Below are 56,193 nucleotides of genomic sequence, written 5' to 3'. Positions count from 1 at the left end.
GTGGCAGCCGCACCGGAACCCGGAGTCGCCGACGGACCCCGCGCCCCCGCCAGCGCCGCCCGGGCCTTCGCCGCGCCCGCGGTCGCGTCGCCGGGCGGGCCCGACGGTTCGGGGGCCGCGGCGCGCACCGCGCGTGCGTCCAGTTCGGCCGTCGATGCGGACGGCGACCACTGCTCGCCGCGCTTGCCCGCGTCCATCGCCTCGTTGGCGAGCCGGTCGGCGTGCTTGTTCTGCGCGCGCGGGATCCACTCGTAGGTCACCTGGGACCGCGGGAAGACACTGGCGGCCTCGGCCGCGAGGGGCTTCATGTCCGGGTGCTTGATCTGCCAGCGCCCGGACATCTGCTCGACGACGAGCTTGGAGTCCATCCGGACCCGGATCGAGGCGGTGGGGTCCAGTTCGCGGGCCGCCTTCAGCCCGGCCACCAGGCCCCGGTACTCCGCGACGTTGTTGGTGACGACCCCGAGGTACTCGGCGGCCTCCATCAACGTCTCCCCCGTGGCCGCGTCGATCACCACGGAGCCGTAGCCCGCGGGCCCCGGGTTGCCCCGGGAACCGCCGTCGGCCTCGACGATGAACTCCCGCACCCGAAGCCCCCTACAGACCGGACTCGGACGTGCGCACCAGGATGCGGCCGCAGTTCTCGCAGCGCAGCACCGTGTCGGGAGAGGCGGCCTTCACCTCGTTGACCTCGGTGATGTTCAGCTCCAGGCGGCAGCCCTCGCAGCGGCGCTGGTAGAGGCGGGCCGCACCGACGCCGCCCTCCTTCACGCGGAGCTTGTCGTAGAGCTTCAGCAGGTCGGCGGGGACGGAGGCGGCGATGACCTCGCGCTCCTTCGTCGCCGTCGCGGCCTCGCCGTCGAACTGCTCGAACGCGGCGTCCCGGCGGCCGGTCGCGTCGTCGATCTTCGCCTGCACGGAGGAGACCCGCTCGGTCAGCTCGGCGACCCGCTCCTGCGCGGACTCACGGCGCTCCATGACCTCCAGGACCACGTCCTCCAGGTCTCCCTGGCGCTTGGCGAGCGAGACGATCTCGCGCTGGAGGTTCTCCAGGTCCTTGGGGGAGGTGACGTTGCCCGAGTCGAGGCGCTGCTGGTCGCGGGAGGCGCGCTGGCGCACCTGGTCCACGTCCTGCTCGGCCTTGGTCTGCTCACGGGCGCAGTCGCTGTCCTCGGTCTGCGCGGCGACGAGCAGGTCGCGCAGCTGGACGAGGTCCTTGTTCAGCGATTCGATCTCGGCGTGCTCGGGAAGCGACTTCCGCCGGTGCGTGAGCTGCTGCAGGCGGACGTCGAGGGCCTGGACGTCGAGAAGTCGGATCTGGTCGGCGGGCGCGGCGTTCAGTTGGGGGCTCCTGAAGGTGTGGGAAGTGGTGAGGCCGCGTGGGCGGTCCAGGGGTCGGTGACCGTCTTGGAGACATGGACCCGCAGGTCCCAGCCATGGCGGTCGGAGATCTCGTCGAGCTGGGCGGCGGCCAGCTCGCACCAGGGCCATTCGGTGGCCCAGTGCGCCGCGTCGAGCAGCGCGAGAGGAGTGTGGGCGCGGGCCTCCGACGCCGGGTGGTGGCGCAGGTCCGCGGTGAGGAAGGCGTCGACGCCGGCGGCGCGCACGTCGTCGAAGAGGCTGTCGCCGGAGCCGCCGCTGACGGCGACGGTCCGCACGAGGGCTTCGGGGTCGCCCGCGACGCGGATGCCCTGCGCGGTGGCCGGCAGCCGCTGGGCGGCGCGTGCGGCGAACTCGCGGACGGTCACCGGATGGTCCAGCTCGCAGACGCGTCCGAGGCCGCGGCGGCCCTCGGTGTCGGTCGGGTCCGGCACGAGGGGGCGTACGACCCGCAGGTCCAGCGCACCCGCGAGGGCGTCCGAGACACCCGGGTCCGCGCGGTCGGCGTTGGTGTGCGCGACGTGCAGCGCGATGTCGTTCTTGATGAGGGTGTGCACGACGCGGCCCTTGAAGTGGGTGGCCGCGACCGTCGTCGTACCGCGCAGATAGAGCGGGTGGTGGGTGACCAGCAGGTCGGCGTCCAGCTTCACCGCTTCGTCGACGATCTCCTGGACGGGGTCGACGGCGAACAGCACCCTGGACACGGGCTGGTCCGGGTCGCCGCAGACCGTGCCGACCGCGTCCCACCCCTCGGCCCGCTCAGGGGGCCAGAGGGCGTCGAGTGCGGCGAGGACTTCAGACAGACGGGGCACGGGGAAAAGGCTACCTGGCTCCCGTGTGTGCCCGACCGGTCGCGGGTGACCCGACCGGCCCGGGGAGCCGGGCGCCTCCGGATCGGGCTGTGAGCACCGGGGCCACGGCCGCCCCCGCGCACGCTGTCAGCACACGCGCCCCCGTTTCCTCAGGCGAATCACGACATGGCCACCCTTATGTGTGAAGCGGCCGCTCGTCGGTCCCACGCCTGTGCGTACGAAAACTAGCTTCGTCGCCGGAGGTGATCGAACCATGACGGCCTGTGCCTCCCCCGAGCTCTCGGCTTCGTTCGAGCAGGGGGGACTCTCATCGTCCGCGCCGGAGGCGGCGGAGACAGTGAACGCGGCGGATACGGCGGACGCAGTGGATACGGCGGACGCGGCGGACGCGGCGGGGAACGTGGAGATCGTCGGCAGCGCGAGCGGGAACGAGAGCGGGAACGAGAGCGGGAGCGAGTGGGCCGTCCGGCCCGCCTGTGTGATCACCGCCGAGGGGACGTACGCGGCGCGTCTCGCCTTCGACGGCGGGTCCTGGTACCCGGAGCGGTGGACGCTGGACGGTCCCGAGCCGTACGCCGTGCCGCTGCCCGGCAACCAGCCCGAGGAGCCCGGCACCGAGGTGGCGCCGATGAACGACGGGCGGGTGCTGATCCACCGGCTGACCGGCGCCCGGCACACGTTTTCGCTGCTGTATCCGACCGGCCCCGGCACCGGTGAGCTGCCGCTCGGCGCGGTGGAGTGCCCGGACGAGGGCACCGGGCTGCGGCTGCTGCCGCCCGCGCCCGGCGGTGAGCTCGCCTACGCGCTGGCCGTCGGCCGGAGCTCGACGGCGGTCTGGCTGGTCGCGGGCGGCGCCTTCGGACCCGAGCACCTCGCCGAGATCCCGGGCCGCTGCTCGGGCGGGGTGTGGCTGGACCGCACGGGGCGGCTGCTCGCCCTGGACCGGTCGACCGGCGGACCCACGAAGACGGTGGTCGTCGACCTGGAGCGCGGCGGCGAGGTGTCGCCGCTGCTGCAGATCGCGGAGGCCAGCAACGACCGGCTGCTCCTCGCGGACGCCGACAGCGGGCTGCTGCTGATCCACTCGGACGCGCCGTCACCGGGCCGCGACCGGCTGGGCTGGGGAGTGCTGGGGAGCACCCTGCCGGTGCGCTTCCCGGAGTGCCTGCGCATGGGCGACTGCGCGGTGACACCGTTCGCGATCCAGCCGGGGCAGGTGCTGACCCCGGAGAGCTGCGGGGTGGCGCTGCGCATCGACGGGGCGGCCGGGAGCTGGGTGGGCCTGTGGCGGCCCGCCGAACGGCGGGTGCACCATCTCCGGGCGCCGGATGGGTGGTTGGCGGGGGCCGGGCTGTGGACCAGGGACGGGGTGCTTCAACTGCCGTACGCGACGGGGGCGATGCCGTACGGCGTGACGCGGGTGGAGGCGCCCACGGGGGCGGGGGAGGCGGGACCGGGGGATCCGGGTCCGGACGGTACGGCGGTGACGGCGAAGGAAGCGTCGTCGCGGTCGGCGGATCCGGGTCCCTCGGGGCGCGTCGTGGCACGGCCGGTGCCGTTGCAGCAGGCGCCGCTCACGGGCCGGGTGGTGGCTCGCGTGAGGCCGCTGCCCCCTCAAGAGGTGAAGCCGGTCGTTCCTGACGGCGCGAAACCGGTGAGGAACGACGGTACAAAGCCGGTGAGGAACGACGGCGCGAAGCCTGTCAGGAATGACAGCGCGATGCCCGTCAGAAATGACGGTGCAAGGGTGGTTGCCCCTGACGGCGCGGGGGTGGTTGTCCCTGATGGCGCGGTACGGGTGGCCCCTGATGAGAGGCCTATGGTCGCCGGTTAGACTCACCCGGTTGTACAGAAGGATCTTGTATTTACGGGGTGAATTTTCCGATGAGCGACACGATCACAATGGAACCGCCGGCTGCCGACGCCCACAAGGCCACGGCTCTGGACCTGACCCACGGCAAGCACCGGGGTCCGGTCTCCGCCCAGGACGACGAGGCGACCCCTCGCGGGCGTCACCGCAAGCCGTCCGAGCAGACCGCGAACTGACGTTCCGACAGCACCGGCCCCGCCCGTCGACCGACGGACGGGGCCGTTCTGTGTGACGGGCGGCGGCTCAGCGACCCGAAGAGTCCAGGTCCTGGCCTCGCTTGAGCCCCAGCACCTCCGCGGCCGCGAAGGTCTCGCCACTGGGGCGTCGCGCGTAGTGCGGGGTGAGCAGCGCGTCCAGTTCGTCGTACGTGAAGGCGTCCTGCTTGGTGTCGAACTTGGCGGCCACCCGCGGGCGTTCGACGATCGCGACCATGCCGCCGTGCACCACGAGAAGCTGCCCGTTGATGTGCGCGGCCGCCGGTGAGGCCAAGTAGCCGACGAGCGGGGCGACATGCTCGGGGGCGAGAGGGTCGAGACCCTCGTCCGGGGCGGAGAGGCCCGCGAAGACGTCCTCGGTCATCCGGGTGCGGGCACGTGGGCAGATGGCGTTGGCCGTCACGCCGTACTTCGCGAGGGCGAGCGCCGTGGACGTGGTCAGGCCGACGATTCCGCCTTTGGCCGCCGCGTAGTTGGGCTGTCCGGCCGATCCCGCGAGGTACGCCTCGGAAGAGGTGTTCACGATCCGCCCGTACACCGGCCCGTCCGCCGTCTTGGACCGCGCCCGCCAGTGCACGGACGCGAAGTGGGTGGTGTTGAAGTGGCCTTTGAGATGGACCCGGATGACGGAGTCCCACTCGTCCTCGGTCATCGAGAAGACCATCCGGTCCCGCAGGATGCCCGCGTTGTTGACCAGGATGTCCAGCTTGCCGAACTCGGCGACCGCCGACTCGACGAGGGCGCGGGCCTGTTCGTGGTCGGAGACGTCCCCGGTGTGGGCGACCGCGCTGCCGCCCGCCGCGCGGATCTCGGCGGCGACCTGCTCGGCGGGAGCGGCGGACGCCTCACCGGAACCGTCCCGGCCGGGCTGTCCGTAGTCGTTGACGACGACGGCCGCGCCGAGGCGGCCGAGTTCCAGCGCCTCGGTCCGGCCGAGCCCGCGGCCGGCCCCGGTGACGATCGCGGACAGCCCCTCAAGTGGCAGTGACATCAAAGTCCCTTCGGCGGCGGCAGGGTGTCAGATCTCGATGCACGTACGCAGCGCGACACCCGTCCGCATCTGGTCCAGCGCCTCGTTGATCTCGGCCAGCGGCACCCGGTGGGTGATCAGGCTCTCCAGGTCGATACGGCCGGCCCGCCACAGCGCGATGGTCCGCTCGTACGACCGCAGGACGTCGCCGCCGCCGTACATCGAGGGCAGGATCCGCTTCTCGTCGAAGAACAGCTCGAACATGTTGAGCTGGAGGAAGTCGTCCATGGCGCCCGCGCCGACGACGACGAGGGTGCCGCCGCGCCGGGTGTTCTCGTACGCCGTCCGTGCCGTGGCCGACCTGCCGACGACCTCGAAGACGTAGTCGAAGCCCTCGCCCGCGGTCACCGACTGCTTGGCGTCGGGGAGTTCGTCCGGCGAGACGGCCTTCGTGGCGCCGAACCGGAGCGCGGCCTCGCGGCGCGAGGCGACCGGGTCGACGGCGACGATCTCGGCGGCGCCCTTGAGCCGGGCGCCCTGGATGGCGGAGATGCCGACGCCGCCGCAGCCGATGACGGCGACCGACGAACCGGCCTCCACGTCTGCGGTGTTGAGCGCGGCGCCGAGGCCGGTGGTGACGCCGCAGCCGATGAGGGCGGCGATGTCGAAGGGCACGTCGTCGGGGATCGGCACGGCGCAGCCCGCGTCGACGACGACCTCCTCGGTGAAGGTGCCGGTGCCCGCGAAGCCGAAGACGTCACCGCCGGGACGCCTGAAGTTGGGCGTGCCCGCGTTCATGAACCCGGCCAGGCACAGTTCGGTCTGGCCGCGCTTGCAGGCGGGACAGACACCGCAGGCGGGCAGCCAGCAGACGACGACGCGGTCGCCGGGCTTCAAGTGGCTCACTCCGTCGCCGACTTCGAGGATCTCGCCCGCTCCCTCGTGGCCGGGCACGAACGGCGCGGGCTGCGGCAGGACACCGCTCATCGCGGACAGGTCCGAGTGGCACAGCCCGGTGGCTCGCACCCGGATCCTCACCCGGCCCGGGCCGAAGCCCACCGCCTCGACGTCGTCGAGTACTTCGAGCTTGTCCTGCCCGATCTCGTGCTGTACGGCTGCGCGCATGGTGCGGCTCCCCTCAGGAACGGTCTTGGCTCATGAGTGTTCGACGATGGTGTCGGCCAGCACCGGCGCGTCGTCCCGCTCCACCGCGCTCACCGCCACCTGGACCCCGCCCTCCCGCCGCCACATCCGGATGCGCAGGGTCTCGCCCGGGAAGACGACCCCGGCAAAGCGCGTCGTGTACGAGCGGACGCGCGCCACGTCGCCGCCGAGGACCGTGTCGACGACCGCCTTGAGGGTCATCCCGTAGGTGCACAGGCCGTGCAGGATCGGCCGGTCGAACCCGGCGAGCTTGGCGAACTCGGGGTCGGCGTGCAGGGGGTTCCAGTCACCGGAGAGCCGGTACAGCAAGGCCTGGTCCTCGCGGATCGGACGCTCGACCGTCCTGTCCGGCGGGCCCGTCGGGTCCTCCAGCCGGGTGGAGGGGCCGCGGTCGCCGCCCCAGCCGCCCTCTCCCCGTACGAAGATCTGGGCGTCGTTCGTCCACAACGGGCCGTCGGCGTCGGCGACTTCGGTGCGCATGACCAGGATCGCCGCCTTGCCCTTGTCGTAGACGGCGGCGATCCGTGCGGTGGCGCTCGCCGTGCCCTCGACGGGGATGGGGCGGTGCACCTCGATGCTCTGCCCGCCGTGCAGGACGCGGGCGAGGTCGACGTCGACCCCGGGCATGGACAGGCCGCCGATCACGCCCGGCGAGCCGGCGCCCGCGACGGTGGCGAAGCTGGGCAGCACATGCAGCCGGGACTCAAGGGTGTAGCGCAGCTCGTCGGGGTCGGTCGCGGGGGTGCCGGCGCCCAGGCCCAGATGGTAGAGCTGGACGTCCTTGCTGCCCCAGGTGATCTCGCCGGTCCTGGGGGCTGCGGCGACGGCCTTGGCGGCGTCAATGGGCATGGGGCTCCTGATCGGTAGCACGAAACCGGTTGCACAAAAGACCTCGGTGCGGCCGTCCGCACCGTCGGCCGCACCGAGGTCGACACGGGGCCGTGGAACCCGCCCGTTCTAGAACGCGTTCCAGTCCGGCGACCCCCTGTATAGCCGAGCGCCTCCTACTTGTGAAGACCTGACACTACGTCAGCTCAGGGTCGTCGGGCAGTCGTTCTCCCCCTAGCGCTTGGCGCCCGTGACATTTGTCCCGGCCGACTCCGTACAAGCGCATCTGCCGCGGCCCCTCCCGCCGTTCGTACCGTCGTAGCCATGACACAGGCAACGGGGACGACGGGGAAAACGCGGGCGACGCGGCCGACGAGCGCGATGGGGATATCGGGGGCTGCGGAGACTACGGGGGCTGTGGGGGCCAGTGGGATGCCGTCGGCCGTGTGCTTCCGGGGGGCGGCGAAGGCCTTCGGCGCGGTGCGTGCCGTGGATGGTGTGGATCTGGACATCGCGGCCGGCGAGACGGTCGCTCTGCTCGGGCGCAACGGGGCGGGCAAGTCGACCGCGATCTCCTTGCTGCTCGGCCTGAACGAGCCCGACGAGGGCTCGGTCTCGCTCTTCGGCGGGCGCCCGGAGCAGGCCGTGCGCGCCGGGCGGGTCGGCGCCATGCTGCAGGAGACGCGGCCGGTGCCCCGCGTCACCGTCCGCGAACTGGTCTCCTTCGTGGCCGGCCGCTATCCGGCGCCGCTGCCGGTCGACGAGGCCCTGGCGCTCGCCGGCATCACGGAGCTGGCGGGGCGGCGCGCCGACCGGCTCTCGGGCGGGCAGGCGCAGCGGGTGCGGTTCGCGGTGGCGCTCGCCGGGAACCCCGCGCTGATCGTGCTCGACGAGCCGACGGCCGCGCTGGACGTGGAGGCGCGGCACGCGTTCTGGGAGTCGATGCGGGGGTACGCGCGGCGCGGCCACACCGTGCTGTTCTCCACGCACTACCTGGAGGAGGCCGACGCGCACGCCGACCGGATCCTCGTCATCGACCGGGGCCGGATGGTGGCCGACGGGACCGGTGAGCAGCTCAAGCGGTCCGTCGGCGGCAACCTGGTCTCCTTCGACCTCGCGGGCCGCCCCACGGAGGGGCTGGCCCTGCTGCCCGGGGTGGTCTCCATGGAGGTGCGCGGGGACCGGGCAAGGCTGCGCAGCGACGACTCCGACGCGACGGTGATCGCGCTCGCGGAACTGGGCGCGATCCGTGCCCTGGAAGTGACCCCCGCGTCGCTGGACGACGCCTTCCTGGCCCTCACCTCGACTGCGCTGGAGACGGTGTGATGCTCGACTATCTGCGACTCGAAGTGCGCCGGACGCTGCGCGACACCGGCTTTGTGATCGGCGGCATCGCGATGCCGGTCATGATGTATCTGCTCTTCACCAACCTCGGTGAGAACGAGAGCAGTTGGAAGACGGCCTCCATGGTCGGCATGGCCGCGTACGGCGCGGTCGGCTCGGCCCTGAACACCGGGGGCGGCGTCGCCGAGGACAAGGGGATCGGCTGGCTGCGGCAGCTGCGGGTCACCCCGATGACCCCGCGCGAGGTGGTACTCGGCCGGGCGCTGACCGGCTCGGTGACCGTGCTGCCCGCGATCGCCGCGGTGCTGGTGGCGGGCAGCCTGGTCAACGGCGTACGCCTGGACGCCTGGCAGTGGGCGGCGATCACGGCGCTGCTGTGGCTCGGTTCGATCCCCTTCACCCTGCTCGGTCTCGGCAACGGCTACCGGCTGACCCCGCAGACGACGGGCGTCGCGAACATGGTGTGCAACCTGGGGCTCGCGGTCGTCGGCGGCCTCTGGTTCCCGCTCGCCCTGTTCCCCTCCTGGCTGCGCTCGCTGGCCGTCTACACGCCCGCGAACCGCTTCGCCCAGCTCGGCACCTCGGTCGCCGACGGGCACGCCCCGGCGCTCGGGGCGGTCGTGGTGCTCACCGCCTGGCTGCTGGCCTTCGGCTCGTACGCTGTGGTCTCGTACCGCAGGGCCACGCGGACCGTCTGAACGGGAACGGGGAACAGCGACATGTCCTGGTTGCGAAAGGCATCCTGCAGGATCAACGCCTGGCGGGATGCACGGGCGGCGTGGAAGGCCGAGTGGGAGCCGCAGCGGGCCGCGCTCCGGGCCGCGCGGCGATCCGGGGAACACTCAGGCGGCCGTTTCGGTCGCCGGTCCGGTGAGACGAAGCCCGAGGAGATCGGCCCGCCGCCCAACGGCTTCGCCCTGCTGCCCTGGCTCCTGATGGGCATGGGCGCCTTCTCCAACCTCTTCCAGGACAAGACGGCGAACCCCTGGATCGGCGGCCTGGGCCTGCTCACCTTCAACTCCCTCTACATCTATGTGGTCTTCCGCGCCTTCGTGAAGAAGACCCGCCAGGCGACCTCCACCCGGGTGGCGCTCGTCCTGCTGGGCGCGGTGACATGCGCCCTCGCCATCGGCTACGGCGGCAGCTGGCTGCTGTTCTTCCCGCTGCTGGGCCTCGCGACGGGGGCGACCGTCCGGGGGCCGTGGCTGGGCAGGACCGGTCTGGCCCTGACCGTGCTCGCCGGGTCCGTCTCCGCCGTCCGCGAGGGCTGGGACGCGATCAACATCGCGTACGGCACCTTCCTCTCGACGATGGTGACGGCGGCGATCCTGTCCTTGTCGGAGGCCGTACGGGAACTGCGCGCCGCCCGCGAGGAGTTGGCCCGGCGCGCCGTCGAGAAGGAGCGCCTGCGCTTCTCCCGCGACCTGCACGACCTGCTCGGCCACACCCTCTCGGTGATCGTGGTCAAGTCGGAGGCCGCCCGCCGGCTGGCCCCCCGCGACCTGGAGGCGGCCCTCCTCCAGGTCAGCGACATCGAGTCGGTCGGCCGCCAGGCGCTCACGGAGATCCGCGAGGCGGTCACCGGCTACCGCGAGGGCAGCCTCGCCACGGAACTCGACCGCGCCCGCTCGGCGCTCTCCGCGGCGGGAGTCGACCCCGTCGTACGCCAGTCGGGCCCGCCCCTCGGCCCCCAGACCGAGGCCCTGCTGGGCTGGGTGGTCCGCGAGGCGGTCACCAACGTCCTGCGGCACAGCGCCGCGACCCGCTGCGAGATCACCGTCGGCGGCACACCCGGCCACGTCCGGCTGACCGTCACCGACAACGGCACGGGCGCCCCCACCCTGCCCACCGCCGAGGGCATCGGCGGCACGGGCCTCAAGGGGCTCACGGAACGCCTCGCGGCAGCCGGCGGTTCCCTGGACTCGGGCCCGGGCCCCCGAACCGGATTCCGGGTGACGGCGGAACTCCCGGTGGAGGCGGCCGACGCTTCGACACACACGGCAGAAGCCCGAGTGACCCCGAAGGCCCCTGCCCTTGGCCCGTGAACGACCCCGCGGCCCCCTACCCTTGGCCCGTGAACGAGATGCCCCGGGATCACCGTCCCGCCAAGTCCATCAGAGTGCTGCTCGCCGAGGACCAGGGGATGATGCGGGGCGCTCTCGCGCTGCTCCTCGGGATGGAGCCGGACATCGAGGTCGTGGCGCAGGTGGGGACCGGGGACGCGATCGTGGACACGGCGGTCGTGCACCGGCCGGACGTGGCGCTTCTTGACATCGAACTGCCGGGGATGAGCGGGCTGGACGCGGCAGCCGAGCTGCGCGAGCAGGCGCCGGACTGCCGGGTGCTGATCCTCACCACCTTCGGGCGGCCCGGGTATCTGCGCCGGGCCATGGAGGCGGGGGCCGCGGGGTTCCTCGTCAAGGACGGACCCGTGGAGGAGCTCGCCGAGGCGATCCGACGGGTGCTGACCGGCGAGACGGTCATCGATCCGGCGCTCGCCGCGGCCGCGCTGAGCGCCGGCCCCAATCCGCTCACCGCCCGCGAGTGCGACGTACTGAAGGCCTCCGTGGACGGGGCCACCGTCGCCGACATCGCGGACAAGCTCCACCTCTCCGAGTCGACGGTCCGCAACTACCTCTCCTCCGCCATCGGCAAGACGGGCACCCGCAACCGCATGGAGGCCATGCGGGAGGCCCGGCAGCAGGGCTGGCTCTGACGCCGGCCGGCCCCCACCCCCGTAGGGAACCGGCCGCCGCTCCTGCCGTCCACCGAGCCCGCCGCTACTTGGTCACCTCCGCCTTCTCGTACGTCTTGCCCTCCGGCGCGAGGCAGACGAACCAGTTGGACGGGGAGCCGCCGGCCGGACGGATGTAGGGCTGGAAGTCGCGGGTGAAGCCGCGGTTCCTGGGCGCCAGGGTGGCGGTCTGGCTCGTGCCGTCCTTCCAGGTGCAGGTGACCTGCTGGGCGGTCCTGGCGACGCGGCCGATCACGAGACGCTGGTCGGAGTCGTCCGTAGCGGTCTTGTTGGACTGCAGGGGAAGAGCGACGGACTGGAGGTCCGTGCCCGAGTCGGTGTCGCCCTTCGTGAACTCCCCCCACGTCTTCGTCCACTGCTCGTCGCCCAGGATCAGGTGGACGAAGAACAGGTGCCTGCCGATGAGGTCGGAGGCGGTCTTCGCCCCGGACTCCCCCCTGTTCCCGAACTCGCCCAGTGCCTCCAGCTGGCCCTGCGCCTCCACGTCGTTCCTGGCCGTCCCCCATACGTCGATGGTGACCCGCCACTCCTTGCCGTGGTCGGTCCCGTACGCCAGCGTCGTGCGCTGCGGTGCGTACACGTGGCGCTGCTCGGCGGTCGGGGGCCGGTTGGCCGTCGTTGCCACCCGGTCGCCGTCGCCGCCGAATCCACCGGCCAGCGCGAGCGTTCCCGTCGAACCGGCGATCACCACGGCGACGGCTGTCGCGACCAGGTAGCGGCGGGCCCTGCGGCGACGCCCGCCGCGGACCACCTGCTGATAGGGGGCTATACCGATCTCGACCTCGTCCGCCGCGTCGGCCAGCAGAAGGGCGATGTCCCTGTGCGTCATCTCGTGGCTCGTCTCTCGGTCCTCGCTCATCACGTGCGCCCTCCGTTCGTCACCATGTCGGCCAGCCCCGGTATGGCACGGAGTTTCGCGATCCCCTTGGCCGCGTTGCTCTTCACCGAGCCCACCGAGCAGCCCATCGCCTCCGCCGTCTGTGTCTCGCTCAGGTCCTCCCAGTACCGCAGCACCACCGCTTCGCGCTGCCTCGGCGGCAGCTGGGCGAGCGCCTTCAGCAGGGCGCTGCGGTCGTCGGCCTGGGCGATGCGGTCACCGGTGTCGGGCAGCTCGTGCGTCAGGCCCGAGTCGTCCTTCGGTGCCAGGAACTCCTTGAGGCGCCTGCGGTGTCTGCGGGCGTGCCCGTTGATCATCACGCGCCGTACGTACGCCTCCGGGTCGTCGGCCGAGGCGACCCTGCGCCACGCCACGAAGACCTGTTCGAGCGTGGACTGGACCAGGTCCTCGGCGGCGTGCTGCTCCCCCGTGAGGAGAAACGCCGTACGCATCAGCCGCGGCCAGCGGCCGATGACAAAGCTCTGGAACTCGTCGTCCAAAGCCACCTTTCGATCCCCCATGGGCACCTCCTAGATGTCTAAAGGAGTCCATGGGCCGCGGATTTCGTTGCCTCTCCCCGCGAGCATTTTCACGCCTGGCGCGCGGGCACCCCTCGTGGCAGCCACAGCAGCATCAGCACCGCCCCGCCCAGCAGGACGCCGCCGCCCGTGCGGAACGCCAGCGCGTAGCCCTCGGTCAGTGCCTCGGCCGACGTACCGCCCGCCGTACGGGCCGCCGCGATCGTCGACATGACCGCGAGGCCGAGCGAGCCGCCCATCGTGCGGGAGGTGTTGACCAGGCCCGACACCAGCCCGGCGTCCCCGGCCCGGGCGCCCGCGGTGGCGAGCGAGGCGAGGGGTGTCGCGCCCAGGCCCGCGCCCGTCATCATCAGGATGCCCGGAAGCATGATCGTGGTGACGTAGGCGCCGTGCGCGGTCATCGTCGACTGCCAGCCGAACCCGGTGGCGGCCACCAGCGTGCCGATGACCGCGACGTTGCGTGCGCCGATCACCGGCATGAGCCGGGGCGCGAGCTTGGAGCCGAGGACCACGGCGAGGGAGCTGGGCGCGAGGGCGAGACCGGCGCCGAGCGGGGAGTAGCCGAGCACGTTCTGCGCGTACAGGGTCATGAAGAACCACATGCAGAACATCGCGGAGCCGCACAGGAACATCGCCGCGTTCGCCGACGACACCGCGCGCAGCCGGAACAGGTTCAGCGGCATCAGGGGCGCCCTGGTCCGCGCCTCGACGGTCAGGAACAGCCCGATGAGGCCGAGTCCGGCGACCAGCGGCACGAGGGTCGCGGCCGCCGCCCACCCCTTGGCCTCGGTCTGCGCAATGCCGTACGCGAGGGTCGCGAGCCCTGCCGTCACCAGCAGCGCGCCCGGCAGGTCGAGCCGCCGCCCGTCGCCGGCCCGGCTCTCCATCAGCCACCGGGCCGCCCCGGCCAGCACCACGGCGCCCACCGGCACGTTGATGAGCAGGACCCACCGCCACGACAGTCCGTCGACGAGCAGTCCGCCGACGAGGCCGCCCGCCGCACCGCCCCCGGCGCCGACCGCGGTCCAGGTCGCGATGGCCCGCGCGCGTGCGGCACCTTCCGGTACGGCCGAGGTGACGATCGTCAGCGTCGAGGGAGCGAGCACCGCCGCGCCCAGCCCCTGCACACACCGGGCGACCAGCAGCTGCCAGCCGTCCTGGGCCAGTCCCCCGCCGAGCGAGGCCAGCGTGAACAGGGCGAGCCCGACGAGGAACATCCGCTTGCGCCCGTACAGGTCACCGGCGCGTCCGCCGAGCAGCATGAACCCGGCGAAGGCGATCGCGTACGCGTTGACGACCCACTGCAGGCCCGGCGCGCTCAGGCCCAGGTCGGCACGCATCGACGGCAACGCCACGTTGACGACGGACACGTCGAGGACGACGAGGAACTGCCCCGCGCAGGCGAGCGCGACCACCACCCAGGCCGGTGGCGCGGTGCGCGGGGGTATTCGGGTGTCTTCGGCGGCTCGGAGCATGGGCGTCATGCTCTCAACCCTCCGACACTCCTGGCATCAGGATTTCGCCGCAATCACGGCTCGGTCGCCGGTCCTAGGTCGCGGCGGGCACGCGACCTAGGAGCCTGCGGCCGCCGCGATGTCCAGTGCCGCGATGTACCCGAACGTCATCGCGGGGCCGATCGTCGAGCCCGCGCCGGCGTAGCTGTGGCCCATGACGGCGGCGCTGGCGTTGCCGGCGGCGTACAGGCCGGGGATCACCGAGCCGTCCGCCCGCAGTACGCGGGCGCGGGCGTCCGTGCGCAGGCCGCCCTTGGTGCCGAGGTCGCCGGGCACGATCCTGAACGCGTAGTACGGGGCCAGCCACAGAGGCGCCAGACAGGAGTTGGGGAGGATCGCGGGGTCGGTGTAGTAGTGGTCGTACGCGCTGTCGCCGCGGTGGAAGTCGGTGTCCTTGCCGTTGAGGGCAAGGGAGTTGAAGCGGTTGACGGTGGCACGCAGGGCGGCGGCGGGGACACCGATCTGCCCGGCCAGCGCGTCGAGGGTCCAGGCCTTGTGGGCGGCGCCGGAGTCGTACCAGGTGTCGGGGAACGTGAAGGTCGGGGCGACGTCCTTGAAGAGGTAGCGGTTGCGGTAGTTCTGGTCGACGATCAGCCAGGCCGGGATGTCGGGGGCGGCGGCGTTCTTCTCGTACATGATGTGGACGACGTCGCTGTAGGGGGCGGCCTCGTTGACGAAGCGGGCTCCCGCCGCGTTGATCAACAGGCCGCCGGGCAGGGTCCGTTCGGCCAGGCAGAAGTACGGGTCCCCGGGCAGCGGGATCGCCGGGCCCCACCAGGCGTCGTCCATCAACGCCAGTGCGCCGCCCGCCCGTTCGCCGGCCCGGATGCCGTCGCCGGTGTTCTCCTTGGCACCCACCGTCCATTCCGTGCCGATGGGCTGGCGCTGGTACTGCGCGCGCATGGCCGCGTTGTGCTCGAAGCCGCCGGAGCCCACGACGACGCCGTGCCGGGCCCTGAGCAGACCCGCGGCGCCGTTCCTGGTCACCACCGCGCCGGTGACGGCACCGTTCTCCGAATACAGGTCCGTGAGCGGGGTGTTCAGCCACACGGGCACCTGGGCGGCGAGCAGCCCGGCGCGCAGTCCGGCCGCCAGCGACTGGCCCATGGTGAGGGGCTTCTGGCCCAGCAGCGCGGCCTTGGTGCCGCGCGCCAGGCACTCGGTGGCGACGGCGAGGCCCTTCGCGCTGACGGCGGACAGGGCGAGCCACTTGTAGTCGGCGCTGAAGACGACCATGCCGGAGGGGACGGCCAGGTACGGCGGGTTGAGATGGGCGAGTTCGGCGCCGAGGACGTTCCCGTCGAGCTGGTCGGGTTCGATGGAGCGGCCGTTCGGCAGACCGCCGGGCAGCTCGGGGTAGTAGTCGCTGTACCCCTCCATCCAGCGGAATCGCAGCGGGCTGTTGGCCAGGACGAACGAGATCATGGCGGGCCCGTGCCCGAGGAAGGCCTGCTGCCGGTCGGTGGAGACGTCCGCTCCGACCACGGCCGCGAGATAGGCGGCCGCCTTGGCCGGTGTGTCGGGGACTCCGGCGGCCAGGATCACCGGGTTGTTCGGGATCCAGACGCCCGCGCCCGAACGGGCCGCGGAGCCTCCGAAGGTGGCCGCCTTCTCCACGACGACGCAGCTCAGCCCGTGTTTCGCCGCCGTGAGCGCGGCGGTCATCCCCGCTGCGCCGGAACCGATCACCACGACGTCGTAGGTGCCGAGGACCGGAAGGTCGGCCGCGTCGGCGGTCCCCGCGGCCGCCGGGAGTGCGGCGGCGAGCGCGAGACCGGCTCCGGTCGCGGTGCCGAGGACACGGCGCCGCGAGGGTCCGCTCGCCGGGGAGGCTTCGTTACGTCTGACGGGGTCCGCGTACGTGGCCATGGCAGGTCGCTCCAGCGTGGCGAGGGAATGGGAGGCCGTGCTGTACCCCCGGGAGGCGCAGGAGAGCTTCTGCATCCCGGTTCTGATGCGGAGTCAGGAATGTGACGCGGTGGTCTTGTGAAGTCAAGGGGCAGACCTCTCCCTCGTACGCACAAGGCCGCGCACCGCCCTCAGGGCCCTCGCACACCCACGGCCGTACCACCCGTTCCAGCCCGAACGCCCAGGATCACGCCCCCGCGTCAGCCGCTCGCCGCGCGCAGCAGCGTGACCACCGCCGCCCCGCCCAGCCCGATGTTGTGCGCGAGCCCCACGCGTGCTCCCGCCACCTGCCGGACTCCGGCCTCGCCCCGCAACTGCCAGGTCAGCTCGGCCACTTGGGCGATGCCGGTCGCTCCGAGCGGGTGCCCCTTGGAGATCAGGCCGCCGGACGGGTTCACCACCCACTTGCCGCCGTACGTGGTGGCTCCGGACTCGACGAGTTTGCCGGACTCACCTTCCCCGCACATGCCGAGCGCCTCGTACGTCAACAACTCGTTGACGGAGAAGCAGTCGTGGAGCTCGATGACGTCCACGTCCTCGATGCCGAGCCCGGACCGCTCGTAGACGCGGCGCGCCGCCTCCCGGGACATCGGCTGCCCCACGACGTCGATGCAGGACCCCGACGCGAACGACTCCTCCGTGTCCGTGGTCATGGCCTGCGCGACGATCTCGACGGCCTTCTCCCCCAACTCGTGGCGCTCGACGAACCGTTCGGACACCACGACGGCCGCGGCCGCTCCGTCCGAGGTCGGCGAGCACTGGAGCTTGGTCAGCGGCCGGTGCACGACGCGGGCGGCGAGGATCTCCTCGACGGACCACACGTCCTGGAACTGAGCGTAGGGATTGTGCGCCGAGTGCCGGTGGTTCTTGGCGCCGACGGCGGCCAACTGCCCTTCCGTCGTACCGTATTTCTCCATGTGCTCGCGCGCCGCGTCACCGAAGATCTGCGCTGTGGGCGGGGTCGCCTCGACGCCGTGCCGGGCGGCCATCACACCGTAGTGACGGGCCACCGGGGACGTCTTGAAGTCACCGGTGTCCGCTCCGCCGCCCAGGGAGCCCTTCTTCATCTTCTCGAAGCCCAGGGCCAGTACGCAGTCCGAGATGCCGCCCTCCACGAACTGCCGCGCCAGCATCAGCGCACTCGACCCGGTCGCGCAGTTGTTGTTGACGTTGTAGACGGGCACGCCGGTCAGGCCCAGCTCGTAGGCGGCGCGCTGTCCGGCGGTCGAGGGCTGGAAGCAGTAGCCGACCGGGACCTGCTCGACGTCGGCGTACGAGATCCCGGCGTCCGCGAGGGCGCCCGTGCCCGCCTCCCTCGCCATGTCCCAGTACTGCCACTCCCGGGTCTCGGGCTTCTCGAACCGCGTCATCCCCACACCGACCACGTACGTCTTCATGGCACTCCCAGTCCGGCGACGGCTCCCCGAGGTCCGCGCCAGACTAGAACACGTTCCATTCCGGCGACAGGGGTCTGACGGGAGATCAGATCCCCATGAGAAGGTCAAGAATTCGTTAGGGACTCAAAGCAACGGAATAGTTGCCCCGGCGCACGAGGTTCACCCTGCACATACTCCGCAAGAACAACGGCCCGGACCACCGCCCGGACCCCTCTCGCCGCCCTGGAGGCCGCACGCAATGAGCCAGACAACGACGGACGTACGCATGCGAAAGCCCGGCGGCGGCGGAATCGTGCCGGTGCTCGCCTTCGCGGGCATCGTTGTCGCGGTCATGCAGACCCTGCTCGTCCCGGTCATCAAGGACCTGCCGGAGCTGCTGAACACCTCACCCAGCAACGCCACCTGGGTCCTGACCTCGACGCTGCTCTCCGGCGCGGTGGCCACGCCGATCATGGGCCGCCTCGGCGACCTCTTCGGCAAGCGGCGCATGCTGCTCACCAGCCTCGCCGTCATGGTGGCGGGCTCACTGGTCAGCGCGTTCACCAGCGCACTGCTGCCGATGATCGCGGGCCGCACCCTCCAGGGCTTCGCGATGGGCGCCATCCCGCTCGGCATCGGCCTGATGCGCGACATGCTGCCCCGCGAGAAGCTCGGCTCGGCGATGGCCCTGATGAGCTCCTCGATCGGCGTCGGCGGCGGACTCGCGCTGCCGCTCGCGGCCCTGGTCGCGCAGCACACCAGCTGGCACGCCCTCTTCTACGGCTCCGCCGGCCTCGGCGTCATCTCCATCACCCTCACCCTCCTCTTCGTACCCGAGTCCCCGATGCGCGCCGAGGGCACCTTCGACGGGCTGGGCGCGCTCGGCCTGTCCGCCGGCCTCGTCCTGCTCCTGCTGCCGATCACCAAGGGCAGCGACTGGGGCTGGAGCTCGGGCACCACGCTCGGCCTGTTCGGCGCGGCGGTCGCCGTCCTGCTCCTGTGGGGCGTGATGGAGCTGCGCGTGAAGGCTCCGCTGGTGGACCTGCGCACCACCGCACGTCCCGCGGTGCTCTTCACCAACCTCGCCTCGATCATGGTCGGCGTCTCCTTCTACGTCGTCTCGCTCGTCCTGCCCCAGCTCCTCCAGCTGCCCTCCGCCACCGGCTACGGCCTCGGCCAGTCGATGGTCGTCGCGGGCCTGTGCGTGGCCCCGCTGGGTCTGACGATGATGTTCACGGCGCCCGTCTACGCCCGGATATCGGCGAAGTACGGCCCCAAGACCACCCTCATCCTCGGCATGCTGATCATCGCGATCGGCTACGGCGCCGGCCTCGGCCTGATGAGCGCCGCCTGGCAGACCATCGTCATCTCGGTGGTCCTGGGCGCGGGCATCGGCCTCGCCTACTCCTCGCTGCCCGCGCTGATCGTCGGCGCGGTCCCCGCGTCGGAGACGGGCGCCGCCAACGGCCTCAACACCCTCATGCGCTCCATCGGTACGTCCGTGTCGAGCGCCGTCATCGGCATGGTGCTCGCCAACACGGCGAACCACGTCGGCGGCGTCGCGATCCCCACCATGCACGGCTTCCGGGTGTCCTTCCTGATCGCGACCGGCGCGGTGGCCCTCGGCCTGCTGTTCGCGATCTTCCTGCCGAAGCAGCGCCAGGCCACCAAGCCGCAGCTGCGCGCCAGCAGCGAGGAGGACGCCGCGCTGGAGCGGGCGCAGGAGATCCTCGGAGGCTTCCGCGGCCGCGTCCTGAACGTCGACGGCGTCCCGGTCGCCCGCGCCAAGGTCACCCTGATCGACCGGCGCGGCCGCCAGGCGGGCGCGACGCTCTCCGCGGAGGACGGCAGCTACGCCCTCGCCGTGCCCGCCCAGGGCGCTTACGTCCTGGCCGCCAAGGCCGCCGGCCACGGACCGCTGGCGTCCTCGGCGTCGCACACCGGCGACGACCGCCCGGTCGACCTGGACCTCGCCCTGCCGAGCGAGACAGTCTCCGCCTGATCCCGCCGATCGCCGCACCCCCGTCGCCCGCGCGGCACGGGGGTGCGGCAGCATGGGGCGCCGACAGGCACGTACGACGGAAAGGCCCCCCATGCCCGCGGCACCCAAGCCCGAGCCCAAGCCCGAGATCCTCGCCGCGTTCGAGGCCGCCAAGGGATTCATGCCCCTGGGCGAGGGGCTCGCGCTGTACGCGGCGGCCGTCGAGGCCGGGCGGCTGGGCCTGCCGCTGCTGGAGGTCGGCACGTACTGCGGGCGCTCCGCGATCCTGCTCGCCGACGCGGCCCGCGAGGCCGGGGTCACCGCGCTCACCGTCGACCACCACCGGGGCAGCGAGGAGCAGCAGCCGGGCTGGGAGTACCACGACCCGGAGACGGTCGACCCGCAGATCGGCCTGATGGACACGCTGCCCACCTTCCGGCGCACCCTGCACAGGGCGGGCCTGGAGGACCATGTGGTCGCGCTGGTCGGCCGCTCCCCGCAGATCGCCGCGTTCTGGGGTTCGCCCCTCGGGGTGGTCTTCATCGACGGCGGCCACACCGACGAGCACGCGAGCGGCGACTACGAGGGCTGGGCGCCCCATGTGGCCGAAGGGGGCCTGCTCCTCATCCACGACGTGTTCCCGGACCCGGTGGACGAGTTCACCGGTCAGGCGCCGTACCGCGTCTATCTCCGCGCCCTGGCGTCCGGCGCGTTCACCGAGGTCTCGGCGACCGACTCGCTGCGCGTCCTGCGGCGAACGGGAGCAGGGATCTGAGGGCCCGGTTAGAGTCGCTGACGTGTCGTACGTAGGCCCTGACTTCGATCCTCCCCAGCCGCGCCGTTCCCGGCGCGGCCCACTGACCGTCGCGCTCGCCGCCCTGGTGCCCACGGCGCTGGTCGGCTGGCTCGTCTACACGGCGGTGGGCGACTCCGGCGACGGAGGCGGTGGCGCGGACAAGGCGGCGCCCGCGCCGACCTCTCACAGCACCTCGGCGCCCACCTCCGTCGCACCCTCCTCGGCTTCCCCCTCGGACGACGGCAAGAAGCCGAGCCCCAGCCCGACGGTCTCCACATCCCGCCCCGCCGCCTCCGGCCCCCTCAAGGGCAAGGTCGTCGTCATCGACCCGGGGCACAACGCGGGCAACTTCCAGCACGCGGCCGACATCAACCGCAAGGTGAACATCGGTACGAACTGGAAGGAGTGCGACACGACGGGCACCTCGACCAACGCGGGTTACACGGAAGCCCAGTTCACGCTCGACGTCGCGCGCCGGCTGCGCACGATCCTCCAGGAGCAGGGCGCCACGGTGAAGTTCACCCAGGACGGCGACCGCCCGTGGGGCCCGTGCGTCGACGAGCGGGCGCGGATCGGCAACAACGCGCACGCGGACGCGGTCGTCTCCATCCACGCGGACGGCTCCGCGGCCGGCAACCGCGGCTTCCACGTGATCCTTCCCGCCTCCGTGCACGCGGGCGCCGCCGACACCCGCCCCATCGTCGCCTCCTCCCGCGATCTCGGCGAGCGCATCGCGGGCAACTTCGTGCGCGACACCGGCAGCGCGCCTTCGAACTACATCGGCGACGGCACCGGACTTGTCGTCCGCAGGGATCTCGGCGGTCTCAATCTGTCAACGGTTCCCAAGGTGTTCATCGAGTGCGGCAACATGCGCGATAGCAAGGACGCGGCGCTGCTGACCAGCGGCGCGTGGCGGCAGAAGGCGGCGCATGGGATCTCTGAGGGAATCGTGAGTTTCCTGCACGGGTAGTGCTTGTTGCACGGATCCCGGCGGACACTCACGTCAGGCGGACGATAGTGTCCTCCCTACGATGAGGGGCCACCCCCGCGCTTTCCCACCACGGCCTGACGGCGCGCTGCACGGCGCGGCCGCCGGCGGCGTGGTGAGAGCGACGCCTCCACCGATGACGAGACGACTGACGAAGGACCTGTGAAGTGAATATCCGCTCGCTCACTCGAGGCGACGGCGTGGTGATCGGAGCAGCGGTGTTGCTCTTCATCGCGTCGTTCCTCGGTCTGGCCCCCGGCTGCACCGGCAGCTACTGCGGCAACTACGAAGCTCCGAACTCCTGGGACACCCTGGGCCTCGGACTCGGCACCTACATGCTCGGTGTGGCCGGCGCCGCACTCATCGTGATCGCCCGGGCCCTTCCCCAGCCGCGCAAGGTGGCGGGCCTCGACCTCGGCACGGTGGGTGTCGCGTTCGCGGTCGCCTCCTGCTGGGCGCTGCTGTGGTGGCTCATCGACGCCGAGGACTCCGGCTCCGGCCTCATCCTCGGCTTCCTCGCCGCCCTGGTGCTCGCCGGTGCCGCGATCGCCACGCCGCTCGTCCCGGCCCTGAAGGCCGCGCTCGTCGGCGCTCCGAAGCCGCAGATCGCCGGGCAGCCCTACGGCGGTCAGCCGCAGGGTGGTTACGGCTACCCGGGCGCCGCCCAGCAGCCGGGCCAGCCCTACGGCAGTCAGCCGCAGGGCCAGCCGTACGGTGCGCAGCCCAGCCAGCCCACCCCGCCCCCGCAGCCGGGCCAGCCGCAGGCGGGGGCCCCGCAGGGGCAGCCCGCCGGGGACTTCTCGCCGTTCTGGTTCGCCGTGCCGGTGGCTCGTCCGCTGTTCGGCGAGGACGGTGCGCCGACCCCGATCGCCGAACTGGCGCCGGGCACCTGGTACCTGGCCGTCGAGCAGCGCGGCGCGACCCTGGTGGCGCAGACGCAGGACGGCCGCCGCGGCGTACTGCAGGACACCTCGGGCATTCAGCGCGGCTGACGCCCGGCCCCGTCCACGACCGGCCCCTCGCCCTTCCGGGCGGGGGGCCGTTGTCGTACAGTCGCATGCCGTAACTGGAGAATCTGACACTCCGTCAGGCGTTGGTCTCTGGAGGCATCATGCGGCTCGGTCTCGCACTCGGATACTGGGGACGCGGCCCTTCCGCGGACCATGTGCCGCTGGCCCAGGAGGCGGAGCGGCTCGGCTACGACTCCGTGTGGACCGCGGAGTCCTGGGGGTCGGACGCCTTCACGCCGCTCACCTGGATCGCCGCGCGGACGTCAAGGATCAAGCTGGGCACGGCGGTTGCCCAGATGGCCGCCCGCTCCCCCACCACGACCGCGATGCACGCGCTCACCCTGGACCACCTGTCCGGCGGACGGATGATGCTCGGCCTCGGGCTGTCGGGGCCGCAGGTCGTCGAGGGGTGGTACGGGCGGCCGTTCCCGAAGTCGCCGCTGACCGCGACCAGGGAGTACGTGGATGTCGTACGCCAAGTCCTCAGGCGCGAGGCGCCCGTTGAGTTGGACGGCCGCTTCCATCCCCTCCCCTACCGGGGCGCCGACGGTACGGGCCTCGGCAAGGCGCTGAAGCCGATCACGCACCCGCTGCGCGCCGAACTGCCGGTCCTGCTCGGCGCGGAGGGCCCGAAGAACATCGCGCAGACGACACGGATCGCGGACGGCTGGCTGCCGCTGTACTGGTCGCCGCTCCGTACGGACGTCTACGCGGCCTCACTCGAAGGGGCCCCGGAAGGCTTCCTCGTCGCCCCCATGGCGCAGGCGCGGGTCTGCGACGACGTCGCCGAAGGGCTGCTGCCCGTCAAGGCGATGCTCGGCTTCTACATCGGCGGGATGGGGCACGCGGCACGCAACTTCCACGCCGACCTGATGGCCCGCATGGGCTTCGAGGACGAAGCGCGCCGCGTCCAGGAACTGTTCCTGGCCGGGCGCCGGGAGGAGGCCGTCCTCGCTGTGCCGGACGCCTTCGCCGACGAGATCTCCCTCGTAGGGCCGCGTGAACGCATCGCGGAGCGGCTGGAGTTGTGGCGCAAGGGCGCGGTGACGGACCTCCTGGTCCTGGCACCGGACCCGCACACCCTGCGGGTGCTGGCCGAGCTGAACTCCCGGTCCTAGCCGCCCGAGAGCTCGGAGGCCGACGGGACCTTGTCCTTGACCTCGGCGCCCGCGCTCTTTCCGGCGTCCTTGACCTTGTTGATGACGTCGTCGAAGGAACTGGCCGCGGAGTCGTCGCCCTTGCGCAGCTTGGACGGCAGGTCCTTGAGGGCGTCGATGCCCGCGGTGAGCGGGGCGACGGCCTTGGAGAGCGTGGGGTCGCCCTTGGCGTTCCTGGACGCGGCCTTGAGGCGGTTGTACGCGAAGGTGCCCGCGAGGCCCGCCTTGATCAGCGCGAACGTACGGCCCTTCGCGCCCTTCTTGAACTTGCCGGCCTTCCAGGGCTTCACGATCCACTGGTAGGTGGCCCCGGCCGCGAGTCCCGCGTTCGCCACGAAGCGGGTCTTGGCGAGCTTCTGCTTCTCCGGCGAGCTGCTGGGGGTGGCGGCGGCCACCACGGCGGCGGTGTCCTTCGCCGTGCCGTTGCCACAGGCCGTGGCGCCGACGAACAGGGTGCAGCTGAGAGTGAGCGCCACGAGCAGGCGCCGTATGTGTACGGGCACGAGGTCCTCCGGGGGTGAACGGTCCTCCCGGGCGACCCGGGAGTCACGGCTCCACCAGCAGCCTCACCCCGTCCTCACGGCTCCGCCACCCGGGTGAGCCCAATCGGGGCAGAACCCTTGTCCCGTACGGGTTTCAAGGGTGTCAGGAGGGCTACCCGCAGACCATGTCCCCTCGATATCGCAACGGTTCCAATCAGGCGGGGACGGTCATCGCGATCGTCGCGGACATCATGGCCGTCATCCTCGGTCTCTGGATCCTGTTCTACCTACTGGACGCGAACCGCGCCAACGACCTGGTGCAGTTCATCCACGACGCGGCAACCTGGCTGGCCGGTTGGTCGCGCGACCTGTTCACGTTCGACGAGGCGTGGGCGCGCGTCGTGGCGGGCTACGGCCTCGCGGCCGTCGTCTACCTCTTCGTCGGCCACGCCATCGCCAACCGGATGCACCGCCACTGAGGGCCGGTGGGCCCGGAGTGCTGTGCTACTCGCAGCAGTCCGGGTTCAGGCCCGTCGGGAGGCGTTCGCCGCTGAAGACCGCGCAGGTGGGCTCGTCGCCGCCGAGAGCGGCGACGGCGAGGAGCAGGGAACCGGCGGTCCAGGTGGTGAGTTCCTCGGGCCAGATCGCCTGGTCCTCGAAGACGAAACCCGTCCAGTACAGGCCGGTCCTCGCATCGCGCAGGTGCTGGATGGACTGGAGGATCTCCAGGGCCCGGTCGGACTCGCCCACCGCCCAGAGGGCGAGGGCGAGTTCGGCGGACTCGCCGCCGGTCACCCACGGGTTGGGGACCACGCAGCGGACCCCGAACCCGGGGACCACGAAGCGGTCCCAGCCCTCCTCTATGCGGGACTTGGCCTCGGCGCCGGTCAACGCGCCCCCGAGCACCGGGTAGTACCAGTCCATCGAGTAGCGGTCCTTGTCGAGGAACCGCTCCGGGTGCCGGCGGATCGCATGGCGCAGCGCGCCGACCGCCAACTCCCAGTCGGGCTGCACCTCTTCACGCTGCTCGGCGATGGCGAGCGCACAGCGCAGCGCGTGGTGGATGGACGAACTGCCGGTCAGCAGCGCGTCGTTCACCGCCGTACCGTCGTCCTCGCGCTTCCAGCCGATCTCGCCGCCCGGCTGCTGCAGCCGCAGCACGAACTCCACGGCCGCGTACACGGCGGGCCACATCCGGTCCAGGAACGTGTCGTCGCCGGTCGCGAGGTAGTGGTGCCAGACGCCGACCGCGATGTACGCGACGAAGTTCGTCTCGCGGCCGCGGTCCGTGACGTCGGCGAAGTCGCCGTCCGCGTACGCCGCGTACCAGGAACCGTCCTCGTTCTGGTGCCGCGCCAGCCACTCGTAGGCCCGCTCGGCGGCGGCGTGCTCGCCCGCCGCGTCGAGCGCCATCGCGGCCTCGGTGTGGTCCCAGGGGTCGAGGTGGTGTCCGCGGAACCACGGGATGGCGCCGTCCGGGCGCTGCACCGCGAGGATGCCGCGCACCGTGGCGCCGGCCTGCTCCGCGGTGAGGACCCCGGGCAGCACGAGGTGCTCTGTGCGGGGGGTGGTCACGAAGCGTCCGCCGCGAGGTCGGAGGGCAGGTGCGGCTTGGTCGCGTACGCCACGAAGCTCTTGCCGATCAGCGGGTTCAGCGCCTGCTCGGCGACCCTCGTCGCGAGGGGTTTCTTCATGATGTCCCAGACCAGGAGCTTGTGGTACGCCCGCACGGGCAGCGCCTTGTCGTTGTCGACGCCGAACGCGCACTTCAGCCACCAGTACGGGGAGTGCAGCGCGTGGGCGTGATGCGTGCCGTACGGCTTGAGGCCCGCCTCACGGATCTTGCCGAGCAGCTCGTCCGCCTTGTAGATGCGGATGTGGCCGCCCTCGACCTCGTGGTAGGCGTCCGAGAGCGTCCAGCAGACCTTCTCGGGGCCGTAGCGCGGGACGGTGATCGCGATGCGGCCGCCGGGCCGGAGCACCCGGACCATCTCGGCGAGGACGCCCTTGTCGTCGGGGATGTGCTCCATGACCTCGGAGATGATCACGACGTCGAAGGACTCGTCGGGGAAGGGCAGCGCGAGGGCGTCGCCCTCCATGGCCGTGGCGGTGGCCCCGGCCGGCGCCTCGCCCGCCTCCTTCATCGCCGCGAACCACTTGGCGACCTCGCGGATCTCCTCCCCGTTCTGGTCGAGCGCCACGACCTGGGCACCGCGCCGGTAGCACTCGAACGCGTGCCGACCGGCACCGCAGCCGAGGTCCAGGACGCGGTCGCCCGGGGCGAGCGGGAACCGGGAGAAGTCGACGGTCAGCACGTGGCCCTGCTTTCGCGATAGACGCTTGTGGCGGCCGCGGGGCGGCCGGGGTTGTGGACTGCGGAGCTGTCGGGGCCCGCCTCGGAGGGGCTCTCGGGTCCGGAGCGGCCTGCGGGTCCGGAGCGGCCTGCGGGTCCGGAGCGGCTCGGGGGCGCGGGGCGGCTCGGGGGTCCGCCCGCGGCGCGGGCCATCGCTTCGCGGTAGTGGGCCACCGTGCCCTCGGCCGCCTTGGCCCAGGTGAAGCGGGCGAGCACCCGCTTGCGCCCGGCGGTGCCGAGTCGCGCGCGCAGCCCGGGGTCGCCGAGGAGCCGGCTCAGCGCGGCGGCCAGGGCGCCGGCGTCGCCCGGCGGTACGGCGAGGCAGGTCTCCCCGTCGGGGCCCGCGACCTCCGGGATCGCCCCGCCGGTGGTGGCCACGAGCGGCGTGCCGGTGGCCATCGCCTCGGCGGCGGGGAGGGAGAAGCCCTCGTACAGGGACGGCACGCAGGCGACCTCGGCCGAGCGCACCAGGTCGACGAGCTCGGCGTCGGAGATCCCCTTGACGAACTCGACGGCGCCTTCGAGGCCGTAGCGCTCTATGGCCTGGGCGACCGGCCCGTCCTCGGCGCGCTTGCCGACGACGACGAGGTGTGCGCCGGGGTGTTCGGTGCGCACCTTCGCGAGCGCCTCGACGAGGAAGACGAGCCCCTTGAGCGGCACGTCGGCGCTGGAGGTGGTGACGATCCTGCCCGGAATCTGCGGGACGGCCGGATCGGGCGAGAAAAGGTCGGTGTCGGCGCCGATGTGCACGACGTGGATGCGTTCGTCGCGTACGCCGAGATGCTCGACGATCTCCTGGCGGGAGGTGCCGGAGACGGTGAGCACGGAGGGCAGCCGGCGCGCGACGCGCTTCTGCATACGGGTGAAGGAGTACCAGCGCCGTTTGGACCACCGCTGGCCCCAGCCCTGCGCGGCGTCCAGCTCCAACTGCCGGTCCACGGTTATGGGATGGTGAATGGTGGTGACCAGCGGCGCGCCGACGTCGCCCAACAGGCCGTAGCCGAGCGTCTGGTTGTCGTGCACGACGTCGAACTCGCCGCGGCGGGCGCGCAGATGGCGGCGGGCGCGCAGCGAGAAGGTCAGCGGCTCGGGGAAGCCGCCGGTCCACATCGTGCCGACTTCGAGGGCGTCGATCCAGTCCCGGTACTCCTCGCGCTTCGGGGTGCGAAAGGGGTCGGACTGGCGGTACAGGTCGAGGCTGGGCAGTTCGGTGAGGGAGAGCCCGGGCAGGCCTTCGCCCTCGTCGAGGACGGGGTACGGCTGGGAGCCGATGACCTCGACGCGGTGGCCGAGGCGGACGAGTTCGCGTGAGAGGTGCCGTATGTAGACGCCCTGACCGCCGCAGAAGGGGTCGCCTCGGTAAGTGAGGAGCGCGATGTCGAGCGGTCGCTCGCCGTCGGCGGCGGAGTCCTCCCGAGGACCCGCCTCTCTGGCCTCAGCGGTCACTCCGGGCCCCTCTCTCCCTGCGTTTTCCCGCGAGATTACGCCGGGACGGTAATCTAGAACAAGTTTCAGACTTGATCGTCCAAGAGGCTCTGAATCTACCGGCAGGTAGGACCACTGTGAGCGGTGGATCAGGTGATTCACGCCACGGCCGACACCCTGTCATGCTGTCTGATCGCCCGCCTCACCGAGTGCCACGGAACGGGACCCATGCCTGCGGAAGTCAAGGTGGAAGTAAGCGCCGGCCCCAGTGCCGCGCGCCCTGCCTCGCCGCCCCTCACGGAGCGGCAGGAGGCGCGCCGCCGGCGCATCCTGCACGCGAGCGCCCAACTGGCCAGCAGGGGCGGCTTCGACGCGGTGCAGATGCGCGAGGTCGCGGAGTCCTCGCAGGTCGCGCTCGGCACGCTCTACCGCTACTTCCCCTCGAAGGTGCACCTGCTGGTCGCCACCATGCAGGACCAGCTGGAGCACATGCACGGCACCCTGCGCAAGAAGCCGCCGACGGGCGACACGGCGGCGGAGCGCGTCGCCGAGACCCTGATGCGGGCCTTCCGCGCCCTGCAGCGCGAGCCGCACCTCGCCGACGCCATGGTCCGCGCGCTCACGTTCGCGGACCGCAGCGTCAGCCCCGAGGTCGACCAGGTCTCCCGCCAGACGACGGTGATCATCCTGGACGCGATGGGGCTGGCCGACCCCACCCCCGCCCAGCTCTCCGCGGTCCGCGTCATCGAGCACACCTGGCACTCGGCCCTCATCACCTGGCTCTCCGGCCGCGCCTCCATCGCCCAGGTCAAGATCGACATCGAAACGGTCTGCCGGTTGATCGACCTGACGGACCCGTCCGCCGAGGGCACGTCCCGTGGCTGAGGCCCCGGACGCCGAGACCGCCTGGCGGTGGCTCCTGGAGCGCAGACCGGGCACCCGGGGCTACTACGGCGGCGAGGAGCTGTTCGCCATCGCCGCGGCCGCCCACGCCGAGCCGCGCCTGCGCGTCCTGTACCCCTTCCCGAGCCACGGCACGCTGAAGTTGCTGCGCAGCGGCCCTCCGTTCGACGGGACACACCGGGACGACCTGCCGTACGTCATCTGCGACGGACCGCCGTACAAGGTGAGCGCGATCCACCGCGGCCCCCTGGGGGAGGCCGCGACACCTCGCGAAGCGGCGGCGCTGGTGGTGGCCCACCTGCCCCCGGACATGTGATCGCACACGAACGACCCACAAGACGGGTTCCCTTCGCCGGCATGGTCCGTTCTCAAGACTCATCCGGCGGGAACACCGGCTCCCCGCTCCCCAGCAGCGTGATCACGATCGCCTCCACCGGACAGCCCTCCGCCGCCTCCAGGACCTTTTCGTGGGCGTCGGTGTCCGGGGCGACGGGGTGGGACTGCATGCCGGAGTCGAGGCGGAAGGACTCCGGTGCGAGGTGGACGCACTGAGCCGAGCCGATGCAGAGGGAGCGGTCGACGTCCACGTGCCAGCGGTCGCCCATGGCCGCTCAGCCCTCCCAGCCGGCCGGCAGGTGGATCATCTTGTGCTCCAGGAACTCGCCGTAGCCCTCGGGGCCGAACTCCCGGCCCAGGCCCGAGTTCTTGTAGCCGCCGAAGGGGCCGAGCATGTCGAGGCTGAAGGTGTTGACGGAGTACGTGCCGGTGCGGACCTGCCGGGCGACGTCGATGCCGTGCGCGACGTCCGCGGTCCAGACGCTGCCGCTGAGGCCGTAGTCGGAGTCGTTGGCGATCTTCACGGCCTCGGTCTCGTCGCCGTAGGGCAGCAGGCAGATGACCGGGCCGAAGATCTCCTCGCGGGCGATCCGCATGGAGTTGTCGACGTCACCGAAGAGGGTCGGTTCGACGTACCAGCCGCGGTCCAGGCCGGGCGGACGGCCGCCGCCCGTGAGGATCTTGGCGCCCTCCTCCTGGCCGATGCGTATGTAGTCGAGGTTGCGCTGCTGCTGGCGCCTGGCGACCAGCGGGCCGACCTGGGTGGCCGGGTCGAGGGGGTCGCCGACCACGAGCGCACTCGCCGCCGTGGCGAAGGCGTCCGCGAACTCGTCGTAGCGCGAGCGCGGGAGAAGGATGCGGGTCTGGGCGACACACGCCTGGCCGTTGTTCATCCAGGCCGCCGAGACGATCCCGGGGACCGCCGTGGCGAGGTCCGCGTCGGGCAGCACCACGGCCGCCGACTTTCCGCCCAACTCCAGTGTCACGCGCGTGAGGTTGCGGGAGGCGACCTCCATCACGCGCTTGCCGGCCGCGACCGATCCGGTGAAGGAGACCTTGTCGACGTCCGGGTGCCCGACCAGGTACTCGCTGACCTCGCGGTCCGCCGGGAGGATCGACAGCACGCCCTCCGGCAGCCCGGCCTCGCGGGTGATCTCGGCGAGGATGTACGCGTCCAGGGGCGACTCGGGCGAGGGCTTGAGCACCACCGTGCAGCCGGTCAGCAGCGCGGGTGCGAGCTTGGCCGCGGCCACGAACTGCGGGACGTTCCAGGGGACTACGGCCGCGACCACACCCACCGGCTCCCGGCGCACCAGGATCTTCCCGAGGACTCCGTCGCGCGTCTGCTCGTAGGTGTAGTCCCGCGCGACCGTGATCGCCGCGTCCCACACCATCATCGCGCCGAGCGCCTGGGCGAGGACGCTCCAGGAGTACGGCGACCCGTTCTCGGAGGAGATGACGCGGGCGATCTCCTCGTGGCGTACGGCGATCGCGTCCTTGATCCGGGTGACGACCGCGATCCGCTCGTCGAGGGTCATCCGCGGCCAGGGGCCCTCGTCGAACGCCTTGCGGGCGGCGGCTACCGCACGGTCCACGTCGCCCGTCGAGGCGTGCGGCACCCGCCCGATGACCTCCTCGGTGTGCGGCGAGATCACCTCGATGACGTCCTTGCCGAGGGGGTCCGCCAACTCCCCGCCGATGAACAGCTGTCCGTGTTCCACGAGCTCGGTCATGGCGACTGCCTCCCGGGGGCCGTTCTCCGGCCATCTGCGGCCTTCTCTGACGATCCATCAGATACGAAGCTTGATACCAGCTCCGGCCCACGGAGTCCACGGGTGGGACGGGGCCCGGAAGGTCGTCTTGGGCTACTGTCGAAACCTGTTCTAGTTAGAGTGGCCGGAAGGCACGGCCGGACGACGGCGATTGGGGAGCCCATGACTCAGGTGTCCGATCACGGCGGGGACGTACGGTCCCTGCGGGTCCCCATCCCGGACAATCCCCTCGGCTTCACCCTCGTGTACGTCGTCGACACCGACCGGGGTCCGGTACTGATCGACACCGGCTGGGACGACCCGGCGTCCTGGGACGCCCTCGTCGAGGGGCTCACCGCATGCGGGACGTCCGTCGCCGAGATCCACGGGGTCGTCATCACCCACCACCACCCCGACCACCACGGGCTGTCGGCCAAGGTGCGGGACGCCTCCGGCGCGTGGATCGCGATGCACGCCGCCGACATCGCCATCGTGCGGCGCACCCGGGAGAACCGGCCCGAGCGCTGGTTCGCCTACATGGCGGCCAAACTGGCCGCGGCCGGCGCGCCCGAGGAGCACGTGGCGCCGCTGCGCAGCGCCCGGGACCGCCCGCGCGCCCTTCCCGGCTTCTCCCCCGCGCTCCCCGACCGCGAGATCGTCCCCGGCGAACTCCTCGCGCTGCCGGGCCGCCGGCTGCGCGCGATCTGGACTCCCGGCCACACGCCCGGCCACGTCTGCCTCCACCTGGAGGAGGCCCATCCGGCCCGGCTCGCGGGCAACGGGCGCCTGTTCTCCGGCGACCACCTCCTGCCGCGGATCACTCCGCACATCGGCCTCTACGAGGACCCGGACGACACCACGGTCACCGACCCCCTCGGCGACTATCTCGACTCCCTGGAGCGCGTCGGCCGCCTCGGCCCCGCCGAAGTCCTTCCCGCACACCAGCACGCGTTCACGGACGCGCCCGCGCGTGTACGGGAGTTGCTCGCCCACCACGAGGAACGGCTCACCGGGCTGCTGGGCCTGCTCGCCGAGCCGCTCACCGCCTGGCAGCTCGCCGAGCGCATGGAGTGGAACCGGCCCTGGGACCAAATTCCCTACGGATCAAGGAACATCGCGGTGTCCGAGGCCGAGGCCCATGTGCGGCGGCTGGTCAAGCTGGGGCGGGCGGAGGCGGTGACGGGGAGCGATCCGGTGACGTACGTGGCCGTGTGAGGGACTACGGGGCCGTGCGTCCCCGCGGCCCTCGCGTCACCGGCCGCTCGCCGCGTAGTGCAGCCCCTCCTCGTACGGCATCGCGAGGCCCTCGACGTACGCCTTCTCGTAGGCCTCGTCGCCGATCTCCGCACGGACGCGGAGTTCATGGATGCGGCGGCCGGCGATCAGGTCGGGAGAGTTCATCTGGGCGCGTCCGGTGAGTTCCCAGACGCACTGGCCGATGCCGAGGAGGCGGGCCGCTCGGTGGCCGTCACCGGCCGCGACGACCGCGCCGGCGAGGACCTCCAGGGACAACGCCACCCCCACGGTGTTGTGCAGCAGCCCGTGCCCGGCGAGAGCGGTACGGGCGTTGCGCACGGCAGCGCCGACGTCGCCGCGGGCCAGGTCGGCCTGCGCCACGAAGCAGTCGGCGAAGGCACCCGCCCAGCACTCGCCGTGATCCGCGCTGGACTGCCGCACCTCGTCGGCGACGGTGCGCGCCTCGTCGTGGTCACCGCGCAGCAGATACGCGAAGGAGAGCGCGAGACGCACCTGAAGCTGGGCGGCTCCGAGCCCGTCGTCCCGGACCGGCAGCCTGGGTGCCGCGCCGAGCACCTCGATCGCCTCGGACAGCCGCCCGCTCAGGGCGAGTTGACCGCCCGTGATGTACGTGGCGGCCACCACGGCCACCGCGTCGCCCTGCTCCTTCGCCGCGTCCGCGCACCGCACCGCCCAGCCGACCGCGACGTCCAGGTCACCCTGGAGCAGTGCCACCGCGCCCCGCGCCCACAGCGCGCGGGTGCGGTCGGGGCCGGGGGCCGGGTCGGCGGCGAGCGCCAGGTCGAGGCAGTGCTGGGCGTCGCGCAGATAGCCGCAGTGGCGCCACAGGAAGCCGACGTCGGCCGCCATTTCCAGGGTGGTGGGAGCGCCGGGCCGGGTGAGCGCGCAGTCCATGGCGGCGCGGAGGTTGGCGTTCTCGGTGAGCGTGCGCTCGCACCACGCCACCTGGCGTCCGGTGTTCCACTCGGCGCAGCCCTCGCGGGCGAGACGCCGGTAGTAGTCGCGATGGCGCAGCCGCACGGCGTGTTCCTCGCCGAGCGCGCGCAGCCAGTCGGCGCCGAACTCCCGTACGGTGTCGAGGAGTCGGAAGCGGCCCGGCTCGGTGCGGTGGCGCAGCACGATCGACTGCTCGACGAGGCGTGCGAGCAGGCCCTCGATCCGCGTCGCCGGCAGCGGGCCCCCCGCGCAGACCTCCTCGGCGGCGTCCGGGCAGAAGCCGCCCGCGAACACCGAGAGCCTGGCCCACAGCAACCGCTCCAGCGGCGCGCACAGTTCGTGGCTCCAGCCGATGGTGGTCCGCAGGGTGCGGTGGCGCGCCGGCCCCGGCTCGTCGTGCGTGTCGAGGTCGTCCGAGGTGAGCAGGTCGAGCGGAGAGGGCAGGCGTTCGCCGAGGCGGGCGTGCAGCTGGGCGAGGGAGAGTTCGCAGAGGCGGGCCGCGGCGAGTTCGAGGGCGAGCGGGATGCCGTCGAGGCGGCGGCAGACGGCCTTCACGGTGTCGCGGTTGCCGTCGTCCAGGACGAAGCCGGGGGCCGCGGCGGCGGCACGGTCGGTGAATAGGGCCACGGCGTCGTCGGCGACCGGCAGCGGGTCGAGGCGCAGCACCCACTCGCCCGGCAGCCCGAGCGGTTCGCGGCTCGTGACGAGGATGCGCAGTCCGGGAAGGATCGGCAGCAGCGTCTCGGCCAGCGCCACGCAGTCCGCCAGGACGTGCTCGCAGGAGTCGAGAATCAGCAACAGCCGTTTGCCCTCGGCCCATTCGGCCAGCACCTCGGCGACCGCTCGCGTCGACTGGTCGGCGAGCCGCAGCGCCTCGACGACGGCCAGGCCGACCAGGCCCGCCGTGTGCAGCGGGGAGAGCTCCACCAGCCAGACGCCGTCGGGGTACGCGTCCCGGACCCGGCCCGCGGCCCGCAGCGCGAGCCGCGTCTTGCCGACCCCGCCGGCCCCGACCAGCCCCACCAACCGGTGGACACCCGAGCCCGGGTCCAACTCCTTGTCCAGCCAGTCGAGTTCGTCCCGTCGCCCGATGAAGCTGCGCGGGTCGGCGGGCAGGTTGCCGGGGTTGCCCGGTCGGCCACCGGTCGTCTTGTCGGACACAGGGACCAGTGTGGTCGGATCGCCCCCACCCGATGCCCAAGTCCCGCAACTCGGACACAAAGGCGGCGCGACCTCGTCATTTCCGGGCACATTTCGATGAGATGCGATCAACACGCTGTTGGTGAAGGTGCGGAGGGAAATAGTCGGCGATCGTCGGGAGATGGCCGAAAGGGATCAGGGGCAGGGGATGACCGCCATGAACAGGGGCGGCAGAAGCGGGAAGGGCGTGGCGGTCGCCAAGCGCAGAAGTGCGGGGACGGGAACGGGTGCGGGGACGAGCACCGGTGCGGGACCGGGCCCGGGCGGCAGCGGGGCGGGTCGCGCGGAGCGTCGTACGGACCCCGCTTCCACCGCCCCGGCGGCCGGACGGCGCGAAGTGCGACTGCTGCTGGCACCCCTGGCCGCCTGTCTGCTGATCGCCGCGCCCGTGGTTCTGCTCGACTCCGTTCCGCCGCTGGTCATGCTGCTGCTCATCGGCCCGCTGCTGGCCTGCGTGCGGCTCGGAGTGCGGCACACGCTTGTGGTCTGCAGCTGGTCCGCGGCGCTCGGCCTGCTGATGGGCTGGGGTGACGGCACGCTGCTGACCGGGACCTTCGTCGTCGACTGGAGCTGGCTGCTGTTCGGCTGCGCGCTCACCGTGTACACGGCCCGGCAGCGCGACCGCCTCACCCGGACGCTGGCACACGTCCGCGAGGTCGCCCGGGTCACCCAGGAGGTGATCCTGCGGCCCGTCTCCCGCACCCTGGAGGGGACCCGGGTGTGCACCCGCTACTACAGCGCGGTGCGGGAGTCGGCGGTCGGCGGCGACCTCTACGACGTCGCGGTGACGCCGTACGGACTGCGGGTGCTCGTCGGCGACGTACGCGGTCATGGTCTGGAGGCCCTGCGCCTGACCGCCGAGACGATCGCCGGGTTCCGCGAACTCGCCTACACGACACCCGACTTGACGACACTCGTCGACCGCCTCGACGCACGACTGGGCCCCGACCTGGGCCCCGAGGACTTCGTCACGGCGCTGCTCGCCGAGTTCGCGCCCGGTGAGGTGCGGCTGGTCAACTGCGGCCACCCGGCACCCCTGCGCGCCGGCCACCGCATCGAGCTGCTCGAACCCTCCTGCTCCACAACGCCGTTGGGACTCTCCCCCGACCCGCGGCAGTACCGCGTACGCCTCCAGCCCGGCGACCGCCTCCTCCTCTACACCGACGGGCTGACCGAGGCCCGAGACCCGACGGGCGCGCCCTTCCCGCTCCTGGGCGAGGCCGCGCTCGCCCTGCGCGAACCGCTCCCCGAGGACGCCCTGCACTCCCTCTACGCCCGACTGGTCGCCCACACCGGCGCCTCCCCCGCCGACGACGTGGCCCTGGTGCTGTGCCAGCCCACGGACCGCAGGGCCGCGGCGCACGCACAGGTTCCGTGACACCGCACCGCTCGAAGCTGGTCGAAGTGAACCTCACCGGCGCCGTACCGATGATTCCGTGTGTCCGCGGAAGTCACCCCTGTGACCGCATCGCCCGAAAGCCGGAAGGTGGACCGATGAGCAGCCTGCACGACCTCCTCACCACATACGTCGACAAGGGCACGGTGCCGGGAGCGGTGGGCCTGGTGGCCCGCGGCGACCGGGTCGAGGTGCGGGCCGTCGGGTCCGTGGACGTCGACGGCACCGCCCCGATGGCCAGGGACACGATCTTCCGCATCGCCTCGATCACCAAACCGGTCACCGCGGCGGCGGTCATGATGCTGGTCGACGAGGGCCGGATCGCGCTGGAGGACCCGGTCGACGCGTGGCTGCCGGAACTGGCGAAGCCGATGGCCGTACGGACGCCGACGAGCCCGGTCGACGACCTGGTCCCGGCCACCCGGCCGATCACCGTGTCCGACCTGCTCTCCTCCCGTACCGGCTGGGGCTTCCCGTCCGACTTCTCGCTCCCGGCGGTCCAGCGGCTCTTCACCGTGCAGAAGGACGGCCGCGAGCCGCAGGCCTACCCGCCGCCGGACGCCTGGCTGACCGACCTGGCCCGCGTCCCGCTGCTCCACCAGCCCGGCGAGGCCTGGCTGTACGGCACCTCGTCCGACCTCCAGGGCATCCTGGTCAGCAGGGTCGCGGACCGTCCGCTCCCGGAGTTCCTGGCCGAGCGGATCTTCGAGCCGCTGGGCATGAACGACACGGATTTCGAGGTACCGGCCGCCAAGCGCCACCGTTTCACCAGCGCCTACCGGCCCGCCCCCGGCGGCGGCCTCGAACTGGCCGACACCCCCGACGGACAGTGGACCGCCGTGCCCGCCTTCCCCTCCGGAGGCGGCGGCCTCGTCTCGACCGCCGACGACTGGCTGGCCTTCGCCCGGCTCCTGCTCGCCGAGGGCACCACGGGCGACCGGCGCCTGCTGTCCGCCGCCGCGGTGCGCCGGATGACCACCGACCACCTCACCCCGGCCCAGCGCGAGATCGGCTCCCTCTTCCTGGAAGGCCAGGGCTGGGGCTACGGCGCCGCCGTCGACATCGAGCCCACCAACCCCTGGAACGTGCCGGGCCGTTACGGCTGGACCGGCGGCACCGGAACGACGGGCCACATCATCCCGTCCACGAACACGGTCACCCTCCTGCTCACCCAGGTGGCCATGGAGAGCCCGACACCCCCGCCCGTGATGCGCGACTTCTGGCGCTGCACGGCAGACCCGCAGGCCTAGGCCCCCTGGACGAGCAAGGTACGGATCAGCTCCTCGGCCGCGCCCAGGGCCTCGACCTCGGCCGGGCTCATGGTGGGGTTGGCCGCCCTCCGCCGCCGCGCCTGGACGAGACCCTCCTCCGTCATCGCGGAGGGGGCCTGCTCGTCGGTGAGCAGCGCCGTCAGGACGGACCGCGCCATCGCCGCCCGGGACTCGAAGCCGGTGAGTCCGCCGACGGCGACCTGGGCCACGATCACGGCGGACATGCCCCAGTCGAGGCCGGGCGGCCCCTCCTCGGCGGTGTTCCAGTCGATGACCTTCGGACCGTCGGAGGTGAGGATCACGTTCTCCGGGTGCAGGTCCAGGTGCAGTACGCGGACCTCGGGGTCCTGGCCGACCCGGGCCGGCACGGCGTGCAGGTCGCGCAGGAGTCGGGCGAGAAGGGAGCCGGCCTCGCGCGGGCCGAGCCGGCCGGCCGCGAAGGCCTCCAGCATCGTCGGCCCGGACAGCCGCTCCATCACCAGGTCCGACCGCGTCGCCGCCCGCACCCGCGGCACGGGATAGCCGTGACCGCGTACATGCTCCATGACCTCGGCCTCGGCGGCCGCGTCCCCGTACTCGCCCCGGTAGCGGCGCAGCACCCACGCCTCGTCGTCCCCGGACGCCAACTCGCCCTCGTACTCGTACACATCGGCCGTACGCCCCGAGCCGAGCAGCCGTCCCGTGCTTCCTGTGCTCCCCGTTCCCATGGCCCGAACCTACCGAGACGCACAGGCGGCCCTCAGCCGGTTGTGTACGGGCCGGTAGAGTGAGCGCGTCGTCATCACGCCCGTACGGGGGGAAGCCGGTGCAATTCCGGCGCTGACCCCGCAACCGTCATCCGCCCGCACCGCGGTCGGTGAGCCGGACTGCCCCGCACGGGACGTGACCGGCTCGCGCCACCGGCAGCCCGCCGGTGGCCGGCACCGTCGAGGCATACGGAGCCGGAGCCGCCCGGGGTGTCCCGTGCTGCCCGGCTCCTCGCATGCCGAAGGGGCCCGCCGACCAGCACAGAGAGGCACCCGCCGATCATGAATGTCCGCCGCACCGCCGCGGTCCTGGCCGCCACCGCCGTGATCGCCGCGGCGTGCGCGCCCGCCGCCCTCGCCGACGACAAGTCCCCGTCGGCGGCGCCCTCGCAGGCGATCCCGTCCGGCCTGTACGGGTCCACCGACCCCAGCTACGACGGTGTCTGGCGGCAGTCGCTGGCCCTGCTCGCCCAGCACACCGTGGGCGAGAAGCCCGCCGCCAAGGCCGTGGACTGGCTGACCGGGCAGCAGTGCGAGAGCGGGGCCTTCGCCGCCTACCGCGCCGACGCGAGCGCCAAGTGCGATGCCAAGACGATGGTCGACACGAACAGCACGGCCGCCGCGGTGCAGGCCCTGGAGGCGCTGGGCGGCCACGACTCCGTGACCGGCGCGGCCGTGAAGTGGCTGAAGTCCGTGCAGAACAAGGACGGCGGCTGGGGCTACACCCCGGGCGGCGCGAGCGACGCGAACTCGACGGCCGTGGTGATCGGCGCGCTGACCGCCGGCGGCACCCACCCGAAGGAGGTCCCGTCGAAGGACGACAAGACGCCCTACGACGCCCTCCTCACCTTCTCCCTCCCCTGTGACGGGGACGGCGGCGGCGCCTTCGCCTACCAGCCCGACAAGAAGGGCGGGCTCGCGGCGAACGCCGACGCGACGGCAGCCGCGGTGACCGGCGCGCTCGGCAAGGGCTTCGCCGGCAACGACGTGAAGCCGGCCGGCGACCCGGCGTGCAAGAGCGGCGACAGCCTCGACGCCGCGCAGGCCGCCGGCAACGGCGCCGCGTACCTCACCGGAGTGCTGGCCAAGGACAAGTACCTCAAGTCCGCCCTGGCAGGCGCCGAGGACCAGCCCGACTACGGCAACACGGCGGACGCGGTGGTCGCACTGTCGACCGCGGGCCACGGGGACAAGGCCGCCGACGCGCTGCGCTGGCTGGAGAAGAACTCCGGCGCCTGGGCGGCCAAGTCCGGCCCGGCCGCGTACGCCCAGCTGATCTTCGCCGCGAAGGCCGGCGGCGTCGACCCGCGCGCCTTCGGCGGTGCCGACCTCGTCAAGCAGTTGAACGCGACCGGCCCGGCGACCGAGGTCTCCGACCACTCCGCGGCCCCGAGCGCCGAGCAGGACGACAAGAAGGACGACGGCAGCGGGCTCGGTGTCTGGTGGATCGTCGGCGTCGGTCTGGTCGCCGGCATCGGCGTCGGCTTCCTGTTCAGCGGTCGCAACAAGAAGCAGCGACTGTGACCCGCCGTCGGACGCCCGCACCGGTCCTGCCCGTCCTGCTGGGTCTGCTGCTCCTCGTCGTCGGCGCGGGGCAGGCCCAGGCCGTCGGCTACCGCTACTGGTCGTTCTGGGACCTGACCGGCGGCACGTGGACGTACGCGACGCAGGGCCCGTCGACCGCGCGGCCGTCCGACGGCGACGTCCAGGGCTTCCGCTTCTCGGTGAGCGAGGACTCCCAGGACTCCGCGAAGCCGCGCGGCACCGCCCGCTTCGCCTCGATCTGCGCCAGGACCCCGGCGCGGGACGGCGAGAAGCGGGTCGCCCTCGTCCTCGACTTCGGCACCACCGCCGACGCACCGAACGGCGAGACGCCGCCCCGGCCACGTACGGCCTGCGCCCGTGTCCCGTCCGACGCGACGTCCGCGGACGCCCTCGCCGCGGTCGCCAAACCCCTCCGCTACGACAGCAACGCCCTCCTGTGCGCCATCGCGGGCTACCCGCGGACGGGCTGCGGCGAACAGGTCTCGTCCCACGACAACACCAAGGCCTCCGCAGCGGAGACCGCGACGCCCCAGCCGCACTCCTCCTCCCCGGCCCACCACGGTCCGTCGGCCGGCCTGCTGGCGGGCCTGGCCGCCGTGGCCGCCCTGGGCGTGGCGGCGGTCTGGCAGGCACGGCGCCGCAGGGGCTGAGCGATGACGACGGGCGAGAGCGGGTCGGTGGTCCGCGCCGCGGGCGAGCGTCCCGCACGGCGACGGGTGTTGCCCGTGGCGCCGAGGGCGTCCCGGTCCAACGCCCTGCACCCGGGCGCCTGGTGGATCTGGGCCCTGGGGCTGGGCACCGCCGCGTCCCGCACCACGAACCCGCTTCTGCTGGGCCTGCTGGTGGGCGTGGCCGGTTACGTGGTGGCGGCACGCCGCACCGAGGCTCCCTGGGCCCGTTCCTACGGCGCCTTCGTCAAGCTCGCTCTCGCGGTCCTCGGCATCCGCCTGGCCTTCGCCGTGTTCCTCGGCTCCCCCATCCCCGGCACGCACGTACTGCTCACGCTGCCCGAAGTCCCGCTCCCCCACTGGGCGCAGGGCATCCGGATCGGCGGCCGGGTGACGGCGGAGGGCTTGGTCTTCGCGCTGTACGACGGGCTGAAGCTGGCGGCGCTGCTGATCTGCGTGGGCGCGGCGAACGCGCTCGCGAACCCGGCGCGGCTGCTGAAGTCTCTGCCGGGAGCGCTGTACGAAGCGGGAGTCGCGGTGGTCGTCGCCATGACCTTCGCGCCGAACCTGATCGCGGACGTACAGCGGATGCGCGCCGCGCGCCGGCTGCGCGGGCGCCCCGACAAGGGGCTGCGCGGGCTGGTGCACGTCGGACTGCCGGTCCTGGAGGGCGCGTTGGAGCGTTCGGTCGCGCTGGCGGCCGCGATGGACGCGCGGGGCTACGGCCGCACCGCCGAGGTACCCGCCGCCGTCCGCCGGACGACCACGGTCCTCACGCTGGGCGGTCTGCTCGGCGTGTGCGCGGGAACGTACGGGCTGCTGACCGCCGAGGGCGGGAGTTACGGGCTGCCCGTGCTGCTCGCCGGGCTGACCGCGGCGCTCGGCGGGCTGTGGCTGGGCGGCCGCCGCTCGCTGCGCACGCGCTACCGGCCGGACGCATGGGGTACCCGGGCGTGGCTCGTCGCGGGCAGCGGGGTCGCGGTGGCGGCGCTGCTGATCGCCTCGGCCGCGTACGACCCGGCGGCGCTGACCCCGGGCGTCGTACCCCTGACGGCGCCCCGACTGCCCCTGTGGCCCGCGGCGTCGATCCTGCTCGGCCTGCTTCCCGCGTTCGTCGCGCCCGCTCCCCCGATCCCCGAGGAACCTTCATGATCCGCTTCGAGGATGTCTCCGTGACGTACGACGGGGCGGCCCGACCGAGCGTCCAGGGCGTGGACTTCGCGGTGCCGGAGGGTGAACTCGTGCTGCTCGTCGGCCCGTCGGGGGTCGGCAAGTCGACGGTGCTGGGCGCGGTGAGCGGACTCGTCCCGCACTTCACGGGCGGCACCCTGCGCGGCCGGGTCACGGTCGCGGGCCGTGACACGCGCACGCACAAGCCGCGCGAACTCGCCGACGTGGTGGGCACGGTGGGCCAGGACCCGCTGTCCCACTTCGTGACGGACACCGTGGAGGACGAACTCGCCTACGGCATGGAGTCGTTGGGGCTCGCCCCCGACGTGATGCGCCGCCGTGTCGAGGAGACGCTCGACCTGCTGGGCCTCGCGGACCTGCGCGACCGCCCCATCGCCACCCTCTCCGGGGGCCAGCAGCAGCGCGTGGCGATCGGCTCGGTGCTCACTCCGCACCCCCGGGTCCTCGTCCTCGACGAGCCGACGTCCGCCCTGGACCCGGCGGCGGCCGAGGAGGTCCTCGCCGTCCTGCAGCGCCTGGTCCATGACCTCGGCACGACCGTCCTGATGGCGGAGCACCGCCTGGAACGCGTCGTCCAGTACGCCGACCAGGTCGTCCTGCTCGCCGCGCCGGGCGCCGCCCCGCTGCTCGGCACCCCGTCCGAGGTGATGGCCGTCTCCCCCGTCCGCCCACCGGTGGTGGACCTCGGCCGCCTCGCCGGCTGGTCACCGCTCCCCCTGACCGTGCGCGACGCGCGGCGCAGGGCGGGGTCCCTGCGGGAGCGACTGGCCGGGGTGACAGCCGGGGCTGCCGCGAACGCCGCCACGCGCGGCATGGGCACGGGCCCGGCCTCACCCGGCCACGCCGTCGACGGCAGCACGGTCGACGGCAGCACGGTCGACGGCAGCACGGCGGCCCGGCGCGCGATCGCACCGGGCCACGACGACCCGGCCTCGGCGGACATGCCGCCCCGCCCCCGCCTGTTCCGGCTGCTCCGCGGGCGCACCTCCCACCCACCGGCAGCCCCGGCGCCGGTGGTCGCCGTGGCGTCCCTCGCCGTGCGCCGCGGTCGTGTCGAGGCGCTGCGCCGCGTCGATCTCGACGTCCGGCCCGGCGAGACCCTCGCGCTGATGGGCCGCAACGGCGCCGGGAAGTCCACGCTGCTCGGGGCGCTCGTCGGGCTGGTCGAACCGGCCGCAGGAAGCGTGCGGGTCGGCGGCGCGGTTCCGCACCGGACGGCGCCGCGGGACCTCGTACGCCGCGTGGGCCTCGTACCGCAGGAGCCGCGCGATCTGCTGTACGCCGACACGGTCACCGCCGAGTGCCGGGCGGCCGACGTCGACGCGGGCGCCGAGCCGGGCACCTGTCGGGCGCTGGTCTCGGAGCTGCTCCCCGGCATCCACGACGACACCCATCCCCGCGACCTCTCCGAGGGCCAGCGGCTGGCGCTGGCGCTGGCCCTCGTCCTGACGGCCCGGCCCCCGCTGCTGCTGCTCGACGAACCGACCCGCGGTCTGGACTACGCGGCGAAGGCCCGGCTGGTGGCCGTGCTGCGGGGGCTTGCCGCCGAGGGGCACGCCATCGTGCTGGCCACGCACGATGTGGAACTCGCCGCCGAGCTGGCGCACCGGGTGGTGATCCTCGCGGACGGCGAGGTGGTCGCCGACGGCCCGACCGCCGAGGTCGTCGTCGCGTCGCCGTCCTTCGCCCCGCAGGTCACGAAGGTGCTGGCGCCCCAGCAGTGGCTGACGGTCGCACAGGTCCGCGCCGCGCTGCCCGCGAGCGAGCCGGGAGCCGGACATGAGTGACGCCACCCGTTCGCCCCTGCCGAAGCCGCCCGGCGCGCAGGTCCGTGCCGTGCGGCTCGGCCCCCGTTCCGTCGCCGCCCTGGTCCTGGTCAGCGCCGTCGGGGTCGCCGGGATCGCCTGGCCGCTGTTCGCGGGGCCGGGTTCGCAGGTCAGCGCGCACGCACAGGACGCGCCCTGGCTGTTCGCGGGGTTGCTGGTGCTGCTGGTCGGGGTCGTGGCGGCGACGATCTCCGAGTCGGGGCTCGGGCCGAAGGCCGTGGCCATGCTGGGTGTGCTCGCCGCGACCGGGGCCGCGCTCAGGCCGCTCGGGGCCGGGACGGCCGGGATCGAGCCGATGTTCTTCCTGATGGTGCTGAGCGGGCGGGTGCTGGGACCCGGGTTCGGGTTCGTGCTCGGGTCGGTGACGATGTTCGCGTCCGCGCTGCTCACCGGCGGGGTCGGGCCGTGGATGCCGTTCCAGATGCTGTCCATGGGCTGGTTCACGATGGGCGCCGGGCTGCTGCCGGGCCCGGACCGGCTGCGCGGGCGCGGCGAGCTGGTGATGCTCGCCGGGTACGGATTCCTCGCGGCGTTCGGGTACGGCACCGTCATGAACCTGGAGGGCTGGCCCTTCATGGGCGCGCTGGCCTCGAACGTCGCCTTCGACCCGCAGGACACGGTCCCGGCGAACCTGGCGCGCTTCGTCGCGTACTGCCTGACGACCTCGCTCGGCTGGGACCTGGGCCGGGCCGTCGTCACCGTCGTGCTGACGCTCACGCTCGGGGCGACCCTCCTCAAGGCGCTGCGACGGGCCACGCGGCGGGCGGCTTTCGAGACGCCGGTCACGTTCGAACCCCGCTGAGCAGGGCGGCCCCGGAGACGCCGGTCACGTTCGAACCCCGCTGAGGACGGCGGCCCCCGAGACGCCCGTCACGTTCGGGCCCCGGTGCTCTGCGGCCCCGGTCACACCGCCCGGCCGCTCCGCGTGGCCGGCCGTGCGCGGTCCGTCAGGCGCGGGGTGAAGCGGCCCACAGGACCCACGTCACATACGAAGCGCGGTAGTAGCGCAAAGGTCTGGCATGGACGCGTCGAAACCCTGCCTGACCTGGGGTTTGAGAGCCAGATCACACGATGGACTTTCTACCTGTATGCGACCACCACTAGTAAAAGGGGTCATTGCGGACGGACTCCCGAACTGTTTCTCTGGAGCAGTCGCCAGGCGCCGACGTGCCCTCCCGGGCCGCGGCGCCGACGTATGTCCCCGACATACCGGCGACCCCCTGTCCCCGAAGAAAAGGTTCACTGTGTCCGTCTCCTTCATCCGCCGCATCGCTTCTCCGAAGAAGGCCCTCGCCGGTGCCGCCGTGGCCGTCGCCACCACCGGCATGGTGTTCGCTGCGGCGCCCGCCCAGGCCGCCACCAGCGAGGCCTCCTCCGCCCAGGCGATCGCGCACAAGATGATCCCGGACGCCGCGCAGTACAACGCGTTCAGCAAGATCGTCGAGCACGAGAGCGGCTGGGACGTCAACGCCACCAACGCCTCCTCCGGTGCCTACGGCCTGGTCCAGGCGCTGCCCGGCTCGAAGATGGCTACCGCCGGCTCCGACTGGAAGACCAACGCCAAGACCCAGATCAAGTGGGGTCTGGACTACATGAACGGCCGCTACGGCAGCCCGGCCGGCGCCTGGAACTTCTGGCAGGCCAACGGCTGGTACTGATCAGCCGAGCCACCCCCCGTACGCGAAGGCGGCGGCCCCCGATCCCCGGGGCCGCCGCCTTCCGCGCGTCACCCGTTCCGTACGGCGTCGCCCCGCGCAGCACCGCTCTTCACGGCGTCGAACCACCGCACCACCTCCGGCGCCGACACGCCGAATGACCCGAAGTGGTCCACGTTCCCCTGGTTCACCACCGGCACCCGCTTGCCGTGCGCGGCCAGCCGGTGCGCGCAGCTGCGTGCGTTCGCGAGGGGGACGTCGGTGTCTGCCGCCCCCGCGTACAGCCGCACCGGCACCCGGGGCTTCCAGTCGCAGACGTGGCCGTTGTCGCGCATCGCCGCCAGCAGGCCCCCGGTGGGGTGCCGCATCCTCTCGTAGAAGGCAGGCGTGAGCATGGCCTTCACCGTGTGCGGCAGCGCCTTGATGATGTCCTTCTCGTCGTGCTTGCCGTCGTACAGGCTCTCGACGCGGCTCGCGTACGGGGCGCGGAAGGCGTCGGCGGGGTTCTTGTAGATCGAGTGCAGCCTGCTCTGCGCGACCAGCCAGTACGACGTGTAGATCACACCGCTGACATTGTTGACCCGGCCGTCGTACAGCGCCGGGATCTCCTGGCCCTGCACGTCGTAGGGCCCGCTGACCGGCGCCAGCGCCTTCAGCCGGAAGTGCCGGTCCACCCCGCCCTGCAACGCCTGCCCGAGCGCCATCGCGACCTGGCCGCCCTGCGAGAAGCCCGTCGCGTAGACGTCGCCGGTGAGCGGCCGGTCCAGCAGCCCGGCAGCGGTGCGGGACGCGCGCAGCATGTCCACCGAGGCGGTCACCGAGGAGCGGGTGTCCATGTAGGGGTGGCGGCCCGGGCCCTCGCCGAGGCCCAGGTAGTCGGGCGCCGCCACCGCGCGGCCCGCCGTCGCGTTCAGGTACGACGGGATCCGCCCGAAGTCCTCGCCCGCGGAGGGCGCGTAGCCACGGTTGACCATCGTGCCGTGGGTGTCGGACACCAGGTCGAGATGGCGACCGCCGCCGACGGGGAGCGTGAACAGGCCGGTCGCGGTGGTGGGTTTGCCGTACGCGTCCACGGTCGCGTACGTCAGCCGGTAGGACCGCACGCCGTACCGCACACCGTCCGTGGCGATGTCGTGTCCGGCCAGGAACGCCCTGATCTGCCGGGCGTCGCGCGAGGCGACCGGCACGGCGGAGACGAGAGCGCCGCGCCACGCAAGGCCGTGTGACGCGAGGCCGTACGACGCGTGAGCCGCGTGGTCCTGCGCCGTCGCCCCGGGCACCGTCGCGATCCCCGCGGCCGCCACGAGCAGCGCGGCCGTCGTGGCGGCAAGCCCCTTCCTCGTACGCCGGTTGGTGCGTGTTCCCGTGACTTCGGCCGTCTTGCGCGCATCGTCGCTCATGCCATCGACGCTACGGACGCGCAGTTCGCCCCGCCATGCAAGAACCCCCCGTCTCCATGGTGGACTTGACACCACCCTTTTGCTCCCGGGGGTGGACTTGAGTCCCCCACGCCCCGCGGTCAACCGCTCCTGCGCTCACCCGGCTTCACGGATCCGCGGGGTTGCGGACACAATTCATGCGACGCAGTCCTATTACGCAGTTCCATTACCAAGAGGATCACGCATGATCACGCTCTCGAAGGAAGACGGCCCGGCGGACCTGGACGGGGTGACCCATCTGTCCATCGGTGTCTCCTGGGACCCCACCGCCGGAACCAGCGGCGGGCTGATGGGCAAGCTCCGCAGGCAGGCCGGCACCGACCTCGACCTCATCGCGATCGCGATGCAGGGCAAGGACCCGGTGCGGCTGGCGGGCCTCGACTCCCTGGACCCGCTGGGCAACGGCTCGTTGGTGCACAGCGGGGACAACCAGACCGGGCGCGGGGAGGGCGACGACGAGACGGTGACCGTCGCGTTCGCCGGAGTCCCGGCCAACGTCACGTCGATCGTGTTCGTCGCCGCCGCGTTCAAGAAGAGCAGCTCGTTCCAGAAGGCGCGGAACATCAGCTTCAAGGTGTACGACTCGACCGGGGGCACCTCCCAGCAGGTCGCCGACATCTGGCCGAGCCTGCTCAGCGCGGACAACGGCTGCGCCGTGGCCAAGGCGATCCGGGTCGACGGCGCCTGGAAGCTGGAGGTCGTCAACAAGACGGGGAAGATCAAGCAGGGCGACGAGCGGGACCTGATGCGCTTCGCGATGAACAAGTAGGCGACAGGCAGGCAGATGGCAGGCAACGGGAGATACGGGGCCGACCCGCGCGTCAGCCCCGTACCCCCGGCAACGCTCGCAACCGCTACAGCCGCTACAGCCGCTACAGCCGCTACAGCCGCTGGATGATCGTCCCCGTGGCCAGCGCCCCGCCCGCGCACATCGTGATGAGCGCGAACTCCTTGTCCCGGCGCTCCAGTTCGTGCAGGGCCGTCGTGATGAGCCGGGCACCGGTGGCGCCGACGGGGTGGCCGAGGGCGATCCCACCGCCGTTGACGTTGACCTTCTCCAGGTCCTGCTCGAAGACCTGCGCCCAGCTCAGCACCACCGACGCGAAGGCCTCGTTGATCTCGACCAGGTCGATGTCCTTGAGCGTCATCCCGGCCTTGCCGAGCACCGCGCGCGTGGCGTCGACGGGCCCGTCCAGGTGGAAGTGCGGATCGGTGCCGACCAGTGCCTGGGCGACGATCCGGGCGCGCGGGCGCAGCTTCAGGGCGCGCGCCATCCGTTTGGACGCCCACATGACGGCGCAGGCGCCGTCGGATATCTGTGAGGAGTTCCCCGCCGTGTGCACGGCGGTGGGCATGACCGGCTTCAGCTTCGCCAGCGCCTCCATGGAGGTGTCGCGCAGCCCCTCGTCCCGGTCGACGAGCCGCCACATGCCCTGCCCGGCCCGCTGCTCGTCCTCGGTGGTGGGGACCTGCACGGCGAACGTCTCGCGCTTGAACCGCTCCTCGGACCAGGCGATCGCGGCCCGCTCCTGCGAGATGAGGCCGAGCGAGTCGACGTTCTCCCTCGTCAGCCCCCGGCGCCGGGCGATCCGTTCGGCGGCCTCGAACTGGTTGGGCAGGTCCACGTTCCACTCGTCGGGGAACGGCTTGCCCGGCCCGTGCTTGGACCCGGAGCCCAGCGGCACCCGTGACATCGACTCGACACCGCAGCTGATGCCGACGTCGATGACTCCGGCCGCGACCATGTTGGCCACCATGTGCGACGCCTGCTGAGAGGACCCGCACTGGCAGTCGACGGTCGTGGCGGCCGTCTCGTAGGGCAGGCCCATGGTGAGCCAGGCGGTGCGCGCGGGGTTCATGGACTGCTCGCCGGCGTGGGTCACCGTGCCGCCGACGATCTGCTCGACGCAGTCGGCGTGGATGCCGGTGCGGCCGAGGAGTTCCCGGTAGGTCTCGCCCAGGAGGTAGGCGGGGTGGAGGTTGGCGAGCGCGCCGCCGCGCTTGCCGATGGGGGTGCGTACGGCTTCGACGATGACGGGTTCCGCAGCCATGGGGGTGCGTCCTCTCCCTAGGGCCCGTCCGGCGGAGCGGGCCCGGTCAACCCGCGCGGCGCGGGCGTCCCGGCCACCCGCCACGCTGAACTAGTACGCGTTCTAGTTCTGTGTGCAGTCTGCTGAGCGAACGCCTCGCGCCGCAAGGGTCGTGCAGCCTCCGAAGTCGTGATCTGCACGAATCCCGCACGGAATTGAGGCCGCCTTACCTCTTGCCTCTTGTAGAACCCGTTACTACCTTCACGACAATTCTCGATTCCTGATGGACCGTCAGAACAACCGTCAGAACACAGCCGGAGTCGCTCATGCCCTGTCCAGCGCTGCCCGACGGGTTCGACTTCACCGACCCTGATGTGCTGCACCACCGCGTGCCCCTCCCGGAGTTCGCCGCACTGCGCCAGTCCGAACCGGTCCGCTGGATCCCCCAGCCGCTGGGCCTCGCCGGCTTCCAGGACGAGGGCTACTGGGCCGTCACCCGGCACGCGGACGTCAAGTACGTCTCCACGCACCCGGAGCTCTTCTCCTCCACGCTCAACACGGCGATCATCCGCTTCGGCCCGCACATGGAGCGCGACGCGATCGACGCCCAGCGGCTGATCCTGCTCAACATGGACCCGCCCGAGCACACCCGGGTCCGCCAGATCGTGCAGCGCGTCTTCACCCCGCGCGCGATCCGTGCCCTGGAGGACAACCTGCGCTCCCGCGCCCACGCGATCGCGGCGAACGCGCGCGCCCGCTCCGGGCCCTTCGACTTCGTCACCGAGGTCGCCTGCGAACTGCCCCTGCAGGCCATCGCCGAGCTCATCGGCATCCCGCAGGACGACCGCGCCAAGATCTTCGACTGGTCCAACAAGATGATCTCGTACGACGATCCGGAGTACGCGATCACCGAGGAGGTCGGCGCCGAGTCGGCCACCGAGCTCATCGCCTACGCCATGAACATGGCCGCCGACCGCAAGCAGTGCCCGGCCAAGGACATCGTGACCACGCTGGTGTCCGCCGAGGACGAGGGCAACCTCGCCTCCGACGAGTTCGGCTTCTTCGTGCTGATGCTGGCGGTCGCCGGCAACGAGACGACCCGCAACGCCATCACGCACGGCATGCACGCCTTCCTCACCCACCCCGACCAGTGGGAGCTCTACAAGAGCGAGCGACCGGCGACGGCGGCCGAGGAGATCGTCCGCTGGGCCACCCCCGTCAACTCCTTCCAGCGCACCGCCACCCAGGACACCGAACTCGGCGGCAAGCTGATCAGGAAGGGCGACCGCGTCGGCATCTTCTACGCCTCCGCCAACCACGACCCCGCGGTCTTCGACGACCCCGACGTCTTCGACATCACCCGCGACCCGAACCCCCATCTCGGCTTCGGCGGCGGAGGCCCGCACTACTGCCTCGGCAAGTCCCTGGCGGTCCTGGAGATCGACCTGCTCTTCAACGCCGTCGCCGACGCGATGCCGGGCCTGACCCTCGCGGGCGACCCGCGCCGGCTGCGTTCGGCGTGGATCAACGGAGTCAAGGAACTCCAGGTCAGCGCGGGCTGACGCGCGCGGCAGACCCATCGCACTCGGGCCGACGGCATCCCGGCGCCGTCGGCCCGTCCCGCGCAGTAAACGTTTCGGTGCCGCTTCGCGTCTTCGACCATGAAATCCACAGCCCTGACACAGCCTGATGTCGAAGTCATCCAACGGAAATGCTGAGCCGTGGTCTCTGCCGAGCTGACCCCTGTCCGGCCGGACCGTGCGGCCACGCCCCGGAACGACCGCCTCCGCGCACTCTGGCTCCGGCACCGCGTCCCGCTCCTCGCCACGCTCCCCGCCCTCCCGCTGTACGCGGTGTGGTGGGCGTTCCTCGCCACCGGCGGCGGTGACCTCGCGGCCCAGGAGGCCTGGGCGCAGTTCGCGTCCCGGCACGGCGGATCGGCGTACAACCTCTTCTGGTACGGCGGCATGCACACCGCCAACTACAGCCTGATATCGCCGTATCTGATGGCCGCCGTCGGCGTGCGCACGGTCAGCGTGCTGTCCGGGCTTCTCGCCTCCTGGCTGGCCGCGGCGCTGATCACCCGGGCGGGGGTGCCGCGTCCGGCAGGCCCGGCGCTGCTCGCCACGCTCGCGCTGTGGTGCGACGTCGCCTCGGGCCGTACGACCTTCGCACTCGGCGTCGCCTTCGGCCTCGCGGCCTGTCTGCCGCTGGTCCGCGAGCGGCGCGCGGCGCCGGCCGTGGCGTACGCGGCGCTCGCGACGATGGCCAGCCCGGTCGCCGGACTGTTCCTGGTGGTCGTCGGGGCGGGGTATGCCGCCGTACGGGACCGGGTGCGCGCCTGCGCGCTGCTGCTGCCGCCCGTCGTGGTCGTCGCGGCGACCACCCTGTTCTTCCCGTTCACCGGGGAGCAGTTGATGCCGCTCAGCCGGATCTGGCCGCCCGTGCTGCTCGGGCTGTCCCTCACCGTGCTGGTGCCGCGCGACTGGCGGGTGGCACGGTGGAGCGGGGCCGTCTACGCGGCCGGGACCGTCCTCACGTATCTGATCCCCTCCCCCGTCGGCACGAACGTCGAGCGGTTCGCGGAACTGTTCGCACCGGCCGTGCTGCTCGCGGCGCTGCTCGCCCTGCCCCGGCTGCGGACGCTGCGGCGCAACGCGCTGATCGCGGCACTGGTGTTCTCGCTCGCCTGGGTCGGCAAGAAGACCGTCGACGACCTGGTGGTGTCGACCCGGGTCCCCAAGTGGGCCGCCGACACGCACGGCGTCATCCGCGCCCTGGACCGGCTCGGCGCCGCCCGCGCCCGCGTCGAGGTCGTCCCGGCCCGCAACCACCGCGAGGCCACCGCGCTCGCCCCGCACATGAACCTGGCCCGAGGCTGGAACCGCCAACTGGACATGGAGCGCGGCCGCCTCTTCTACGACGGCACGTTCTCGGCGGCGACCTACCGGGCCTGGCTGGACCGCTGGGCCGTCGGCTACGTGGTGCTGCCCGCGGGCAGACCCGACGGGTACGCCGAGGACGAGGCACGCCTGGTGGGCGACGACCGGCCCGGCTGGCTGGAGCCGGTGTGGCGGGACGCGAACTGGCAGGTGTTCCGGGTGCGTGCGGCGGTGCCACTGGTGTCCGCGCCCGCCACCGTCCTGCGCACCACCAGCGCCGAGGTCGATGTGCGGGTGCCGGGCTCCGGCGCGGTGACCGTGCGGATCGCGTACTCGCCGTGGCTGCGCGCCGCGGGCGGCTGCCTGGAGCGGGAGGGCGAGTTCACGAGGCTGACGGTGACCGCGCCGGGCGTGTACCGGATCAGCTCGGAGTACGGTCCTTCATCTGCGCCGTCGCCTCGCTGCTGACCTCGACGGGCTTCGCCGACGGCCGCGAGCGCGGGCCCTGGAGCAGGTAGGTGAGGCCGAAGCCCGCGGCGACGACGGTTCCTCCGCCCACCGCGTCGAGCACCCAGTGGTTGCCGGTCGCCACGATCGCCGAGACCGTGCAGAGCGGGTGCAGCAGGCCGAACGCCTTCATCCACCACCTCGGCGCCAGGATCACGATCACCAGACCGCACCACAGCGACCAGCCGAAGTGCAGCGAAGGCATCGCCGCGTACTGGTTCGTGAGCGCGGTCAGCGTGCCGTAGTCCGGCTTGGAGAAGTCCTGCACGCCGTGCACCGTGTCGATGACGCCGAGGCCCGGCATCAGGCGCGGCGGGGCGAGCGGGTAGAGCCAGAAGCCGACCAGCGCGAACAGCGTGGCGAAGCCGAGCGCCGAGCGCGCCCAGCGGTAGTCGGCGGGGCGGCGGACGTAGAGCAGGCCGAGCACGGTGAGCGGGACGACGAAGTGGAACGACTCGTAGTAGAAGTCGAAGAAGTCCCGCAGGAAGCCGACCTTGAACACCGCGTGGTTGACCCAGTGCTCGATGTCGATGTGCAGGAACCGCTCGATGGCGAGGACCTGCTCGCCGTGGTGTTCGGCGGTGGCCCGCCCACCGGAGTTCGTGCCGCCCGTCGCGGCAAGCCTGACCTGCTGGTACGCCGAGTAGCCGACGCGGATGAGCAGCAGCTCCAGGAGCAGGTTCGGGCGGGTGCGCACCCGGTGCAGGAAGGGCAGCAGCGGGACGCGCGACCAGCGGGCCGGGACGGGTTCGGCGAAGTCGGTGGGGATCGGCGCCCGGTAGTACTCGGAGGTCCGCGACAGGAACGGGACGACGGTGGCGGCGGCGAGCGCGGCGATCAGCACAACGTTGTCGCGCAGCGGGTAGAGCGACTCCATGTTCGGCAGCATCATCTTCGCGGGCAGCGTCATCACGAGGATCACCGCGACCGGCCACATGTAGCGGTCCGAGGCCTTCTTGCCGACACGGCCGACCACGGCGAGCAGCACCCACAGCAGCTGGTGCTGCCAGCTCGTGGGCGAGACGACGACCGCGACGCAGCCGGTGACCGCCACGGCGAGCAACAGCTGCCCGTCGCGTGCGTAGCGCACGGCGCGGCGCATCCCGAGGACCGCGACTCCCGTGCCGAGCAGCAGGAACAGGCCGATCTCCTGCGGCCCCGCCAGGCCGAACCGCAGCAGTGCCCCGTGCAGCGACTGGTTGGCGAGGCCGTCGGCGGCGCCGCCGAGGCCGACGCCCGCCAGGTGGTGCACCCAGTAGGTGTACGAGTCGTGCGGCATCGCGGCCCAGGCGAGCGCGGTGGACGCGGCGAAGGTGAGGCCGGTGGACGCGGCGGCGCGGCGGCGGCCGGTGAACCAGAGCAGCGGCGCGAAGAGCAGCACGGTCGGCTGGAGCGCCGCCGCGAGGCCGATCAGCACGCCGCTCGCCCGTTCCCCGCGCACCGCGAAGCAGCCGAGCAGCACGAGGAGGACCGGGATGATGCTGGTCTGGCCGAGGTAGAGCGTGTTGCGCACCGGCAGCGACAGCATCAGCAGGCTGATCGCCACGGGCGCGCCGAGCAGGGCGGTGCGCCGGGTCACGGGCTGTGGCAGGGCGCGGGCGGCGACCACGCCGAGGGCGACGACCAGCAGCAGCGTGCCGAAGGTCCAGCCCCAGCCGAGGGCCTGTTCGGCCGACCGGGTGAGTGGCTTGAGTACGAGTCCCCCGAAAGGGGTGCCGGTGAACCGCGTCGAGTCGTACAGAGACCCCTTCACATGCAGGACGCCGTCCGTGCCGACCCAGGTCTCCAGGTCCGTCAGACGCTCCCCTTTCGGGGTGCCGAGAACGGCAGCGACCTGCCGTACGGCCAGGAGGGCGACGATCAGCCACAGTCCGATGCGCATCGCGCGCAGCTGCGCTTTCACCGGTCCTGCCGTCCCTGCTCCGAAGGCACTGCCCGCTGGTCCACCGTGCTCCACGTTCGCCACGCCCCGTCGGCCCTCCCGCCCCGCTCGTCCCGTATGTCGCACCCGTCCGGTTCCTGCCCGAACCATATAGAGGCTCGCACCACCTCCGGGGGGAGACGCAGGCAACCCCCGCTTCACCTGACGTCTTCCCTGCTTTTGTCCGAATGACGATAGTGCGCGAAGGTTCCCCGTCCTCCGCGGCAGGCTGGAACCACCGCTTCCGACGTGTCGTCTGAGATCTTGTTCGCCGGCGCGGAGACAGGCGCAGGGACAGGCACAGGGACAGCGGCAGGAACAGTGAAGTAACGGGGAAGGGTTCCGGGATGTTTCGGGGGATACGAGCGTTTCTGTCATTCTTTGCGCGAGGAGGGGCGCGCAAGGGCGCACGCGGCCGGGTACTGGCGGTCGTGACGGCGCTGCTGGCGCTCCAGGTGGGGTCGCTGATCGCGCCGGCGTACGCCTGCGGATGCGGGGCGATGGTGCCGGACCGGGACCGTCACGTGTCGGTGGGCCGCGAGATGTCCGTCGTGCGCTGGGACGGCCGCCAGGAGCAGATCGTGATGCGCCTGACGGTCGCCGGGGACGCGCGTACGGCCGCGTGGATCATGCCGGTGCCGCACCGCGCGACGGTGAAGCTCGGCGACAGCGCCCTCTTCGACACGCTCGGGACGGCGACCGAGCCCGAGCACCGCGCCCGCCCGTACTTCTGGCCGCGCGACGGCGACTGGCCCTTCGACGACACGGACACCTCCTCGGCCGCCCCGGGTGACGGCGCGGGGTCGTCGTCGGTGAACGTCGTGGGCCGTGAACGGCTCGGCCCCTTCGACGTGGCCCGGCTCACCGCCAGTGACTCCGGTGCGCTCGGCGACTGGCTCTCCGACAACGGCTTCAGGCTCCCGGCCCGCCTGGACCGGGCCCTTCGGCCGTACGTCGACCAGGGCTGGGAGTACGTGGCGATCCGGCTGGCCCCGGAGAACAAGGAGACACCGCTGGGCGGCACGCTCGACCCGCTCCACCTCACCTTCGCGAGCGACACGCTCGTCTACCCGATGCGGCTCTCCCGACTCGCCCAAAACCCTCAGTCGCTGGGCCTGTACGTCCTCGCCGCGCACCGCATGGAGCCGAGCTCGGCGATCGGCGGCTCGGCTCCGCAGCTCGTGTACGCGGGTCGCGTGAAGGCGAAGTCCGGGCCGCTGGCCGCCCTCACCTCAGGCGGCACGGACTTTCTCACCGCCATCGACCAGGAGTTCCCGGTGCCGTCGCGGATCTCCGGCGACCACGAACTGCTGCGGACGGCGGGCGACGCCACCTACCGCCGGGTGATCTACGACGACGAGCTCCTCACCGTGGCCGGCGTACCGGCATGGCTGCTGACGGTCGGCGGCGCGCTCGCAGTGGTGATCGTGGTGGTAACGGTGATCGCCGTACGGATCCGGCGGCGCCCGATCCCGCCTCCGCCGCCGGTGTACGCGCCTCCGCCGATCGGCTGACCCGCCGGGGGCCGGGACCGGAAAAGCGGCTGACAACCGGTTCCGTGCGGGTTAAATTCAGCACGACAACTAGTTAGCCGACCTAAGTAGACAGTCAAATCAAGTTCGCCGGGTCACGGAAGCCGACCGGCGGACCGACGGTGACACAACCCGGTGCAACGAAAGGCACGGTGCATGAGCGAGTCGCAGCTCTGGAACGACGTCGACGACTACTTCACCACCCTCCTCGCCCCCTCCGACGACATCCTCACCGCGGCACTGCGCGACAGCGACGCGGCCGGGCTCCCGCCCATCAACGTCGCGCCGAACCAGGGCAAGCTGCTCCAGCTCCTCGCCCAGCTCCAGGGTGCGCGCCGCGTCCTGGAGATCGGCACGCTCGGCGGGTACAGCACGATCTGGCTCGGCCGCGCCCTTCCGGCCGACGGCCATCTGATCACCTTCGAGTACGACCCCGGCCACGCGGAGGTCGCCCGCGGCAACCTCGCGCGCGCGGGCCTCGACAAGATCTCCGAGGTGCGGGTCGGCGCGGCCCTGGAGTCGCTGGCGAAGCTGGCCGACGAGGACCCGGAGCCGTACGACCTGGTCTTCATCGACGCCGACAAGGTGAACAACCCGCACTACGTCGAGTGGGCGCTCAAGCTGACCCGCCCGGGCAGCCTGATCATCGTCGACAACGTCGTCCGCGGCGGCGCCGTCACCGACCCGGACAGCACCGACCCCAGCGTGCGGGGCACCCGGGCCGCACTCGAACTGATCTCCACGCACCCGAAGCTGAGCGGCACGGCGGTGCAGACGGTGGGCAGCAAGGGGTACGACGGGTTCGCGCTGGCCCGCGTGCTGCCGTAGGCCTCAGGCTTCGTGGTAGAAACCCACGTTCACGCTGCGCGGCCCGGTGCGGTCCAGGATGACGAGTTCGCCGGAGCTGCCGGCGGGAAGCTTCGCCGTACCGCCGTAGGGAAGGGGCTGGGGCTGCCCGCCGCCGAGCGTCAGCCGTACCTCCGAGGACGGCTCGGGGTGCGAGCCGCGCAGCCATGTGACCTGCCAGGTCCCTTCCGGGCCGCAGAGGAACTCCAGGTGCACCCGGGAGACGAACAGCCAGTCGTCGGGGGTCGCGAGTCGGCACACGGCCCGGTCACGTCCCACCCGCAGCATGGCGCCGGGGTCGCTCGGTGCGTCGGCCATCAGCATCCCGGCCGTCGCACCCGCGTCCGCCCCGGCGAGCGAGGCCATGGTGAGTTCGAGCAACGCGCGCTCCTTCAACAGATTCCAGCTGGTCCGCCGGTCCGATTGTCCCGGTGCGGCGCACAGTTGACGCACCGCCGCCGCATGATAATTCGACAGATCGCCCCACCGCGGCCTGTTTGTCCATCCGGGTCTCGAATCCGGTAGCAGATCCACGTGACGGAAGCACTGACGGAAGCACTGACGCACGCGGCCGGGGGGGGGGGGGGGGGGGGGGGGGGGGGGGGGGGGGG

Annotated in this window: 50 protein-coding genes, 1 pseudogene and 1 riboswitch (1 of these 52 only partly in view); of the genes and pseudogenes, 28 read left to right on the top strand and 23 right to left on the bottom strand. The window is 72.1% G+C overall.

The window, feature by feature from the left end; all coding sequences use genetic code 11:
- The 3 genes in view from ACN6LB_RS25900 to ACN6LB_RS25890 are tightly spaced (at most 10 nt apart) and all read right to left on the bottom strand, a layout consistent with a single transcriptional unit that may run on beyond the window.
- Positions 1–587: the 5' portion of a bifunctional RNase H/acid phosphatase gene (locus ACN6LB_RS25900; RefSeq protein WP_445028012.1), read on the bottom strand. 817 nt of this gene lie to the left of the window's left edge; the window shows 587 of its 1,404 coding nt (coding positions 1–587); the start codon lies at positions 585–587; its stop codon lies off the left edge, out of view.
- 10 nt (positions 588–597) lie between these two features.
- On the bottom strand, positions 598–1,341 hold the full coding sequence (locus ACN6LB_RS25895; protein ID WP_356139431.1) for a zinc ribbon domain-containing protein: 744 nt from the start codon (positions 1,339–1,341) through the stop codon (positions 598–600).
- Entirely contained in the window at positions 1,338–2,192 is an 855-nt protein-coding gene (locus ACN6LB_RS25890) for a Nif3-like dinuclear metal center hexameric protein (RefSeq protein ID WP_445028011.1), read from the bottom strand. Before ACN6LB_RS25890 ends, ACN6LB_RS25895 begins: the two co-directional genes overlap by 4 nt.
- A 253-nt stretch (positions 2,193–2,445) precedes the next feature.
- On the opposite strand from ACN6LB_RS25890, the pseudogene ACN6LB_RS25885 reads away from it, so the two are divergent.
- Positions 2,446–3,780, top strand: a pseudogene (locus ACN6LB_RS25885) (hypothetical protein); the annotation flags it as partial.
- Between the two features lie 296 nt (positions 3,781–4,076).
- Positions 4,077–4,238, top strand: coding sequence for a hypothetical protein (locus ACN6LB_RS25880; RefSeq protein ID WP_356139412.1), 162 nt, complete (start codon positions 4,077–4,079; stop codon positions 4,236–4,238).
- 67 nt (positions 4,239–4,305) lie between these two features.
- Here the strand turns inward: ACN6LB_RS25880 and ACN6LB_RS25875 are convergent, their stop codons facing one another.
- Genes ACN6LB_RS25875 through ACN6LB_RS25865 form a run of 3 tightly spaced genes read right to left on the bottom strand, consistent with a single transcriptional unit; the run spans position 4,306 to position 7,260 of the window.
- Entirely contained in the window at positions 4,306–5,268 is a 963-nt protein-coding gene (locus ACN6LB_RS25875; RefSeq protein WP_445028010.1) for a 3-oxoacyl-ACP reductase, read from the bottom strand.
- A 27-nt stretch (positions 5,269–5,295) separates the two neighbouring features.
- Positions 5,296–6,372, bottom strand: coding sequence for a Zn-dependent alcohol dehydrogenase (locus ACN6LB_RS25870; protein ID WP_445028009.1), 1,077 nt, complete (start codon positions 6,370–6,372; stop codon positions 5,296–5,298).
- Positions 6,373–6,402: 30 nt separating this feature from the next.
- Entirely contained in the window at positions 6,403–7,260 is an 858-nt protein-coding gene (locus ACN6LB_RS25865) for a MaoC/PaaZ C-terminal domain-containing protein (RefSeq protein ID WP_445028008.1), read from the bottom strand.
- 411 nt (positions 7,261–7,671) lie between these two features.
- Here ACN6LB_RS25865 and ACN6LB_RS25860 point away from each other — a divergent pair, with 411 nt between their 5' ends.
- Genes ACN6LB_RS25860 through ACN6LB_RS25845 form a run of 4 tightly spaced genes read left to right on the top strand, consistent with a single transcriptional unit; the run spans position 7,672 to position 11,299 of the window.
- Positions 7,672–8,565, top strand: a complete 894-nt coding sequence (locus ACN6LB_RS25860; RefSeq protein ID WP_445028007.1) for an ABC transporter ATP-binding protein — start codon at positions 7,672–7,674, stop codon at positions 8,563–8,565.
- Positions 8,565–9,281 (top strand): ABC transporter permease, encoded by a 717-nt coding sequence (locus ACN6LB_RS25855; protein ID WP_445028006.1) that lies wholly within the window; start codon positions 8,565–8,567, stop codon positions 9,279–9,281. The genes ACN6LB_RS25860 and ACN6LB_RS25855 overlap by 1 nt, the downstream gene beginning before the upstream one ends.
- A gap of 21 nt (positions 9,282–9,302) precedes the next feature.
- A complete protein-coding gene (locus ACN6LB_RS25850; RefSeq protein WP_445028005.1) occupies positions 9,303–10,628 on the top strand; it encodes a sensor histidine kinase in 1,326 nt (441 codons plus the stop codon).
- Positions 10,629–10,666: 38 nt separating this feature from the next.
- The gene (locus ACN6LB_RS25845; RefSeq protein ID WP_356139433.1) at positions 10,667–11,299 is read left to right on the top strand and encodes a response regulator transcription factor; all 633 of its coding nucleotides are present in this window, start codon (positions 10,667–10,669) and stop codon (positions 11,297–11,299) included.
- A gap of 64 nt (positions 11,300–11,363) precedes the next feature.
- On the opposite strand, the gene ACN6LB_RS25840 is transcribed toward ACN6LB_RS25845, so the two are convergent.
- The 5 genes from ACN6LB_RS25840 to ACN6LB_RS25820 form a co-directional block, all read right to left on the bottom strand.
- Positions 11,364–12,197, bottom strand: coding sequence for a hypothetical protein (locus ACN6LB_RS25840; protein ID WP_445028004.1), 834 nt, complete (start codon positions 12,195–12,197; stop codon positions 11,364–11,366).
- Entirely contained in the window at positions 12,197–12,736 is a 540-nt protein-coding gene (locus ACN6LB_RS25835) for a SigE family RNA polymerase sigma factor (protein WP_356139429.1), read from the bottom strand. The genes ACN6LB_RS25840 and ACN6LB_RS25835 overlap by 1 nt, the downstream gene beginning before the upstream one ends.
- A gap of 68 nt (positions 12,737–12,804) precedes the next feature.
- Complete coding sequence (locus tag ACN6LB_RS25830; protein WP_445028033.1) at positions 12,805–14,229, bottom strand: DHA2 family efflux MFS transporter permease subunit; 1,425 nt, start codon at positions 14,227–14,229, stop codon at positions 12,805–12,807.
- Positions 14,230–14,325: 96 nt separating this feature from the next.
- Entirely contained in the window at positions 14,326–16,137 is a 1,812-nt protein-coding gene (gene kstD / locus ACN6LB_RS25825) for a 3-oxosteroid 1-dehydrogenase (protein WP_445028003.1), read from the bottom strand.
- A gap of 239 nt (positions 16,138–16,376) precedes the next feature.
- On the bottom strand, positions 16,377–17,573 hold the full coding sequence (locus ACN6LB_RS25820; RefSeq protein ID WP_445028002.1) for a lipid-transfer protein: 1,197 nt from the start codon (positions 17,571–17,573) through the stop codon (positions 16,377–16,379).
- Between the two features lie 238 nt (positions 17,574–17,811).
- Between ACN6LB_RS25820 and ACN6LB_RS25815 the strand changes: the two genes are divergently transcribed.
- From ACN6LB_RS25815 to ACN6LB_RS25795, 5 genes are all read left to right on the top strand, one after another.
- Positions 17,812–19,554, top strand: a complete 1,743-nt coding sequence (locus ACN6LB_RS25815) for an MFS transporter (protein ID WP_445028001.1) — start codon at positions 17,812–17,814, stop codon at positions 19,552–19,554.
- 91 nt (positions 19,555–19,645) lie between these two features.
- A complete protein-coding gene (locus ACN6LB_RS25810) occupies positions 19,646–20,308 on the top strand; it encodes a class I SAM-dependent methyltransferase (RefSeq protein ID WP_445028000.1) in 663 nt (220 codons plus the stop codon).
- Between the two features lie 22 nt (positions 20,309–20,330).
- Positions 20,331–21,299 carry an N-acetylmuramoyl-L-alanine amidase gene (locus ACN6LB_RS25805; RefSeq protein WP_445027999.1) on the top strand — a complete coding sequence of 323 codons (969 nt, stop codon included), beginning with the start codon at positions 20,331–20,333 and terminating at the stop codon, positions 21,297–21,299.
- Positions 21,300–21,484: 185 nt separating this feature from the next.
- Positions 21,485–22,309, top strand: a complete 825-nt coding sequence (locus tag ACN6LB_RS25800) for a hypothetical protein (protein ID WP_445027998.1) — start codon at positions 21,485–21,487, stop codon at positions 22,307–22,309.
- A 119-nt stretch (positions 22,310–22,428) separates the two neighbouring features.
- Positions 22,429–23,445: an LLM class F420-dependent oxidoreductase gene (locus ACN6LB_RS25795; protein ID WP_445027997.1), complete on the top strand. Its 1,017-nt coding sequence runs from the start codon at positions 22,429–22,431 to the stop codon at positions 23,443–23,445.
- Here ACN6LB_RS25795 and ACN6LB_RS25790 read toward each other — a convergent pair.
- On the bottom strand, positions 23,442–23,987 hold the full coding sequence (locus ACN6LB_RS25790) for a hypothetical protein (RefSeq protein ID WP_445027996.1): 546 nt from the start codon (positions 23,985–23,987) through the stop codon (positions 23,442–23,444). The two genes, ACN6LB_RS25795 and ACN6LB_RS25790, sit on opposite strands and share 4 nt — an antisense overlap.
- Positions 23,988–24,151: 164 nt before the next feature.
- Between ACN6LB_RS25790 and ACN6LB_RS25785 the strand changes: the two genes are divergently transcribed.
- On the top strand, positions 24,152–24,445 hold the full coding sequence (locus ACN6LB_RS25785; RefSeq protein ID WP_356148761.1) for a hypothetical protein: 294 nt from the start codon (positions 24,152–24,154) through the stop codon (positions 24,443–24,445).
- A 25-nt stretch (positions 24,446–24,470) separates the two neighbouring features.
- On the opposite strand, the gene ACN6LB_RS25780 is transcribed toward ACN6LB_RS25785, so the two are convergent.
- Genes ACN6LB_RS25780 through ACN6LB_RS25770 form a run of 3 tightly spaced genes read right to left on the bottom strand, consistent with a single transcriptional unit; the run spans position 24,471 to position 27,765 of the window.
- Positions 24,471–25,541, bottom strand: coding sequence for a prenyltransferase/squalene oxidase repeat-containing protein (locus ACN6LB_RS25780; RefSeq protein WP_445027995.1), 1,071 nt, complete (start codon positions 25,539–25,541; stop codon positions 24,471–24,473).
- Entirely contained in the window at positions 25,538–26,281 is a 744-nt protein-coding gene (locus ACN6LB_RS25775) for a class I SAM-dependent methyltransferase (protein ID WP_356143049.1), read from the bottom strand. Before ACN6LB_RS25775 ends, ACN6LB_RS25780 begins: the two co-directional genes overlap by 4 nt.
- The gene (locus ACN6LB_RS25770) at positions 26,275–27,765 is read right to left on the bottom strand and encodes a glycosyltransferase family 4 protein (protein ID WP_445027994.1); all 1,491 of its coding nucleotides are present in this window, start codon (positions 27,763–27,765) and stop codon (positions 26,275–26,277) included. Before ACN6LB_RS25770 ends, ACN6LB_RS25775 begins: the two co-directional genes overlap by 7 nt.
- A gap of 207 nt (positions 27,766–27,972) precedes the next feature.
- Here ACN6LB_RS25770 and ACN6LB_RS25765 point away from each other — a divergent pair, with 207 nt between their 5' ends.
- Both ACN6LB_RS25765 and ACN6LB_RS25760 read left to right on the top strand, forming a co-directional pair.
- Positions 27,973–28,629 carry a TetR family transcriptional regulator gene (locus ACN6LB_RS25765; RefSeq protein ID WP_445027993.1) on the top strand — a complete coding sequence of 219 codons (657 nt, stop codon included), beginning with the start codon at positions 27,973–27,975 and terminating at the stop codon, positions 28,627–28,629.
- Positions 28,622–28,963, top strand: a complete 342-nt coding sequence (locus tag ACN6LB_RS25760) for a DUF6193 family natural product biosynthesis protein (RefSeq protein WP_445027992.1) — start codon at positions 28,622–28,624, stop codon at positions 28,961–28,963. Before ACN6LB_RS25765 ends, ACN6LB_RS25760 begins: the two co-directional genes overlap by 8 nt.
- A gap of 52 nt (positions 28,964–29,015) precedes the next feature.
- On the opposite strand, the gene ACN6LB_RS25755 is transcribed toward ACN6LB_RS25760, so the two are convergent.
- Together ACN6LB_RS25755 and ACN6LB_RS25750 are read right to left on the bottom strand one after the other, a co-directional pair.
- Positions 29,016–29,252: a ferredoxin gene (locus tag ACN6LB_RS25755; protein ID WP_356143041.1), complete on the bottom strand. Its 237-nt coding sequence runs from the start codon at positions 29,250–29,252 to the stop codon at positions 29,016–29,018.
- Between the two features lie 6 nt (positions 29,253–29,258).
- Positions 29,259–30,716, bottom strand: coding sequence for an aldehyde dehydrogenase (locus tag ACN6LB_RS25750; RefSeq protein ID WP_445027991.1), 1,458 nt, complete (start codon positions 30,714–30,716; stop codon positions 29,259–29,261).
- 201 nt (positions 30,717–30,917) lie between these two features.
- Here ACN6LB_RS25750 and ACN6LB_RS25745 point away from each other — a divergent pair, with 201 nt between their 5' ends.
- Entirely contained in the window at positions 30,918–31,949 is a 1,032-nt protein-coding gene (locus tag ACN6LB_RS25745; RefSeq protein ID WP_445027990.1) for an MBL fold metallo-hydrolase, read from the top strand.
- A 36-nt stretch (positions 31,950–31,985) separates the two neighbouring features.
- Here ACN6LB_RS25745 and ACN6LB_RS25740 read toward each other — a convergent pair whose 3' ends face one another.
- Positions 31,986–34,088: an ATP-binding protein gene (locus ACN6LB_RS25740; RefSeq protein WP_445027989.1), complete on the bottom strand. Its 2,103-nt coding sequence runs from the start codon at positions 34,086–34,088 to the stop codon at positions 31,986–31,988.
- Positions 34,089–34,275: 187 nt separating this feature from the next.
- On the opposite strand from ACN6LB_RS25740, the gene ACN6LB_RS25735 reads away from it, so the two are divergent.
- Positions 34,276–35,505: a PP2C family protein-serine/threonine phosphatase gene (locus tag ACN6LB_RS25735; RefSeq protein WP_445027988.1), complete on the top strand. Its 1,230-nt coding sequence runs from the start codon at positions 34,276–34,278 to the stop codon at positions 35,503–35,505.
- Between the two features lie 116 nt (positions 35,506–35,621).
- Complete coding sequence (locus ACN6LB_RS25730; RefSeq protein WP_445027987.1) at positions 35,622–36,773, top strand: serine hydrolase domain-containing protein; 1,152 nt, start codon at positions 35,622–35,624, stop codon at positions 36,771–36,773.
- Here the strand turns inward: ACN6LB_RS25730 and ACN6LB_RS25725 are convergent.
- A complete protein-coding gene (locus tag ACN6LB_RS25725; protein ID WP_445027986.1) occupies positions 36,770–37,501 on the bottom strand; it encodes a phosphotransferase in 732 nt (243 codons plus the stop codon). The two genes, ACN6LB_RS25730 and ACN6LB_RS25725, sit on opposite strands and share 4 nt — an antisense overlap.
- Before the next feature lie 89 nt (positions 37,502–37,590).
- Positions 37,591–37,682, top strand: a riboswitch (cobalamin riboswitch).
- A gap of 140 nt (positions 37,683–37,822) precedes the next feature.
- Between ACN6LB_RS25725 and ACN6LB_RS25720 the strand changes: the two genes are divergently transcribed.
- The 6 genes from ACN6LB_RS25720 (at position 37,823) to ACN6LB_RS25695 (ending at position 44,428) form a co-directional block, all read left to right on the top strand.
- The gene (locus ACN6LB_RS25720; RefSeq protein WP_445027985.1) at positions 37,823–39,064 is read left to right on the top strand and encodes a prenyltransferase/squalene oxidase repeat-containing protein; all 1,242 of its coding nucleotides are present in this window, start codon (positions 37,823–37,825) and stop codon (positions 39,062–39,064) included.
- A 26-nt stretch (positions 39,065–39,090) separates the two neighbouring features.
- Positions 39,091–39,735, top strand: a complete 645-nt coding sequence (locus tag ACN6LB_RS25715) for an SCO2322 family protein (RefSeq protein WP_445028032.1) — start codon at positions 39,091–39,093, stop codon at positions 39,733–39,735.
- A gap of 3 nt (positions 39,736–39,738) precedes the next feature.
- Entirely contained in the window at positions 39,739–40,905 is a 1,167-nt protein-coding gene (locus ACN6LB_RS25710; RefSeq protein WP_445027984.1) for an energy-coupling factor transporter transmembrane component T, read from the top strand.
- Positions 40,902–42,731 carry an ABC transporter ATP-binding protein gene (locus tag ACN6LB_RS25705; RefSeq protein WP_445027983.1) on the top strand — a complete coding sequence of 610 codons (1,830 nt, stop codon included), beginning with the start codon at positions 40,902–40,904 and terminating at the stop codon, positions 42,729–42,731. Before ACN6LB_RS25710 ends, ACN6LB_RS25705 begins: the two co-directional genes overlap by 4 nt.
- Positions 42,724–43,572, top strand: coding sequence for an ECF transporter S component (locus ACN6LB_RS25700; RefSeq protein WP_445027982.1), 849 nt, complete (start codon positions 42,724–42,726; stop codon positions 43,570–43,572). Before ACN6LB_RS25705 ends, ACN6LB_RS25700 begins: the two co-directional genes overlap by 8 nt.
- A gap of 442 nt (positions 43,573–44,014) precedes the next feature.
- Entirely contained in the window at positions 44,015–44,428 is a 414-nt protein-coding gene (locus tag ACN6LB_RS25695) for an aggregation-promoting factor C-terminal-like domain-containing protein (protein WP_445027981.1), read from the top strand.
- A 68-nt stretch (positions 44,429–44,496) separates the two neighbouring features.
- Here the strand turns inward: ACN6LB_RS25695 and ACN6LB_RS25690 are convergent, their stop codons facing one another.
- Complete coding sequence (locus ACN6LB_RS25690) at positions 44,497–45,825, bottom strand: alpha/beta hydrolase (RefSeq protein WP_445027980.1); 1,329 nt, start codon at positions 45,823–45,825, stop codon at positions 44,497–44,499.
- Between the two features lie 223 nt (positions 45,826–46,048).
- On the opposite strand from ACN6LB_RS25690, the gene ACN6LB_RS25685 reads away from it, so the two are divergent.
- Positions 46,049–46,633, top strand: coding sequence for a TerD family protein (locus ACN6LB_RS25685; RefSeq protein WP_356143012.1), 585 nt, complete (start codon positions 46,049–46,051; stop codon positions 46,631–46,633).
- A 112-nt stretch (positions 46,634–46,745) separates the two neighbouring features.
- Here ACN6LB_RS25685 and ACN6LB_RS25680 read toward each other — a convergent pair whose 3' ends face one another.
- Positions 46,746–47,915 (bottom strand): steroid 3-ketoacyl-CoA thiolase, encoded by a 1,170-nt coding sequence (locus ACN6LB_RS25680; RefSeq protein WP_445027979.1) that lies wholly within the window; start codon positions 47,913–47,915, stop codon positions 46,746–46,748.
- 305 nt (positions 47,916–48,220) lie between these two features.
- Here ACN6LB_RS25680 and ACN6LB_RS25675 point away from each other — a divergent pair, with 305 nt between their 5' ends.
- Together ACN6LB_RS25675 and ACN6LB_RS25670 are read left to right on the top strand one after the other, a co-directional pair.
- A complete protein-coding gene (locus ACN6LB_RS25675; protein WP_356143008.1) occupies positions 48,221–49,456 on the top strand; it encodes a cytochrome P450 in 1,236 nt (411 codons plus the stop codon).
- Between the two features lie 159 nt (positions 49,457–49,615).
- Positions 49,616–51,244 (top strand): hypothetical protein, encoded by a 1,629-nt coding sequence (locus ACN6LB_RS25670; RefSeq protein ID WP_445027978.1) that lies wholly within the window; start codon positions 49,616–49,618, stop codon positions 51,242–51,244.
- Here the strand turns inward: ACN6LB_RS25670 and ACN6LB_RS25665 are convergent.
- Complete coding sequence (locus ACN6LB_RS25665) at positions 51,198–53,249, bottom strand: bifunctional glycosyltransferase 87/phosphatase PAP2 family protein (RefSeq protein ID WP_445027977.1); 2,052 nt, start codon at positions 53,247–53,249, stop codon at positions 51,198–51,200. The genes ACN6LB_RS25670 and ACN6LB_RS25665 overlap by 47 nt on opposite strands.
- 386 nt (positions 53,250–53,635) lie before the next feature.
- Between ACN6LB_RS25665 and ACN6LB_RS25660 the strand changes: the two genes are divergently transcribed.
- The gene (locus ACN6LB_RS25660; protein WP_445027976.1) at positions 53,636–54,718 is read left to right on the top strand and encodes a DUF2330 domain-containing protein; all 1,083 of its coding nucleotides are present in this window, start codon (positions 53,636–53,638) and stop codon (positions 54,716–54,718) included.
- Between the two features lie 174 nt (positions 54,719–54,892).
- Positions 54,893–55,564: an O-methyltransferase gene (locus tag ACN6LB_RS25655; protein WP_445027975.1), complete on the top strand. Its 672-nt coding sequence runs from the start codon at positions 54,893–54,895 to the stop codon at positions 55,562–55,564.
- Between the two features lie 3 nt (positions 55,565–55,567).
- Here ACN6LB_RS25655 and ACN6LB_RS25650 read toward each other — a convergent pair whose 3' ends face one another.
- Positions 55,568–55,963, bottom strand: coding sequence for a hypothetical protein (locus ACN6LB_RS25650; protein WP_356142998.1), 396 nt, complete (start codon positions 55,961–55,963; stop codon positions 55,568–55,570).
- Positions 55,964–56,193: the final 230 nt, after the last annotated feature.

It is taken from the genome of Streptomyces sp. SAS_270, assembly GCF_052543295.1.
Note: the sequence above shows the minus strand (reverse complement) of the source record. Positions and strands in the feature narration are given on the sequence as shown.

Bases quoted from the DNA above. Each gene is read 5' to 3' on its own strand.
- ACN6LB_RS25820 (WP_445028002.1), bottom strand. From the start codon at position 17,573: ATGAAGACGTACGTGGTCGGTGTGGGGATGACGCGGTTCGAGAAGCCC.
- ACN6LB_RS25815 (WP_445028001.1), top strand. From the start codon at position 17,812: ATGAGCCAGACAACGACGGACGTACGCATGCGAAAGCCCGGCGGCGGC.
- ACN6LB_RS25745 (WP_445027990.1), top strand. From the start codon at position 30,918: ATGACTCAGGTGTCCGATCACGGCGGGGACGTACGGTCCCTGCGGGTC.
- ACN6LB_RS25875 (WP_445028010.1), bottom strand. From the start codon at position 5,268: ATGTCACTGCCACTTGAGGGGCTGTCCGCGATCGTCACCGGGGCCGGC.
- ACN6LB_RS25835 (WP_356139429.1), bottom strand. From the start codon at position 12,736: ATGGGGGATCGAAAGGTGGCTTTGGACGACGAGTTCCAGAGCTTTGTC.
- ACN6LB_RS25735 (WP_445027988.1), top strand. From the start codon at position 34,276: ATGACCGCCATGAACAGGGGCGGCAGAAGCGGGAAGGGCGTGGCGGTC.
- ACN6LB_RS25750 (WP_445027991.1), bottom strand. From the start codon at position 30,716: ATGACCGAGCTCGTGGAACACGGACAGCTGTTCATCGGCGGGGAGTTG.
- ACN6LB_RS25710 (WP_445027984.1), top strand. From the start codon at position 39,739: ATGACGACGGGCGAGAGCGGGTCGGTGGTCCGCGCCGCGGGCGAGCGT.
- ACN6LB_RS25700 (WP_445027982.1), top strand. From the start codon at position 42,724: ATGAGTGACGCCACCCGTTCGCCCCTGCCGAAGCCGCCCGGCGCGCAG.
- ACN6LB_RS25680 (WP_445027979.1), bottom strand. From the start codon at position 47,915: ATGGCTGCGGAACCCGTCATCGTCGAAGCCGTACGCACCCCCATCGGC.
- ACN6LB_RS25725 (WP_445027986.1), bottom strand. From the start codon at position 37,501: ATGGGAACGGGGAGCACAGGAAGCACGGGACGGCTGCTCGGCTCGGGG.
- ACN6LB_RS25675 (WP_356143008.1), top strand. From the start codon at position 48,221: ATGCCCTGTCCAGCGCTGCCCGACGGGTTCGACTTCACCGACCCTGAT.
- ACN6LB_RS25655 (WP_445027975.1), top strand. From the start codon at position 54,893: ATGAGCGAGTCGCAGCTCTGGAACGACGTCGACGACTACTTCACCACC.
- ACN6LB_RS25795 (WP_445027997.1), top strand. From the start codon at position 22,429: ATGCGGCTCGGTCTCGCACTCGGATACTGGGGACGCGGCCCTTCCGCG.
- ACN6LB_RS25860 (WP_445028007.1), top strand. From the start codon at position 7,672: ATGCCGTCGGCCGTGTGCTTCCGGGGGGCGGCGAAGGCCTTCGGCGCG.
- ACN6LB_RS25730 (WP_445027987.1), top strand. From the start codon at position 35,622: ATGAGCAGCCTGCACGACCTCCTCACCACATACGTCGACAAGGGCACG.
- ACN6LB_RS25755 (WP_356143041.1), bottom strand. From the start codon at position 29,252: ATGGGCGACCGCTGGCACGTGGACGTCGACCGCTCCCTCTGCATCGGC.
- ACN6LB_RS25690 (WP_445027980.1), bottom strand. From the start codon at position 45,825: ATGAGCGACGATGCGCGCAAGACGGCCGAAGTCACGGGAACACGCACC.
- ACN6LB_RS25855 (WP_445028006.1), top strand. From the start codon at position 8,565: ATGCTCGACTATCTGCGACTCGAAGTGCGCCGGACGCTGCGCGACACC.
- kstD (WP_445028003.1), bottom strand. From the start codon at position 16,137: ATGGCCACGTACGCGGACCCCGTCAGACGTAACGAAGCCTCCCCGGCG.
- ACN6LB_RS25840 (WP_445028004.1), bottom strand. From the start codon at position 12,197: ATGAGCGAGGACCGAGAGACGAGCCACGAGATGACGCACAGGGACATC.
- ACN6LB_RS25845 (WP_356139433.1), top strand. From the start codon at position 10,667: ATGCCCCGGGATCACCGTCCCGCCAAGTCCATCAGAGTGCTGCTCGCC.
- ACN6LB_RS25880 (WP_356139412.1), top strand. From the start codon at position 4,077: ATGAGCGACACGATCACAATGGAACCGCCGGCTGCCGACGCCCACAAG.
- ACN6LB_RS25685 (WP_356143012.1), top strand. From the start codon at position 46,049: ATGATCACGCTCTCGAAGGAAGACGGCCCGGCGGACCTGGACGGGGTG.
- ACN6LB_RS25870 (WP_445028009.1), bottom strand. From the start codon at position 6,372: ATGCGCGCAGCCGTACAGCACGAGATCGGGCAGGACAAGCTCGAAGTA.
- ACN6LB_RS25720 (WP_445027985.1), top strand. From the start codon at position 37,823: ATGAATGTCCGCCGCACCGCCGCGGTCCTGGCCGCCACCGCCGTGATC.
- ACN6LB_RS25785 (WP_356148761.1), top strand. From the start codon at position 24,152: ATGTCCCCTCGATATCGCAACGGTTCCAATCAGGCGGGGACGGTCATC.
- ACN6LB_RS25765 (WP_445027993.1), top strand. From the start codon at position 27,973: ATGCCTGCGGAAGTCAAGGTGGAAGTAAGCGCCGGCCCCAGTGCCGCG.
- ACN6LB_RS25865 (WP_445028008.1), bottom strand. From the start codon at position 7,260: ATGCCCATTGACGCCGCCAAGGCCGTCGCCGCAGCCCCCAGGACCGGC.
- ACN6LB_RS25830 (WP_445028033.1), bottom strand. From the start codon at position 14,229: ATGCTCCGAGCCGCCGAAGACACCCGAATACCCCCGCGCACCGCGCCA.
- ACN6LB_RS25705 (WP_445027983.1), top strand. From the start codon at position 40,902: ATGATCCGCTTCGAGGATGTCTCCGTGACGTACGACGGGGCGGCCCGA.
- ACN6LB_RS25810 (WP_445028000.1), top strand. From the start codon at position 19,646: ATGCCCGCGGCACCCAAGCCCGAGCCCAAGCCCGAGATCCTCGCCGCG.
- ACN6LB_RS25850 (WP_445028005.1), top strand. From the start codon at position 9,303: ATGTCCTGGTTGCGAAAGGCATCCTGCAGGATCAACGCCTGGCGGGAT.